This is a genomic window from Micromonospora sp. CPCC 206060, assembly GCF_036906895.1.
Classification (GTDB): Bacteria; Actinomycetota; Actinomycetes; order Mycobacteriales; family Micromonosporaceae; genus Micromonospora.
The window spans coordinates 1-51,072 of sequence record NZ_JBAKHU010000048.1 but is presented as its reverse complement, the minus strand read 5'-3'; the positions used below and the strand labels follow the sequence as shown (position 1 = coordinate 51,072).

Genomic DNA, 51,072 nt, shown 5'->3' with positions numbered 1-51,072 from the left:
GATCGCAAGAGCGAGCAGGCCCAGTGGCATTTTCTTCGGTTCAGCAGACACGAGTTCTCCCGTTGCGGACATGTAGCGCGCTTGCAACTACCGGCGCGCGCAACTCCGATACTTGCCCGCGTCGTCTATCGGCGCAAGCGTGCGACTGGTCACATGGCTGGCGTCTGCAACTATCGGCGTGCGCCGCTAGGATCGTGGCGGACACCTTGGCCGGATCCCGGACGGTCGGCAGTAAGCGGCGACAGCAAGGAGCGCAGAACGTGGGCATCGGCGACGACGCGGTCGAGATCCGCGCCCAGGGCTGGCGGACCCTCGCGGCCCTGCACGGCCTCATCGACACCGCGCTGGAGAAGGCGCTGCAGGCCGAGCACCATCTGTCGGTCGTGGAGTACACGGTGCTCGACGCCCTGTCCCGCCAGGCCGGCTGGCACATGCGCATGCAGCAGCTCGCCCGCGCCGCTGCTCTGTCCAGCAGTGCCACCACCCGGCTGGTCAACCGGCTCGAAGACCGCGGCCTGCTCACCCGCATCCTGTGTCAGGACGACCGCCGCGGCATCTACACCGAACTCACCGAGCGGGGCTGGGCACTGCTCAACCAGGCCCGCCCCGTGCACGACAAAGTCCTCGCCAGCGCATTGCTCCAGGCCGAGGACGTCCCGGAACTGGCGCCACTGGTGAACGCGCTGCACCAGCTACCGGCGCAGACGCCGCCAGCCGCAGCCTGACGGGGACACGCTGAGCTGATCGGGGCCGACGGGGTCTCCCGCCACTGCGTGCCAGCGGGCGGGGTGGGCCGGGTCCTGACCCCGCCTTGACCGACTGTTCAGTCAGGGAGTCCGGGGCGTCCGGGTCAGGTCGATCGGGTAATCCGCGGTGTGCACCGGCTCTTGCGACCTGGAAGTCGGAAAAGCCCGGTAGCGGCCGGTGCCCGGGGCGGTCGACCAGAAGCCCGACCGCCCCGTCCGACTCCGTACCGGGGACCCGCGCACCGGGTCCGCCCACCGCGACCCGGCTGCGGACGAGGTGCCGACCGCCGCTACGTGGCGATGTCCTCGAGTACGGACTGCCTGGTCTCGGGCAGGAACAGCAGCACCACCGTCGCTGCGAGGACGAACAGGCCCGCACTCGCGGTGAAGACCAGGCTGGTCCCGCCGACGGCGAGCAGGACCGGTACGACGACCGGCCCGAGCAGGGCGCCGAAGCGGCCCGCCGCCGTCGCGGTGCCCACGCCGATGCCTCGCACCCGGGTCGGGAACAGTTCCGGGGTGAAGGCGTAGATGGAGGACCACATGCCGAAGAACACGAACTGGAGGATCGAGCCGAAGAAGATCAGTTCGAGTTGTCCGGCGGCCTGGCCGTAGCAGAAGGCGGCTACCGCCGAGGCGAGTGTGTAGCCGGACAGGCACGCACGGCGGCCGACGACCTCGATGAGGTAGGCGGCGGAGAGGAAGCCGGGAATGCCCCACAGCGCCATCAGGACGATGAAGCCGATACTTCGGGCGATGTCGAAACCGGCGTCGGAGAGCAGTTTGCCCATCCAGGTGGTCAGACCGTAGTAGCCGAACAGGATGGCGAACCAGGTGATCCACAGGACGATGGTGCGGCGTCGGTAGGCGGCGGAGAACAGCACCCGCAGTCCGGCCCGCTCGTCGGTGACGCCGGTCCCGGTCACCGGTGCCGGTGCCGGTAGCGCCTGCCCGGTCACGGTGGCGACCCTGTTTTCGATGGCCGACATGACCTGGTCGGCGGGTCCGCGCAGGCCACGGGAGGCCAGCCAGCGTGGTGACTCCGGGACACTGCGGCGGATCACCAGCGCCCACAGGGCCAGGCACGCCTGTAGCGCGAAGAAGGCGCGCCAACCGGTGGCGGGGACGATCAGGTAGGCCAGCACGCCAGCGACGATGAACCCGAGCGGCCAGGCTCCCTCCAGCAGGGCGGCGTAGCGGCCCCGCCGGGCGGCGGGCATGAACTCGGCGAGCAGGGCCGCCGCGACGGGGAACTCGGCCCCCATCCCCACCCCGAGGGCGAAGCGGAGGGTGAGCAGGCTGGGCAGGTTCCCGGCGAAGACCAGACCGAGGCTGGCCAGGCCCCAGACGACGATGCTGTACTGGAACACCCGGCGGCGGCCGAACCGGTCGGCCAGGGCTCCGGCGGAGACCGCGCCGACGAACATGCCCGCGAAGCTGGCGCTGCCCAGCAGCCCCGCCTGGGCGGTGGTCAGGCCGAACTCCTTGCTGATCGGTCCCAACAGGAACGTGATGGCGGCGAGGTCGATCGAGTCGAAGAGCCAGGCGGTGGCCACGACGAGGAAGAGACCGCGCTGGAACCGGCTCCAGGGAAGTCGTTCGAGACGGGCGGCGATGGCGGCGGGGGATGTGCCGGTCGGGCTGTCGGGTGTGGGATGGACAGCGACGCCGAGATCGGCGGGTGATTCGTTCGGCATGGAATTGTCCTTTGCGGAGAAGTCGTCAGGCTCGGGGGATACTCCGGACGGTCACCGGTGGGTGACCGGGGCACGCCGGAGGGGCAGCGCCGGTCCGGGTACTGCCGGACGCTGCGGGGGATGGGGGGCCCGTCGGGCAGCCGGTCGCGACCGGCGCCGACGTGGGGTCCACCCGGCTCGGGTGGGAGGCAGGGCGAACCCCGACGGAGCCAGGGCTCAGAGGGCGGCGATACGCGCCAGGATCTCGTGGAGGTTGGCCGGGCTGGTCGCGAAGTTGAGGCGGACGAACGACCCGGTGTCGACCGGGGTGGCCTGAGCGAACTCCGCGCCCTCGCTGAGCTTGACCGCCACCGTGCGTTCGAGGTGGGCGGCCGGTTCGGGGTCGCGGATCGGGGTCGCGGAGAGGTCCAGCCAGCTCAGGTAGGTGGCCTGGGGAGCGTGGTGACGGAGGTCCCAGGGCAGCCCCGCAGCCCACTGCTGGACCAGCAGACGGTTGTGGTCGAGAGTCCGCAGGAGATCGTCCAGCCAACCGTCGGACTCCCGCCAGGCCGCGACCGTGGCGACCCTGCTGAGGATGCTCGGCGTGCCGAAGTAGTCCAGCGGCGCCCGGGCCAGCCGGTCCTGGACGTGGTCCGGTCCGACGTGCGCGACGGCGCAGCGCAGACCGGCGATGTTGAACGCCTTGGTGGCCGAGGTGGCGGTGATGGTGCGCGCGGCCGTCGACGCGCCCAACGAGGCGAACGGTACGTGCCGGTGCGGGGCGAAGACCAGGTCGGCGTGGATCTCGTCGGCCAGAACGACCAGGTCGAGCGCGTCGGCAGCCATGGCGAGTGCGGTGAGTTCGTCCCGGGTGAAGACCCGGCCGGTCGGGTTGTGCGGGTTGACCAGCACCAGCATCCGGCAGCCCGCGCGGTGCAGCCGGTCGACGAGGTCGTCGGTGGAGAAGCCCCAGCCCGACTCGCTCCAGAGCATCGGCAGGGGGACGATCCGCCGCCCGGAGCGGGCGATGCTCGCCAGGAACGGTGGATAGCAGGGTACGTGTACGGCGATGCCGTCGCCCGGCGCGGTGGCGTGCTCCACCATCACCTGGAGCACCTGGATGAGGTCGGTGAAGACCCGGGTCCGTCCGGGTTCGGGCTGCCACCCGTGCCGCGCCGCCATCCGGTCCTGGAACGCCTCGACCACCGGATCCGCGCCGGGCCAGAACGGGTACCCGAAGTCCTCGCGTCCGGTCACCCGCAGGATGCTCTCCCGTACCGCGGGTGGGACACCGAAGTCCATGTCGGCGACCCAGGCGCCGATGACATCAGGTGCGAGCGAGCCCCACTTGACGCCGTACCCGGAGCGCAGCCGCCGCTGGTCGATGGCGGCGAACCGGGTGTCGACCGGGGGCGGCGATCCGGTCGGGACGGCTCCGGGGGTCATGTCCGCCTCCGGTCCGGCTGGTCGGCGGGTACGGGCTGGGTGGGGAGCCGGGTGACGATGGCGTCGCGCAGGATCTCCATCTGGCCGTGGTGCTGGGCGAGTTCCTCGTAGACGTGCAGCAGCGCGGCGCCCTGGGTCAGCTCGCGGTCTGGGCCGAGGAAGTCGGACGGCGGGGTGCCGTGCAGCCGTGCCCCGAACGTGGCCCGACCGACGTCGGCGGCGAGTTGTGCGCGTACCACGGCCGCCCGGTCGACCAGCGGGCGTACCGGGCCGTGGCTGTGGAACTCGGCGTCGCGGTCCCGGCTGACCGTACGTCCGGCCACCAGCGCGCCGGCCCAGTACGAGATCACGCCGAGACAGTGGTCGAGCAGCGTGTACGGCGAGTTCGCCCCCGGGACGGGTGGCCGTTGGTTGGCCAGTTCGTCGCCCAGCCCGGCGACGATGTCGACCATGCCGTCCAGGGCCCGGTAGGCGAAGTAGAGGTAGTCGTCGTCAGTGATCACTCCGGCTCCTTGCCGATGGGATATCGTGTCACCTGCTAAGCAGGTGACGGCAACCTTGCACCCCCGTTCCGTCACCTGTCAAGATGGTGACGTGAGCTTCGTGTTCGTCAGCGGTAACCTCGCCCTCGACTTCGCCGGCACCCTCAAGTGGCGACGCAGCGCGCCCGAGGAGTTCCTCGACAACCCCGAGGACCTGGCCCGATGGGCGGTCGAGTCGGGCCTGCTCACCGAGCGGCCCCCGGTCGACGCCGACGGGCTGGGCCGACTGCGCGCCCTCCGCGAGGCCGTCTACCGCCTCGTCGTCCACGGCATGCAGGGGCGCGACTGGCCCGCGGACGACCTGGCGACCGTCAACCAGGCCGCCGGTGCGGCACCGGCGCGCAACGCACTGACCCCGGCCGGTGTCGTGCGTACCGGCGACGCCGAGTCCATCGCCTCCGCCGTCGCCCGGGCGGCGATCGACCTGCTCGGTGAGATCGACACGCTCCGGGTCAGGGAGTGCGGGCGCCCGGGGTGCACCCGGATCTTCGTCGACCGCTCGCGGGGCGGCAACCGGCAGTGGTGCGGCATGGAGGAGTGCGGCAACCGGATCAAGGCGGCCCAATACCGCGTCCGCAAGAGCAGGGTGGCGGGCGCCGCGTCGCCCGGCTGACCACCGCGCCGGCCCGGGTCGCGCCGGACGGCGTCTCGCCGGCCTGATCGCCGCCAGATGTCCACGTCGTCCTTCGGGGTCGATGCCGCCGCACCACCCGACGAGCAGAATTGGGACCCCGCATGAACTGGGCCCTCCCTGGGGCCGTTGTGGTATGGGTCCAGGGCGTACAGAATGCGCGGGAACCGCCGCAGGCAGTCGGCAGCGGCGACGGCGGTACGTGACGAGGTTGGCCCTACGGTGGGTGCCCACCTCTGAGGAGGGCGGGCATGGATGCGGCCGGCTGGTGGTCGCTGCTGGCGCTGGTCGGCGGCGGGATCATCGGCGCGGCGTTCGTCGCACGGCAGACGCGGCACGCGTCGGCCGCCCGGATCACCGAGCTGCGCCAGTTGGAACAACTGGTACAGCGACGCGCGGATCAGGTGACGGCGCTCAGCCACGAGTTGCGTACCCCGCTCAGCATGATCAAGGGATCGGTGGAGTTGCTGCTCGAGGGTGGTCCGGGCACGTTGACGCCGATGCAGCAGCGGTTCCTGGATGTCATCGACCACCAGTCGGTCCAGGTGATCGGGTTGTGCGAGAGCCTGCTGATCCAGGCGAAGATCGAGGCGGGGTTGTTCACCCCGAGGCCGGAGAAGGTGGACGTGTCGGTGGTGGTGCGGGACGTCGTCACCGCGATGCGACCGTTGTGCGCGCAACGCCAGCAACGGATCAGCCTGGACGTGCCGCAGGTGATGCCCCGGATCTCCGCGGATCCCATGCTGTTGACCCAGGCGTTGACCAACCTGTTGTCGAATGCGAGCCGGTTCACCACGACGGGGGGAAGCATCGACGTCCGGGTCATGCTGATCGACACCGGCGTCGCCCTGTACGTCACCGACGACGGTGCGGGAATGACCCGGGCCGAACGGCACCGGTTGTTCCATCGGTTCGCGACAGGACGGCCGCTGGCGGACGGGACCGGCCTCGGTCTCGTGATCACCAAGACGATCGTGGAGCTGCACGGTGGCGAGATCATGGTGCATACCGCGTCGACCCGGGGGACCACCTTCCTGCTGACGCTGCCGAGCAGGTCGTGACCGGGATGACCGAGGGCCGGTCGGGCGGGCCGGCCGCCCTGGTGGTCGACGACGAGCCGCAGATGACACTCATCATCGAGTTCGCGCTACAGACCCAGGGTTTCACGGTGTTCACCGCGCACGACGGGGCGACGGCGCTGCACCTGCTCCGGTCACACGCCGTCGACCTGGTCGTGCTGGATGTGCTGATGCCGGCGATGGATGGGCTGACGCTGTGCCAGCGGATCCGGGCGCGTCACGACGTGCCGATCATGCTGCTCACCGCGCTGAACCAGCACGACGACGTGATCGCCGGCCTGGAGCACGGCGCCGACGACTACGTGTCCAAGCCGTTCCATCCGCGTGAGGTGGCGTTGCGGGCCCAGGCGCTGGTACGCCGACGGCGGGAATCCGGACTGGTCATCCGGGTCGGCGAGTTGGTCATCGAGCCGGCCGCGCGGACGGCGACGCTGGGGCGGCACCAGCTCGACCTGCCGTTCACGGAGTTCAAGCTGTTGACGCAGTTGGCGACCCGCCCCGGCATCCCGCACTCGTGGCAGGACCTGCTGCGCGAGGTGTGGGGTACCAGCGACCTGATCGGGGGCCGCGACGTGGTCAAGTCCACCGTGTACCGGTTGCGGTCGCGGTTGTCCGGCCTGCCGGGCGGTTCGGCGTACATCCGCACCCTCCGCGGGGTCGGCTACCTGATGCCCGACCTGCCGGTGGAGTCCCCGGCCGGTGGTGCGGCCGGCACCGCCGGCCGTTAGGTGAGGACGGTGTCACCACGGCTCACGTTGCTGTCACCGGAGGACCGTTCACACGGCCCTAACCTGGCCGAAACATCACTCCGAAGCCTGCTTCGGTCCGGATAAGTGGAGGTCAACGTGGTGGGGACAGGGGTGTCGCGCCGGGGCGCGACCTGGGCGACGGCGCTGATCGCGGCGGTCGCCGTGACGGCTGGCGGGTGCGCGCGTACCGACGGCGGTGCGGACGCCGGCCCGGACGGCGGAGTCGTGCACGTGGTGTGTGGCGCGACCGAGGACTGGTGCGCCGCGACCACGAAGAAGTTCACCGAGTCGACCGGGGTCAAGGCCGACTTCGTACGACTCTCCAGTGGCGAGGCGCTGGCCCGGATCAAGGCCGGTAAGGGCAGCACCGAGTTCGACGTCTGGTACGGCGGCCCGGCCGACGGGTACGCCGCCGCGGGAGACGAGGGCCTGCTCGAACCGTACGTGTCGCCGAACGCCGGCGTCATCCCCGCCGAGTACAAGGATCCGGCCGGCTACTGGACCGGCGTGTACGTCGGTGCACTGGGGTTCTGTAGCAACACCAAGGTGCTGGCCGAGAAGGGGGTCGACGTACCCGACTCGTGGGCAGACCTGCTCGACCCGAAGCTGTCCAAGGACATCGGCATCGCCCACCCGTCCACCTCCGGCACCGCGTACACCGCGCTCTGGACCCAGGTCACCCTGGCCGGTGGCGACCAGGCCAGGGCGCTGGACTACATGCGCAAGCTGCACCCGAACGTGTTGCAGTACACCAAGTCCGGCTCGGCGCCGGGGCAGATGACCGCGCGCGGTGAGGTCGCGGTCGGTCTGATCTTCTCGCACGACTGCGTGGCCACCATCGAGGCGGGCTTCCCCGACCTGAAGGTCAGCTTCCCCGTCGAGGGGACCGGGTACGAGACGGGCGGCATCGCGCTGGTCAAGAACGCCAAGAACGCGACCAGTGCCCGGAAGTTCATCGACTGGGCCCTGACCACCGAAGCACAGGAGATCGGCCCGTCGGTGAAGGCGTACCAGTTCCCGACGAACCCCAAGGCAGCAGTGTCCGACAAGGTGGTCAAACTGGCTGATCTCAAGCTGGTGAAGTACGACGCCGTAGCGGCGGGTAGGGCCAAGCTGGCCCTGAACAAGCGGTTCGACGCCGAGGTCGCCCAGGCACCGAAGTCATGACCGTGCTGCTGTCCGAGCCCGCGCCGGCCGCCGGACCGACGGCGGCCGAACCCCGGCGGCGACGGCCCCGGCGCGACAGGGGCATCCAGGCCCTGATCGCCGCCAGCGTGGTGCTGGTGACGATCGGCGCGGCCGTACCACTCGTCGCGGTGCTGGCCACGGCCTTCGCGCCCGACGCGCTGCCCCGCTACGTGGAGTTCTTCACCTCCTCGGTCGACCTCACCATTCTGCGCAACACGCTGGTACTCGGCTTTCTTGTCGGAGTGTGCGGCACCGCCCTGGGCTTCCTGTTCGCGTTCGTGCAGGCCCGCCTGGACGTACCGGGTAAGAAGATCCTGCACGTCATCGCCCTGATGCCGATCGTCAGCCCACCGTTCGCGGTGGCCACCGCCACCGTCGTGCTGTACGGCCGGCGCGGCGTGGTCAGCAACGGAATCTTCGGCATCGAGTACGACATCTACGGGCTTGACGGCCTGGTGTTCGTGCTGTCGTTGTCGCTGTTCCCGGTGGCGTACCTGGGCCTGCTCGGCATGCTGCGCGGCCTGGATCCGGCGCTGGAGGAGGCCGCGATGAACATGGGCGCGACCCGCTGGCAGATCCTGCGTACGGTGATCCTGCCACTGCTGGCCCCCGGCCTCGTCGCCCCGTTCCTGCTGCTCTTCGTCGAGGCCATCGCCGATCTGGCCAACCCGCTGGTACTCGGCGGTGACTACACCGTGCTCGCCAGCCGCGCCTATCTCGCGGTGACCGGGGAGTACGACACCACCAGTGCCGCCGTCTACTGCGTGATTCTGCTGGTGCCGTCGCTGGCCATGTACTTCGGGCAACGGTGGTGGCTGAACCGCAAGGTGCGCACCACCATCACCGGCCGCCCGTCGGGCAGCATCCACCTGGTCACCGGATGGGCCCGCTGGCCGGTCTACGGCCTTGCCCTGCTGGCCGCTGCGGTGATCGTCAGCCTGTACGGCACGGTGATCGTCGGCGCGGTCACCCGGGTGTTCGGTGTCGACAACACCCTCACCCTGGACTACCTGGAGGAGGTGGTGCTGGGCGTCGGCAGCGAGGCGGTGCTCGACACCCTCACCTTCGCCGCCATCGCCACGCCGATCGCCGGTTTCTTCGGTCTGGTCGTCGCCTGGCTGGTGGTACGGCATCTGCACCGTACCGCGTGGCTGCTCGACCTGGGTGGCACGCTCGGGGTCGCCGTACCCGGCACCGTGCTGGGCATCGGTTTCGTGCTCGCCTACCGACCCGACCGGTACATCGGCGACTTCGAGGTGTTCCCCAGCCTGGTCGGCGGCGGCGCGATCGCCGGTGGAGCGTTCGCCATCGTGCTGGCCTACGTCGTGCGCAGTGTGCCCGCCGGCCAGCGGACCGCGGTCGGCGCGCTGACCCAACTGCACCCCTACATCGAGCAGGCGTCGATGGACCTGGGCGCCAGCCCGCTGCGGACGTTCCGCTGGGTGACGCTGCCGCTGATCCGGCCCGCCCTGCTGACCGGCCTCAGCTACAGCTTCGCCCGGAGCATGACCTCGGTCTCCACCATCGTCCTGCTGGTCACCCCCGAGACGAAGATCATCACGTCACAGGTGCTCAGTGCCGCCAGCACCGGCCGGTACGGGGTCGCCTTCGCCTACTGCACCGTGCTGACCGCGCTCGTGCTGGTCGCCTTCGTGCTCATCCGACTGGTCGTCGGTGCGGGTGTCTCGCTGCAACGCACCGTCACATCTGAAAGGCAGAAACGATGACCGCCGCCGCGCCCGTCGCGACCGATCCCGTCGTCGCCCGACCGGAGGCCGGCACCGGACGCCTGCAACTGGAGGCGCTCACCAAGCGGTTCACGAGCCGCTCGGGTACGGTGACCGCCGTCGACCAGGTCACCCTCGACGTTCGGGCGGGGGAGTTCATCACCCTGCTCGGACCGTCCGGCTGTGGCAAGACGACGACGCTGCGGATGGTGGCGGGCTTCGAGGACGCCTCCAGCGGACACATCCGGCTCGACGACGCCGTCATCGATCACCTGCCGCCGCAGCGGCGGCCGATGGCGATGGTGTTCCAGAGTTACGCGCTGTTCCCGCACATGACGGTGGCGCAGAACATCGCGTACGGGCTCCGGTTGCAGCGGCGCACGCGGGACGAGATCGCCACCAGCATGCGGATGGCGTTGACCAGTATGAACCTGGTCGGGATGGAGGACCGCAGCCCGCACGAGCTCTCCGGTGGCCAGCAGCAGCGGGTCGCGCTGGCCCGGGCCCTGGTCGTGCAGCCGAAGGTTTTGCTGTTCGACGAGCCGCTGTCGAACCTGGACGCGAAGCTGCGCGACGCGATGCGGGCCGAGATCCGGCGGATCCAGAAGATGTTCGGGATCACCAGCATCTACGTCACACACGACCAGGACGAGGCCATGAGCATGTCCGACCGGATCGTGGTGATGAACAGGGCCCGGGTCGAGCAGGTGGCCACGCCCGGTGAGATCTATGCCCGGCCGTCGAGCGTCTTCGTGGCCGACTTCATCGGTCGGGCCAACTTCCTGGAGGCGGTACCGGAGCAGATCAGCGGCACCAGGGCCATCGTGACCGTGTTCGGCCGGCAGTTGACCGTCGCCGCCCACCCCACGGTGGCCGCCGGGGCCGTCGGGACGTACCTGATGGTGCGCCCGGAGACGATGCGGCTCACCCCGGTCGTCGACGGTGGTACCGGCATTGGGGTGGTGCTGCGGTCGACGTTCCACGGGCCGAGCATCGACTACGAGGTGGAGACGACCGCTGGCACCGTCACCGTGACCGAGGCGGGCAGGGATCCACGCGAAGCGCTCAGCGAGGGTACGAACGTCGACGTGACCATCGATCCGGAACGGGCGTACCTGCTCACCCAGGACTGACCGCTGGGGAGGGGTGGCGGTCTGACGCGATGCGTAACGGCGTGCGTCAGACCGCCACTGGCCATTTCCGTCCGGCGGTGCCGCTCAGCGTCTCCGCAGCAGGACACCGACTCTCGCCGCCTGTCGAGCTGCACCGCCTGTGCTGGCACCCGAAGCTCCGCGCCAGCAGACAACGGCGCCGTACGTAGGGTGTTCGTATGGATGGCCGGCTGCTACGCGACACCCTGTCCCCCTGATCGCCGGCAGTGCCGGTCTGCGGTCGCGGTGAGTGGTGGGTCGGTGCCGGTGCCGGCGCCGGCGCAGCGCACCGATGGCCCGTCGCCTCGGGACGGGGCACGACCCGGCCTCGCGGCCTGGTCCGCCCGCATTGCCGGGTCGCGCCCGTTCGAGGTGACCATCGTCGTGCTCATCATGGCCAATGGCATCGTGCTGGGCGTCGAGACGTACCCCGATTTCGGCGCGGCGGGACCGGTCCTGCGATGGACGGAGTGGGTCTTCCGGCTGGTGTTCATCGTCGAGATCGCGATCCGGGTGCTGGCGTACGGCCGCCGGCCACAGGACTTCTTCCGGCATGGTTGGAACGTCTTCGACTTCCTGGTGACGGTGGCGATCTTCGTTCCAGGGCTGCACGGGGACTCCGCCGTACTGCGGTTCGTGCGGGTGGCCCGGGTGCTGCGGTTGGTGCGGTTCTCACCCGGGTTGCAGATCATCGTCGCGGCGTTGTGGCGGAGCCTGCCGGGGGTCGCGGGTTTCCTCGCGTTGGCCGCGGTCACGCTCTACGTCTACGTCTACGTCTACGTCTACGGCATGGCGGGCTGGCTGATCTTCAGCCAGCACTACCCCGAACAGTACGCCTGCTGCCGCCCCGGATTGAGCTGAACCCGCCTGCTACCCGGCAACTGCCGGAGCCAACGCGTCTCGCCTCGGTTCAGCCGCCGTCGCGGACCCCGGCAATGCTGGTGCGTCGGACGTCCCTCGTATTGTGGTGGGGTGGCTGAGCGATCTCTGACGTTGATGGCGGTGCACGCGCACCCGGACGACGAGGCGACCAGTACTGGCGGCGTCCTCGCCCGGTATGCGGCGGAGGGGATCACGACGGTGCTCGTAACATGCACGGACGGGCGGTGCGGCGACGGGCCCGGCGGAGTGAAGCCGGGCGACCCGGGGCATGACCCGGAGGCCGTGGTAGCGATGCGCCGGGCCGAGTTGGCGGCCAGTTGCGAGGCGTTGAAGGTCACGCACCTGGAGACGCTCGGCTATGCCGACTCCGGGATGATGGGTTGGGCGGCCAACGACGTGCCCGGCGCGTTCTGGAACACGCGGGTGGCGGAGGCGGCCGACCGGCTGAGCGAGTTGATCCGGCGCTATCGACCCGACGTCGTCGTCACCTATGACGAAAACGGCTTCTACGGCCATCCGGATCACATCCAGGCGCACCGCATCACGATGGCCGCCGTCGAGCGGACGGACATCCCCGCGAAGGTGTACTGGACTACTGTGCCGCGTAGTGCGTTTCAGGAGTTCGGCCGCGTGATGAAGGAGATTGGCGTCGAGTTTCCCGAGCCGGACGGGCCGTCGGAGGCGGTGCCGCAGCTCGGCCTGCCCGACGACGAGATCACCACCTGGGTGGACACGAGCGGCTACGGCGCGCAGAAGTTCGAATCGTTGGCTGCGCACGCCAGTCAGGCCGAGAACATCTTTTTCCTGCAACTTGGCCAGGATCGGTTCACCGAGCTGATGGGCGTGGAAACCTTCGTCCGGGTCCGCGACACCACCGATGCGCCGACGCCCGAGGAAGACCTGTTCGCCGGACTGCGCTGACAGAGCACGCATGGCGGTCAGGGCCGGGTCCCTGCGCCGTGGTTCAAACGGATCTGTTCGACCAGGCATTCTTATCGCTGCGGATCGATTCAATGGTGAGCACGCCGCTGATGGAACCCTTAACTCGGCGGTCTACTGAGTTGATCTCGGTTGGGCTTCCACCGTGAGTGGCCTGGTATGTTCCGTGCTTTAGCATCGTGGCGCTCGCCGGCGGACTCCTTGACGACGGAGCAATTTCGGACAAATTGGCGCCCCCCTGCCACTGGCGATGGCATCTTCAGGTGTCGATGGGTGGTCTGGGAGTGAAGAGGTGTTTACACGTCGGCGCACCACGACCGGCGTTCCGCAGCTCGTGCCGGGTCCTGGGCTACGAATCATCGGCGTGAGCAGGGCAAGCACGTCTGAGTGGCGCGAGGAGGCGTGTCACTAGGGGCTGGCATTCCCGCAGGTCACCGGCTTGCCGTAGCCGGGCGTGCGGCCGGCCCGGCGGTGGCACGCGACACCAACCGGGCGCGCAGACCATAGCGACCCGCTCTCCACGGCTGTGGCAACGACACGCCGGCCGACCGTTACTTCCCGATATGCACCAGACATCGCAGCAGCTTTGAGGGCCCCACCTGGTGACACTGTCACCCCTTCTGAACTGGTAAGACGCGAACGCCTAGTGACACGCCCGACCGCCTATGCGAGGCCCTGTTCGTGCTGGTCAACGGCTGTTTCCGTGTCGCAGGATCGGCCGACTCCTGCGGAACGCGGGCACGAGCCGGTCCGGCGGATCGTCGGCGGCTCCCAGCAGGCCGGCATCCACGCCGGTGAGGAGTAGCGCGCCGCGGGGATCACCCGTGCCGACGGCATCTTCGCGCCGGACCGGGTGGAGGCGCTGGTCGTTCGCGGCTGACGAATCAGCGGAAGGTCGCCAGCCCTCGCGCAGGAACGCGGCCACCGCGGCCGGTGAGTCCAGCGTCAGGTCGGCTGCGCTGGACACCGCGGCGCCCGTCTCCGGGTTCGCCACCGCCACGTCCGAAGAACGCCGGATCCGCCGCCGCGCGGACACGCAGTGCGTCGAAGGCATCGATGTCGCTCATGTCGTCGCCGAAGTACCAAGCGCAGCCGGCAGCCTTCACGCCATTCCTGATCACCATGCCCTAGCGAAATGTCCGCAAACGGCCACGTGCCATGAGCCCTTTACTCAGCCGGGTTACGCTCAGGGCGGGCGGGCACGTGAGCAACGACAGCCTCGACCGGTGACCAGGTGATCCCGGGAATCCGATGCAGCGGGGCAAAGGGCGGGGCGGCCTGCTGCCATGCCGCCGCCAGACTCGCCGCAATTTCGGCATGCGTCGTGGTGTCCTCGGCCGGGCAGGCATCCAGCGCGATCCGACGGAACGCGGCGACGTCACGAAGTTGAATCGTCATCGTCCAGCGCAGCCGGTATCGGGTCGACGACAGCTTATCTATGTCGATCTCCGCGCTGAGTACCGACGCCGAGCCGGCCTCCAACAATGGCCACATCCTGTCGGTCGGGTCGAGCAACCAACTCAGCGCCGCGGCCGGATCCCGGCCGATCTGGGCACGGGAATCCGGTGCCTCATCGTCGGCGTCGACCGTCAGGCTGTCGTCGAACGCGCGCACGGCTGCGTCGAGCAGGACCGGTATCCGCTGCACTGTCACGTCAGCCGCCACGCTTCGGGCGTAGCGTTCCCGGGCTCGGCCCCGACCAGAGCGGGTGAGAGCCGGCCGTGGCTCGGGCAGCGTGGGCAGGTCGAACAGGGCCAGTTCGTCAGACATTCGGCTCCTCCACACGCAGGTTGCAGCGATCTTCGGGGCAGGGATCCGAGTGCTGCGACTTTATGTGTTTATACGATGCCGTATGACGGTGGGGGCAGGACGTTGACCGCCAAGGTCGGCAGCGGACACGGAGGGACCCGGATGACGAGCTTCACTGGTCGGTGGCGGATCGTATCGATGGAGCTGTGGGATGCCGACGCCATCGACCTGGTGGAGCCGGGTTTCATCGAATTCCACCATGACCGGACCGGGCGGTTCGGGTTCATCGCCGTCGAGGGATGGATGGACTGCCGCGAGGGCACCCGCGACGGGCGGGCCTGTCTCGAGTTCGCCTGGGAAGGTAGCGACGAAGGCGACCAGGTCAGCGGCCGTGGCTGGGCCGCGCTGGCCGATGATGGCACGCTCGACGGGCGCATTTTCTTTTACCTCGGTGACGACTCGGGCTTCCAAGCGGTACGCGCCGAACCCGAACCAGCCGTCAAGCGTTCCGCCCGCAGGCGCCGGTGAGCAACGCAAGCGAACCTGCGGATCGCTTCGAGCCTGAGGTAGAGAACGCATTCGATCCGGGCCGTTTCGTGTCCGACCGGGGCAGCTTCGGATTCGTGGCAGGCCGCCAGCGCATCAGGCCGCAGCCCGTCTGCTGAGCTGGTTGACAACGACCAGTACGGCTTCTGCCATCATCTGGCACGAGACGTTGCCACCGCGCTCGACGACGCTGGCCTCGCGGCGCTCCAGATCCGGGCCCGCTCACGAAAGCGGTCCAATCCAGCGATCAACGAACCTGGCTCATGGCAACGCGGGTTCGGGATGGTCAGCGAGGAACCGCTCGGCGTCGGCGTCGCTGACGAGGTCGTTGTCGACCAGCCATTCGACAGTGCGGCGCCGGGGGGCTCGGGCGTCCCGGAAAACGCCAGGCGTGAACGCGGTCGTCGGGTCAGACCGGGCGGTTATGCCGCGTCGGCGTGTCCTTCGGTGGTGCGGTCGGTGACGATGCGGCGGAGTACGTCGAGGGCGTGTTCGGCCTCGTCGCGGCTGACGGGTGTGATGCGGGCGGTGATGTATTTGGTCAGGGCGTCACGGATGATGTCGGATCGGCGGGTTGCGGCCTGGTCGGCGAGGCGTTCGAGTTGTTCGACGAGTGGGACGGGCAGGCGGATGCTGACCAGCATCATGGGTGTCTCGGGTGCGACGCCGGACGGTGGCGCTGCGGTCATGGACCTGATGACCGGTGCCAGGCTGTCGGTGTTTTGGAACCATGCGACGACCTCGTCTTTGGTCATCCGGTCGAAGTCCGGCTCGGTCACAGGACTCGCCTCCTCCACGCCGACGCCGTTGCTGCGAGCGTTGTCCAGGCCCACGTCGGTCCACACATACTCGCGTTCCGGCACCCCCTAACCGTAACACGTTGTAATACGCCCGAGTTGGCGGACGCGGACTGGGTCATCCGCCGGTAGGCGGGTGAGGTCTTGTCGGTCCGACCGGTGTGCAGTTGGCGCTCCGTCGATCGGTCAAGGTGGTTGCTCCGCGGCCGCTCGGAGGTCGGCGAACTGGCACGGACGTTCCGGGACTGGGTTGGACTTCCGGCCTGCCGTCCACGCCTGCCGTGCGGGCGCCCTGTTGACCCGCACCCGGTCCCACGCCACGACGAGGAAAGCCGGGTCATAAACAAGGTTGTGCAAATCATCAAAACGGCGGCCCGGCTCGGCCACCGCCCATCGGTGCAGCTTCCGCTGCATCTGCCGTACCCGCGGCCACGCCTCATCCAGCGTCGGCAACGGCGCGCCGGTATTCACCAACGACCTCCGGAAGATGCCAGAACTGCGAACACGCTGGACCCCTTCGCCATGCAGCCGGCTTTCCCGACCTCGGACTACTACGGGTCCTCCGCCCCCTTGCAGCGGCATCGGCCGACGACGGGCCTTCCCTCCGGGCAGCCGGACGCCGACCGGGAAGGGGACTACCACAAGGGTTCCCACATTCACTGCGAACCGATCGACGAGCTTGGTGCCCAGCTATGCCCCTGCGACCTCGCCACGGCTACGCCGCAGACCTTCACCGTGGCCTCCCTACCAGCGACATTAACCAGCCCGGGAGTTCCCCGGGGCCACCGAAGTGCCCGGGTGCGCGTCGCTGCCCAGCCCATATCCGCCAGATTTGAGCTGGTGGTTCTCTCTTGAGAGGCGTTCAGACGCTGGGTCCTACGTACACCGTCCCGTCACGCTTGCCGGACCCGCCACGTCTGGCGATACCAAGGCGTCCCGTCGTTGTCGGGGCTGCTGTCCACCCTTTCCGGCGTCTCTCAGGTCAGGCTGCCCCCAGCTTCAACCCGCTGCGACAGCGGGCAGTCAGGTGTCTCGCCTGCCATCACCGCTCCCCCGGGGTAAAAGCTTGTCGGGAAAGACGTACGCCTCGGCCCGCGCGATGGCCGGCACGTGTGTCGCTCGGTGCGAACCTTGCGTAGGGCGCGCGCCTACGCCGGGAACAGCCACTGCATCGAAGCGAGGCTATTGTCCACGTACTTTGCTCGTCCCACCTCGATGCCATAGGCCAGGTCCTCGAAAACACTGCATCGGGCGTAGAAGACGGCGCGGTCGGCGAGGGCCGCGATGTCGTTGGCTTCCGTTCGATAGCTGCTGATGGCGACGCGGAAAGCGGCCGGGCCGAGGTCGCGGTAGAGCAGCCCGAAATCGTAGGCGGGATCGACGATGGCGGCGTCGCTCCAATCGATGATGCCGGTCACCGTCCACGTGAGCGGGTCGATGAGCACGTGTTCGGCACCCAGATCGTTGTGGGAGAACGCGGGCGTGTATCCGTCATGCGGTGTCGGAGTGTTCAGGAACCTCTCGACAGTTCGGCGGTGTTCCGAAGGAACATGCCCGGCGATCGTCAGGTAGGTCTGCGCGGCCTCTTCGCGCCATTCGGCCAGCGGCTGGGTGTCGGTGTCGACCAGATCGGTCCACCGTTGAGCCGGAACGGCATGCAGCGCGGTGAGCATCTCGCTGAGCGTGGCAGCGATCGCGCTGTTGTGGTCGGATCGCCCACGCGCGGCGGTGTCGAGCAACGGCATGCCGGGAAGCTTGAGGTAGGCCAGACAGCCCTGTCCTGGGTCCACAATCGCTGGTTCGGGGACCGGCAGCGGTGAAGCATCAGCGACAGCGGCAAGCAGACGAGCCTCACGGGTGAGCAGCGCCGCCCGGCGAACCGGGTCGGGCTCCTTGCTGAAACGCACGATTAGCTCACCGTTGACCTCGTGAGCGAGGTTGTCCAAGCCCTCACCTAACGGAACCACCGACGTGACCGGGTAGTCGGGCATCTGGGCGGTCACGACATTGTGGACGTCTGCCCTGTGGCGGTGGGGACGGCTGGCCATTCCTCGACCCTATGCTGACCAGCGTCGACGACGAGTACCTCTTCGCGGCCATCCGCGCCGGCGCGGCCGGGCTCCTTCTCAAAGACACCTCTCCAGCGGCGTTGCGTGACGCCGTACGCGTCGTGGCCGGCGGAGACGCGCTGCTCTCCCCAGCCGTCACACGGCGTGTCCTGGCCGCGGCGGCCCGCTCCCGGGTGGTGGGCAGCCAACGGCTGGCGGTTCTCACCGACCGCGAACGTGACGTCCTCGCCCAGGTCGGCGCCGGACGCTCGAACGCGGAAATCGGCGGCATCCTGCATCTCAGCCCCGACACCGCCCGGACGTACGTCAGCCGGCTACTGACCAAACTCCACGTACGCGACCGGTCCCAACTCGTCGTCATCGCATACGAGACCGGACTCCTCGTCCCCGGCGGATCCTGAGACCGTGCCGTGCCCGGCCCGCTCGATGATCTTGACGGTGATGCCCGAGTGCGAGGCGTCCTTGACGGTCTCGGTCCTGGTGTGCGCCCGCTTCGCCATCCAGTGGTTGCGGCGCACGGGCCGCACGCCTACCGGTGAGCTATCCTGGCTCCAGATTGCGAGATAGGAGCACATCGTGGCAGGTGACGACGACATCTCCGGGTGAGAGCCCTGGAGCGGCCGCCGACGGGAGAATGATTCGCCCGGCGCGTGGCCCGTGTCGTCATGCCTTGCCCGCGCCGGGCAGCCTCTGCGCGCCCGGATCTCCTGTCTTTGAGGTCTTTCATGTCCGATGGCTACGTTGTCAGCTCCGCCCTGTCCTTCTCCTGGCCGGATGACACTCCGGTTTTCGCGGATCTGTCCTTTTCCGTGCCCGGCGGCCGCACCGGCCTGGTCGCCGCCAATGGCGCCGGCAAGTCCACCCTGCTGAAGCTCATCGCGGGTGAGCTGCTTCCCACCGGCGGCAGCGTCACCGTCGAGGGTGCCCTGGGCTACCTACCGCAGCACCTGCCCTTCGTCCAGCAGCAGACGGTCGCCCAGGTACTCGAGGTCGACCATGTCATCGCCGCGCTGCACGCCATCGAGGCAGGCGACGCTGCCGAGGAGCATTTCACCACCATCGGCAACGACTGGGACATCGAGGAGCGTTCCCGCGCCGAACTCGACCGCCTCGGACTGGCCGATGTCGCGCTGGACCGGCGGCTCGGCACCCTCAGCGGTGGCCAGGTGGTCACTCTCGGGCTCGCCGCCCAGTTGCTCAAGCGGCCCGACGTGCTGTTGCTGGACGAGCCGACCAACAACCTCGACCGCGAGGCCAGGGAACGGCTTACCGCGGTGCTTCGTTCCTGGAGCGGCTGCCTGATCGTGGTCAGCCACGACCGCGCGTTGCTGGACGAGGTGGACCGGATCGCCGCTCTCGACCATGGCGAGATCCGTTGGTACGGCGGCGCCTACGCCGAGTACGAGCAGGCGATACGGGCCGAGCGGGAGGTGGCTGAGCGGCAGGTGCGCCAGGCTGAGCAGGACGTGAAGCGGCAGAAGCGTGAGCTTCAGCAGGCCCGCGAGCGGGCTGCCCGGCGAGCCTCGACCGCCTCGCGCAACCTGGCCGACGCAGGGCTGGCCCGGATCGTCGCCGGCAACCTCAAGCGCGATGCGCAGGTGTCGGCGGCCAAGTCCAACGAGGTGCACGCCTCGCGGGTCAGCGCCGCCCAGGCCAGGCTGGACGAAGCCAGCCGGGCCGCCCGCCAGGACGACCACATCGCCCTCGAACTGCCGGACACCAGGGTGCCCGGTGGGCGCACCGTCTTTTACGGCGAGCGCCTGCAGGCCGCGTACGACGGCCGGCCAGTCTTCGCCGGCGAGGGTGCGGGCCTGACCATCCGTGGCCCGGAACGGATCGCCCTGATCGGCCCCAACGGGGCGGGCAAGTCCACGTTGCTGCGGCTGATCGGCGGCTACCAGGAGCCCGAGTCTGGCACCGCCGGTCGAGCCGAAGGCCGGGTGGCGTATCTCTCGCAGCGCCTCGACCTGCTCGATTCGGACCGCACGGTCGTCGACAACCTCGCCGTCTTCGCGCCGACGCTGTCCGAGGCGGAACGGATGAACCTGCTGGCCCGTTTCCTGTTCCGCGGTGCCCGTGCGCATTTGCCGGTGAGTGTGCTCTCCGGCGGCGAGTTGCTCCGCGCCACGCTGGCCTGCATCCTGTTCGCCGAGCCGGCGCCGCAGCTGCTGCTGCTCGACGAGCCCACCAACAACCTCGACCTGGTCAGCGTCGGGCAGCTGGAGGCTGCGCTGACCGCGTACCAGGGAGCTTTCGTGGTTGTCAGCCACGACGACCGTTTTCTCACCGAGATCAGGGTGGACCGCTGGCTGCGTCTGGCCGATGGCCGGCTCACCGAGACCGGAGCGCCGCAGCGGTGAAGGCACTCATCGCCCATGACGTGGTCCGGGTGCGCGGTGGCCGTCGCGTGCTCGACGGCCTCTCGCTGACCGCCGCTCCCGGCCGCCGGATCGGCCTGATCGGCGAGAACGGCGCCGGCAAGACCACCCTGCTGCGGGTGCTGGCCGGTGTTGACGAGCCGGACGCCGGCACAATCGAGCGGCCTGCCGCTGTTGGCTACTTCCACCAGGAGTTGCCGTTCGGCCCGAATGCCACGGTCGCCGCCGTCCTCGATGACGCGCTGCGCGAGGCCCGGGAAGCCGTTGCCGAGCTCGACCGCCTGGCTGCGGCGGTCGCCACGGACGACGACGCCGCGCTGCTCACCGCGTACGCGGAGAAGCTGGAGGAAGCCCAGCACCAGGACGTCTGGGACGCCGACCGGAGGGCCTTGGCCGTCCTCGCCGGGCTGGGTCTCGCCGGGCTGGATCACCGGCGGCCGCTGGCTGAACTCTCCGGTGGCCAGCGCGGGCGGCTTGCACTGGCCGCGTTGTTGGTCCGTCGGCCTGCCGCGCTCCTGCTCGACGAGCCCACCAACCACCTCGACGACGCGGCCGCGGCCTTCTGCGAGGAGCATCTGCGCGGCATGCCCGGTGTGGTCGTGGTCGCCAGCCACGACCGTGAGTTTCTCGACTCCGTGTGTACCGACGTGATCGACATGGACCCCGCGATCGACGGCCCGGTCCGCTACGGCGGTGGCTACACCGCCTACCTGAGGGAAAAGCGCGCCGAGGCGGCACGCTGGCGGCGGCGCTGGGAGGAGGAACAGGAACAGCTCGGCGAACTGCGGGCGGCAGCGGCGGTCACCGGACATCACGTTGCGCATGGTCGTGCGCCGCGCGACTCGGAGAAGATGGGGTACGGCCACACGGCCGGCCGCGTGCAGAACCAGATATCCCGCCGGGTACGCGCCGCCACCCGCCGCCTCGACCTGCTGGAGCACACCCAGGTCCCGCCGCCGCCGGAACCGCTGCGCTTTCGTGCGCCCGCCCTCACTGCCAGCGACCGGGACGGCGTCCTGGTGGAACTGCACGACGTGACGGTGCCCAGGCGGCTGCGCCTGGCGGAGTTGACCGTCACGGCGAACGACCGGCTGCTGCTCACCGGGCCGAATGGCGCGGGAAAGTCCACCCTGCTGGCGGTTCTCGCCGGCCGGCTGCCTGCCGAGGGCACTGTTCAGCGCCGGCCCGGGCTGCGGATCGGCCTGCTGACTCAGGACACAACATGGGCGGAACCGGGGCTCACCGCGCGAGAGACCTTCAACCGTACGGTCGGACTGGCGCGCGCCGAGGCGACGCCGCTTGCCTCGCTGGGTCTGCTGGGACCGGCCGACGTGGACCGGCCAGTTGGGGAGTTGTCGGTAGGGCAGAGCCGGCGGCTCGCGCTTGCGGTGCTGGTGGCCGACCCACCGGAGCTACTTGTGCTGGACGAGCCGACCAACCATTTGTCGCCGCTGCTCTGCGACGAGCTGGAGGAGGCACTCGGCACCGGACCGGGCGCCGTCGTCGTCGCCAGCCACGACCGACGGCTGCGCCAGCGGTGGCCAGGCCGCGAGGTCGCGCTGCCGACGCGGAACACGCCGGGGTGACCGGGGCGGTGCACCTCCGCGCCCGCCGTTCGCTACCTGCCGGACATGATCCGGCCGATGTTGGCCGGGTCGAAGTACTCCGGGATCGGGGTGCTGCCCTGCAACACGCCGAAAAACCGAGTGCTCTCCGCCGGGTCCGCCGCGATCGTGGCGAGCAGTTCCGCCATGTCCGCTGGCGGCGGCTCCATCGACGCCAGCTGGCAGGCCAGCTGCAGCGCCGGCCGGAACCGGTCGTCCCGCGTGGCCACGTACGACGCCACGGCCTCGTCCAGCTCCCGCTCGCCGGTCAGTCCGCTGTGGATGGCGTCGGCGAGCAGCTGCGCGCAGACGAACGCGTCGGTAATGCCGGAGGCCATGCACGGATCCTTGTGGTAGCCGGCATCCCCGACCAAGGTCCAGCCTGGCCCGTGCGACTCGCGGAAGAAGTTCGGCACGCTTGCCGTACCACGGATGCGTTCCACCCGCTCGCCGGCGGCGACCCGGGCGGCCAGCTCGGGCACCCGGCCGATCGCCTCCAGGTAGTTGCCCTCGACGTCATCCCGGAACGCGTGGAACTGCGCGATCGGGCAGGCGACGAACACGCACGCCAGGTTGTCGTTGGTCGGGAAGACCACGACCGCACGGTCGCCGAGCTGGTAGATCTCCGCGCCCAGACCGGAGACGGACCGGTAGTAAGCGTAGTAGCAGGCGGTCAGCGACGGCGTCGCGTCATACGTCCCGGCGCCGGTCTCGCGGGCTACGACCGAGCGCAGTCCGTCGGCGCCGATCACGATCCGAGCCTTCACCGGGCCGTCCGGGCCATGCACGCCAGTAACCCGCCCGTCGGCGTCGCGCAGCAAACCGTCAACGGTGAAATTCTCGCGCACCTCGACGCCGGCCTCCCGCGCCGCGTCGACGAGGATCTTGTCCAAGAGGGTACGGCGCACGCAGTAGGCGTGTTGCGCGCCGTCGAACGAGGGCGGCGGGCCTGCGATGACAAACGGCCCGAAGTCCATCGTGAACCGCTCAAGCGGCGGCGCGCCCGTCGCGACCACCCGGTCCAGCAGGCCCCACCGGCGCAGGTAGGCCATCGCCGGCACATGCAGCAGGTGCGTCGACAGCACGTCACTCGGGAACGTCGCGCGGTCCACCAACAGTACCCGGTGACCCTGACGAGCCAGCAGCATCGCGGTCGGGGAGCCGGCGGCCCGAGCACCGACCACCACGGCGGCGTACGTCATCTTTCTACCGTTACCTCTCAGCGCGCTTCAGTAAGCACACGGTTGAGTCCCACCTTGCGGTGGGACGTTCCCGGTCTGACCGGCGGATGCCGTGCCAGGTTGACGTTTCACAGCACCGGCCCGCCGGGGCCGGTCTTACGCGACACCGCCCGGCCGAGCCCGCGCAGGCGGTACTGGGCGGCGCTCAGGTGACGCGGGTTGGGCACCACCTCGCCGGTGGCGCGTACGGCGAGGTGGGTGATGCCGACGTCGACACCGACCACCGAGGCGGGCTGGGCCGGCACCCGCTCGGCACGTTCCACTTCCACGGTGAAGCAGACGTGCCAGCGCCTGCCTTCGCGGCGCACGGTCGCGGACATGATCCGGGCCGTGCCGGCTTCGATGCGCCGAGCGAGTTTGCGGGCCGACTCGTGCAGCTGCAACCGGCCCAGCCGGGGTAGCACCACGTGCATGCGGTCCGCCTCGACCCGGATCGTGCCGGTGGTGAACCGCACGCTGGGTGTGGTGCGACGACGGGATGTGAACCGAGGAAAACCAACCGGCCGCCCGGCCCGTTTTCCTGTCCGCGAGTCGGCCCAGTTCTTCAACCCGCGAGCAAGCGCGTCCAGGCCGGTGTTGAACGCTTCCTTCGAGCACTCGGCCCACCACGGCGCGACCTCGGCCTTGGCGGTATTCCATGCCCTACGTAGCGCGGGAAGCAACCACGACACCGACGGGGTGAGCTGACCGTCAGGCACGCCGTAAATGCGTTCGGCGGCCCGCTGATCCATGATCGCCTTCACCCGGGCCAGCGCCCAGTTGTAGGCCACGCGGGCCGCCCCGGCATGCGCGAGCACCGCCCGTTCCTGCCCAGGGTTGAGGTCGAGTGCGAACCGGTACGCCTGGATCGTCGTCACGCCGGGCCGTCCTGTGTGGCGGCGTCGATCGCCCGGCGGGCGCGGTTCGCCGCCACGCGAGGACCGTGCAGGCGGGCGCACAGCGACGTCAGGAGTTCCGTCACGTCACGGACCAGGTCATCGTCCACCTCGGCCGGGTCCACCACCAGCAGACGCCGCCCTTGCGCGGCGAGCGCCGCTTCGACGTACTCGGCCCCGAACCGGGCGAACCGGTCCCGATGCTCGACCACGATCGTTGATGCGGCCGGGTCGCGCAGCAGCGCGAGGAACTTCTTCCGGTGCCCGTTGAGCGCCGGCCCGACCTCGGTCACCACCCGCGACACCGCGAGCCGCTGGCTGGTCGCCCATGCGGTGACCCGGGCGACCTGCCGGTCCAGGTCAGCTTTCTGGTCTGCCGACGAGACACCGGCGTACACCACCACCTGCCCCGCGTCGGCGACAACGCCGGTGACCGGTTCCCCCACCATGATCAGGCGGCCAAGCCGGTACGTGGGAACAGGCAGCGTGCCGGACTCGTAACGCCGCCGCGCGGTCGCGTACGAGATTCCGGTAGCCGCTGCCCACTCCTTCAAGTTCACGCCGTTACTCTAGACCACCAACGAGCACTAGAACTGACTGACACGCCACCAGTTAGCCACCCTATACGGCAGCCGCCGTTCGGGATCATGGCAGCGGGGAGAGGGCCCACCCCTCGCGGTCTGCGATCCAGCAACTGGCCAATTTCTTTCGGGGGCAGCCGAACTTCTTCTTCGACCCCGTTGCTGGTACTGACGCTGTCGGTGCGGATGGCGACCCGGATCTGGAGACGATTTCCGTGCCTGCGCGCCGGATGCCTGCGGGGGCGCCCCGGGCGAGCCTGCGCGCGATCGTCGAGCAGGTTGCCGCGTTGGAGGCGCAGAGCAAAGCGCAGCGGGGCCGATCGGACGCAGGTCGCTGCGGGATCATCGCAGGAGAAGGAATGCCGGGATCGCGACGAGCATGCCTACGGCGGTGCCAGCGATCACCTGGGCCACGGTGTGATCGCGCAGACGCACCCGCGACCAGCCGACGAGTGCCACCGCGGCCATCGAGGCGAGAAGCGCGGGCCCGAATTCGATTACCAGCACTGCAGCTGAGCCCGCGGCCACCGCTGCGTGGATGCTGAGCTTCCAGACTAGGTTCGCCGCGGTAACCGCTAGGCCAAGAGCGAACATCACGACGACCATTGCGGTGACTGGCCGCGGGGCACCGAGGCCGATCATCAGAGCCAGTCCGACGAGAACGGACAGCAGGCCATGGATCAGTGGTGTTCTCCGCTGCTCGCGTACCCGGATGTGGTGGTCAGTGAGCCGGCCTCGGTGCACTCCCCACCAGATCAAGATGTTGGGGATGACGGAGCAGAACAGAGCGCCGACCAGCGCCCATCCGAGGCCTGTCCCGATGGGCAACACGCTGGTCACTCCGACGACTATGGGCATGACTGCGGCCAGCAGCGCCGGCGCGAACACCTCAGTCACGGCGCGAGCTACCCGAAGGGCTGGTCGACGGGCCTGGCTGTCCATGACGTCGTGCACGCCTCGCATTCTGCCGTTACCGGGTAGTGACTCCTTTAGAGGCGGAGGTAAAGCGGCCACGGCTTTCTTGCCACCTGAGGCGGATCCCCATCACGCCGCCAAATAATCTTGTACCGTGCCAAACTCGTTCGACGGCCCTGACCTGGGATTTTGAAGATCGGGTCAGGCTGCCGGTGGTACTCATTGATCACCCAGCCAATCGTCGGCGCCGCACGGGCGTGGTCATCGGGATGACGACGGTCGGGCCATGGTTGGGTGGCTGCTGCGTCGTACCAGCCGTCGATGCCAGGCCCGCAGTCACGGCCGTCCTTGTGCACCGGACTTGGGCCTGGTCGAGTTGGCGGGCGGTGAGCCGGGGTGGACGGCCGCCGGCACGGCCTGCTGGCTTCGGCGGCAACCCCCTGGCGGCGGCGGTCGGCGAGGCCGTGGTGGACCTGCTCGGCACCGGCGAGTACCAGGCCCGGGCCCGCCGCCTCGGCACCGTCCTGCAGGAGGGGCTCGACGCCATAATCGGCGACGGGTCACCGCCGTGCGCAGCGCGGGCGCGTGGGCCGGCATCGACATCGACCCGGCCCTGGCCAGCGGGCGGGACATCTGCGCCGCGCTGGCCGGGCGGGGCGTGCTGGTCAAGGACACCCACGGTCCCACCATCCGGATGGCACCCCCGCTGGTCGCCACCGACGACGACCTCCGGTGGGCGCTGGACCAACTGCGAGGCGTGCTCGCGACCTGCCGTGCGGCCGCCGGCGAGCCCGACCGGGGCCGGTGAGCGCCGGAGGTCGCCGTCCCGCCGCAATGGCCGACGGTGGCCGGGTGCGAGGCGACGCCGGGCAGGTGTCACTCCGCGACGGCGGCGTACCGGCAGCTCTCCTCGTCGTCCTCCCGGGGGTGGTCGGACACGTCCACCCGTACCCCAAGACCATGCCCGATTCGCCGGTGTCGGTCGCTGAGCGTGACTGGGGATACGTCCGGCTGTTCAGGTATGGTCGGGACATGTACTCAGGCACCGCCATGATGAAGCCCTGGTCCCTCCGCTGACGGCGGCAGGGTTGACTGACTTTCTCTGACGTAGCTCTGCTCCGCCGTCCTGGCGTTCCTGTCGGGCGGTGTGTTTGTGCTGCCCGGCTCCATGACGAGCTGAGAGTACAGAGTGAAAAATTCTGCACGGACTTCATCACAGGACTTGACGGCGGGGCCTGACCTCGCCTGGGGCGGCCGGCTGCCGGCTGGGGACCGAGCACATGTCCGAGCTGACGGCGTTCGGGTCGTGCTGGGTGGGCGGGTGGTTCTGTCCGGTGTCAGCGTGACCGTCTCTGCTGGCTCACGCCTGGCCATCGTCGGCGAGAACGGCCGCGGCAAGACGACGTTGCTGCACGTGCTGGCCGGCATGATCTCGCCCGACCAGGGCACGGTAGAGCGAATCGGCACGATCGGCGTCGCCCGGCAGGTGCTGGAGGCGCGGAGCGGCGAGACGGTGGGCACCCTCGTCCTGGGCGCGATGCGGGAGTCCCAACGCGCGCTGCTGGCGCTCGACCACGCCGCGACCGCGATGGCCGAGGGCAGGAAAGACGCGGATGCGGCTTACGCTGCCGCACTCGACGCGGCTACCCGGCTGGATGCCTGGGACGCGGAGCGCCGTGTCGACGTGGCGTTGGCGGGACTCGACGCATGCACCGATTGGGGACGTCCGCTGTCGACGTTGTCGGTCGGTCAGCGCTACCGGGTCCGCCTGGCATGCCTTCTGGGGGCCCGCTACGACCTGCTTATGCTCGACGAGCCGACCAATCATCTCGACGCCGGCAGCCTGGCGTTCCTCACCGCACGGCTTCGTCAGCATCCGGGCGGGGTGGTGGTCGTGACCCACGACCGTGCCCTGCTCAGAGACGTGGCCGCGGAGTTCCTGGACCTGGACCCCAGTCAGGACGGACGACCGCGCCTGTTCGCTGGGGGCTATGCCGGCTGGCAGGATGGGCGCCGGCGTGAGCGCGAGCGCTGGGTGCGGGAATACGAGGCACAACAAGCCGAACACCAGCGGCTGGCCGAGGCGGTGAACGAGGCACAGGGCCGTCTCAGCACCGGCTGGCGCCCCGAAAAGGGACATGGCAAACACCAGCGCCAGTCCCACGCCCCTGGTCTCGTCCAGGCGCTCCGGCGCCGGCGGGAAGCGCTTGCGGCCCACCGGATCACCGTGCCTGAGCCGCCACTGCCACTGCGCTGGCCCGGCGTCGGCACACGTCCTGGATTGCCTATCCTGCGCTGCCACGACGTCACCGTGACCGGGCGCCTTCAGCAACCCGTCACGCTCACCCTCGATGGTGGGGACCGTTTGCTGGTGACCGGCCCCAACGGGGCGGGCAAGTCGACGCTGCTCGCGGTAATGGCGGAAGACCTCGAACCGTCGACCGGGGAAGTCCGTCGCCTCTCGCGGGCACGGGTCGCGTACCTCGGGCAGGAAATACCGGACTGGCCTCCGACCGTGCTCGCCCACGAGCTGTACGACCAGCACGTCGGCCAGCTCCGGTCCGGGGGACACCTCGGTGACAAGGATCTCCTGTCCCTGACCGCGACCAACCTCCTCGACAAGGAAGCCCTCCATACTCCCGTCGGGCGGATGTCTCAGGGTCAGCAACGCAGGCTGAACCTCGCACTGCGGCTGGCCGAACGACCCGACCTGCTGATCCTCGACGAACCCACCAACCACCTGTCGGCGCCCCTGGTCGACGACCTGACCGCTGCCCTGCTCGAGACCCCGGCAGCGGTCGTCGTCGCCACCCACGACCGTCAGATGCTCGACGACCTCGCGGCATGGCCCACCCTGCCGCTCACCGTCAACGCCAAGGACCTGCCTTGACATCCTCCCCCGCCTCTCCCTTCGCACCACTGCGACACCACAACTACCAACTGCTGTTCGCAGCCATGGTGCTCGATTTGTTCGCCACCGGGGTATGGAGCATCTACCTCGTCCTGCCCGCGTAGGCGCCACCGCGGCACCGGCCCGCCATCCGGGGGCCGGTGCGGCGCAGGACGGTCGTCACCGGCGCCGGCCCGCCATCCGGGGGCACGGGCCGCAGCGGATGCGCGCCTCCGGCGTCGCGCACGTCCTGCAGGGGCACAGCGTCATCCGCGAGATGACCGTGGCGGAGAACGTCCTGCTGGGCGGCTACACGTTGAAGGACAAGGTGTTGATCGCCGAACGGACGGCCTTCGTCAAGGAGGTCTTCCCGGTCGTCGCGCAGCGCTGGAACTCGCTGGCCGGACTGCTCTCCGGCGGGCAGCAGAAGCAGGTGGAGTTCGCCCGGTCGCTCATGGTCAACCCCAAGGTCGTGCTCCTCGACGAGCCGTCCATGGGTCTGGACCCGAGGGCGACGACCACCGTGTTCGAACAGGTCGTGCGGATGCGCGACGCCGGTACGGCGGTGCTGCTCGTGGAGCAGAACGCCCGGCGGGTGTTGAAGACGGCCGACCTCGGGCGCGTGCACATCTCCGGGCCGGCGCCGCAACTGTTGGCCGACCCGCAGCTCGGCGAGCTGTACCTCGGCGGACGGCCCGCCGAGCCGACGGCACCGCCGAAGCGGTGACAGACTCTGATGTGACGCGGCTCACAAAGTTGGAGCGTGAGCACGTGAACGCTTCCGAAACCATTTGCGTGCTCCCGCCAGAGCTGAAACGAGGTGTATCGCTTTGACCAGACTGAGACGACTCGCGTCCGCCACCGCCGCCGTACTGGCGACCGGTGTGCTGGCGGGCGCCGGGGCACCACCGGCCCAGGCGATCTGGGGTGACCCGCGCGACGTCCATCCCCACCTGCGGTCGAGCCTGGTCGCCTTCTACGGCTTCGACCACCCGGTGGAGGGTGACGCGGCGCTCGAGCGGGACCTGGGCCGCTCCGGCACCGAGATCGAACTCGTCAACGGCGGCGCCGACATGCGCGTAACCGAGCACGCCTACCCGGGCAGCGGCAACGCGTTGCAGACCCGGCAGGTGAACCCTGCCCAGGCCGGCAACGACGACTGGAAGGCGGGCACCTGGTCGGCCAGCGGCGTACGCACCCTGCGCCCCTTCGCTGGCACCCAGGGCACCACGGTGATGGGCTGGTTCAAGATGGAGATGGACGTCCCGGCGCTCAACTCCACCACCGCCAACCCGGCCGACCGGTTCGACGCGATCGGGCTGGCCGGTGTGCTGACCGGCGACTCGGACGGCCACGGCGTCCGGGCGCTGCTGGAGCTCATCGACGTCAACGGCGAACTGCGGCTGGTCGCGCTCGGCCGGCGCCTCGACGGTGGCAACTCGCAGACCTTGGCGGCGAGGGAGGACTGGCGGACGCTGCTGCCGAAGGGGGAGTGGGTCCACCTCACGGCCACCTTCGACTTCAACACCGGCGCGCTGGCGCTCTACCGCAACGGCCAGCCGGTGGACGGCTTCTACACCCGCACCGACGACCCGTGGCTCGTGTCCGGCCCTGGCCCGCACGTCACCACCGCCTCGGACCCGCGAGGCATCAAGATCGGCAGTAGTTTCCCGCAGGACACGCTGGAGCGGAACCCGTGCGACTGCCGCATGGACGCCCTGATGTTCCTCGACACCGTCGTCTCGGCGTCCGACGTCGAGAAGCAGTACCGCTACCTGGCCCGCTGACCACCCTCCGCACCGCCTCACCGGGAAGGAGACCTGCGTGCCCAGCATCCGCAAGATCCGCGAATCCGCGCTGACGGCCGGGCTGTCCGCCGCTATCCTCGTCCTGTTCACCCTGGCCGTCGGCCCCGCCCGGGCCGGCGATCCCGTCCACGATCCGGTCGTCGAGATGCCCAGCCAGTCCCGGCTCGGACTGGTGCTGACCGAGTACGCCAGCTTCCCGCAGTCGTCTCCCATCCCGGCACCGACCGACCAGCGGCTCATGCGTACCGCCCGCATCAACACCATCATGGAGCTGCCCGACGGTTCCGGCCGGCGTGCCGTGCCGGACCTCAGCGGCTACCTCTACCTGGTCAGGGCCGGCGTGCCGCACGTCTACCTGGACGTCGCTGACACGTTCGCGCCGCAGTTCTTCTCCGGCCGCGGGCTCGGCCAGGGCTTCGGCTACGTCGCGTTCCACCCCGAGTTCGGCACCAACGGCCGCTTCTACACCATCCACACCGAACAGGCGTCGCTGGCCACCAAGGCGCCGGACTACGCCCAGGCCAACAGCATCTTCCACGGCGTGATCACCGAGTGGACGGCGACCGACCCGGCCGCCGACACGTTCACCGGCAGCCGGCGGGAGATGCTGCGGATCGGCTTCGCCGGCCAGATCCACGGCATCCAGGAGATCAACTTCAACCCCACGGCGCGGCCCGGCCAGCGCGACTACGGGCTGCTGTACCTGGCCGTCGGCGACGGCGGCATCGGCGTACGCAACACCGATCCGCAGAACCTGGGCATGGTGCACGGCAAACTGCTGCGCATCGACCCGCAGGGCACCGACTCGGCCAACGGGCAGTACGGCATCCCGGCGGACAACCCGTTCGTCGGCCGGGCCGGCGCCCTCGGTGAGATCTACGCGGTCGGGTTCCGCGACCCGCACCGGTTCAGCTGGGACCAGGCCACCGGCCGGATGTACCTCGGCCACATCGGTGAGCACGCCATCGAGGCGATCTACGAGGTGCGCGCCGGTGACAACTTCGGCTGGAGCGAGCGGGAGGGCGCGTTCGTCTTCAACAAGGCGGGAGACGCCTGCGACAAGCTCCTGCCGCTGCCGGCGGACGACGCTCAGTACGGCTACACGTACCCGGTCGCGGCGTACGACCACAACCCGCCGCCCGGCTGGAACTGCACCTCCGACGTCGGTGTCGCGGTGGCCGGCGGGTTCGTCTACCGCGGCAACGCGCTGCCCGCGCTGAAGGGCAAGTACGTCTTCGGTGATCTGGTCGACGGGCAGGTCCTCTACACCGAGGCGCACGAGATGCGGCGCGGCGCCGACCTGGCCACGATCCACCGCCTCGCGCTCTTCAACGATGCCGGCGAGCCGGTGCGCATGCAGGACCTCTCCGGCCCTGGCGCCCCGGGCAACCCGGAGCGGGTCGACCTGCGTTTCGGCACCGACGCCGCCGGCGAGCTCTACCTCCTCGCCAAGGCCAACGGGAAGATCTGGAAGGTGACCGGAACCCGGAAGTTCGCGTGCGGCGACGCCGGCGGCACCAAGCTGCACAGGCCCTCGGGCCCGGACAGCTGGACGCCGGTGACCCCGTCGAAGTGGCAGTTCGACCGGGACGAGGTGATCCTCGCCGAGGCGGGCGTGAGCCGGCCCGGTCCGTACCGTCCGTTCGAGTACGCGGTGGTGACCGACGGGCCGGAGTGGTCGTCCGTGAAGATCGAGGCCGACGTCCGGCTCGACACACCGGTCGAGGTGAGCGACCGTGACGTGATCATCGTCTTCGGCTGGCGATCGGACACCGAGTTCTACTACGCCCACCTGTCGACCGACAACACGAACCTGCCGCACAACGGCATCTTCAAGGTGCACAACGCCGACCGGCAGCGCATCGACTACCAGTGGAACGGCCGGTCGCGCGGCGCGAACCCGGCGATCGTCGACGCCGACTGGCACAAGGTGCGCGTCGTGCACCTGCCGGCCACCGGCGAGATCGCGGTCTATGTGGACGGCAAGAAGAACCCGCTGATGACCGCGAAGGACACCACGTTCAGCTCCGGACGGGTCGGCTTCGGCTCGTTCGACAACATCGGCCGGCTGCGTCACCTGACGGTGACCGGAACCCGGGCCTGAACCGGTCCGGCGGGGACGACGGCAGGGCCACCGTCCCCGCCGGTGACGGGCAGTGTGCGGCACCCGGCCGGCCCGGGTGCCGAAGATGACGGCACGTGTCCCGATCGGCATCGTGATGAACGGCGTGACCGGCGGATGGGCTATCGGCAGCACCTGGTCCGGTCGCTGCTGGCCATCCGCGAGCAGGGCGGCGTACCGCTGCGCGACGGGAGCCGGCTCTGGCCGGAACTCGTCCTGGTCGGCCGGAACCGCCCAGGTCACCACCCACATCCCGCGCCGGTGGGCCGAGGACGGTCAGCCCTACGACGCGACTGCCGACGACGCCGCGTACGCGATCTTCGAGCTGGACGGTGGCGTCGTCGCCCAGATCATCCTCCTGGGCCGTCCGGGTGAACCGGGACGAGCTGGTCGAGTTCCAGGTCGACGGCACCGAGGGCAGCGCGGTCGCCGGCCTGCGTCGCTGCCGCGTCCAGCACCGGCCGTTACCCCGAAGCCGGTCTGGAACCCGGACCTGCCGTCCACCGACGACTTCCGCGCGCAGTGGCAGGAGGTGCCGGACAACGAGGTGTTCGACAACGGCTTCAAGGCGCAGTGGGAGATGTTCCTGCGGTGCGTCGCCGAGGACCCCCCGTACACCTGGGATCTGTGGGCCGGCGCGCGGGGTGTGCAGCTGGCCGAGTTGGGCCTGCGGTCGGCGCGGGAGGGCCGGCGCGTCGAGGTGACGGAGCTGCGGGGCATGGGCCTGGACTACCCGGCCACGCGCGAGCTGGTGCGGCGCTCGGCGGCGGCCGCCCGGGCCCAGGGCGGCGCGATCTGCGCGGGCGTCGCCACCGACCAGCTGCCGGCCGGCCCGACCACGCTCGACGTGAGCGGACGCGCGGCCCGCCCGATCTCCGGTCAGGTCAGGTCTGGTCAGGACAGGCCTAGGCGGGCGGCCACGTCCGCCTTCCGCTCGGCGACCACCAGCTCGCGCCCGGCCGGCGCCACCTCGGCGGCGAAGCGGCGCAGGTCGTCGGGGCGGTCACTGCCGAGGATGAACGTGCTGACGCCCTCGGTGAGCGCGAGGCCGGACCCGTGGAATCGAGGAGGGTGCTCCAGCAGTGGGTGGATGGGCTGCTGACATCGGACGTAGCTCGTCAAACGCGCCGCTGTGGTCGGCCGGTGTGCGACCATTAATCACCAATAGATCATTAACCCGAAACGGGCCGCTAATAGATTGTGATCGGTGTTCGCGCCTGGGCGGGTGGATCCGGGTCGCTGGCGACCCGAAAGGGGTCGATCGGTGGCTGAGCAAGGGCAGGGGGATTCCCATCTGGCGCGTGTCGCCCTGACCAGCTTCATCGGTACCACGATCGAGTGGTACGACTTCATCCTCTTCGGGGTGGCCGCCGCCACGGTGTTCGATAAGTTGTTCTTCCCTGCCCTCAGTCCGACCGCCGGTGCGTTGGCCTCCTTCGCGACCTTCGGGGTCGCGTTCGTCGCCAGGCCGTTCGGCGCAGTGCTGTTCGGGCATTTCGGAGACCGGATCGGGCGAAAACCGATATTCATTCTGACGCTGCTGATCATGTGTGTCGGCACGTTGGGTACCGGGCTGCTCCCCACGTATGAGGCCATCGGCCTCTGGGCGCCGGTGTTACTGGTGGTGACCCGGTTGATGCAGGGTGTGGCTGTGGGTGGGGAATGGGGCGGCGCGGTGTTGATGGTGGTCGAACACGCGCCGCCGTCGAAGCGGGGCTTCTACGGCGCCTGGCCGCAGGCTGGTGCTTACCTGGCCCTGGCCCTGTCCAACGGGGCGTTCTATCTTGTCGGTCTGCTTCCGGAGGAGCAATTCCTGAGCTGGGGATGGCGGATCCCGTTTCTCGCCAGCGTCGTGTTGTTCTTCGTCGGGCTCTACGCCAGGCGGCATGTGCTGGAGTCCCCGGCCTCTCGGGACGTCAGGGAGTCGAGACGGCGCTTCGCCGTACCGCTGATCCAGCTTCTCCGTACGCAGAAGAGGAGTCTGATCATCGGGAGCGCGAGCCTGGGCGCGGCGAACATATCGTTCTACGTCGCGACGGTGTTCATCTTGTCGTACGGCCCCGAGACGGTGGGCATCTCCCAGAACGCGGTGCTGTCCGCAATCGTCGTCGCCGCACTCGTGGCCGTGCCACTGAACCTGCTCGGGGCGGCGATCTCGGATCGGGTGGGCCGAAAGCGCCTCATCGTCGGCGGCGCGATCTTCACGGCCGTCGTCGCCTTTCCGTTCTTCTGGCTCTTCGACACCGGGAATCCGTTCCTGGTCGGCGTGGCGCTCGTGCTGATGGTGGCGGTCAGCAGCGCGGTCACCTACGCCCCGTTGTCGAGTTTCATCGCCGAACTGTTCGACGCCCGCTTGCGGTACACCGGCGCCGCGCTCTCGTACCACCTGGCCGGGTCGGTGCTGGCGGGACCGGCACCGTTCATCGCGGCGGCGTTGTACTCGAAGGCGGGTAGTCCCTGGGTGATCGCGGTGTACATCATGGTCGGATGCGTGATCACGGTCGTCGCCCTACTGCCTGTCTGGCAGAAGTCGGAGCGCCTCGCCGATGTGGATCATCGCGGTGGTGGCCGGCGCTAGCCCGATGTTGCGCTCGCGTGGCCCCACCGTCCGGGGATGTTACGCAGCTCGATCCGGCCGATGCCGGTGGGCACTGCCGGGTCGACCAGCAGCCGGTCCCCGTCCGGCTCCAGGCCGAGGATGACGCGCAGTAGCAGGAGTGTAGTTCCGGTCGACCAGGCCTGTGGGCTGCAGGCGGTCGGGTACTCGACGGGATACCGGGTCAGTTCCCGGTCGTAGCCGGCGAATACCTCAGGCAGCCGGCCGTGGAAGAACTCCGCGGCGTCGATCATGCCCGAGGCGATGCGTCCCGCCTCGGCCCGGAAGCCGTAGCGCCACAGCCCCCAGGCGACGAACGAGTTGTCGAACGGCCAGACGGTGCCCACGTGGTAGCCGATGGGGTTGTAGCGCTCCTCATCCACGGCCAGCGTCCGTACCCCCCAGCCGGAGAACAGCCGGCGCCCGAGCAGATGCCGCGCGACCGCCTCCGCCCTGGACGGATCGACGATTCCGCTCCAGAGGAGGTGCCCCATGTTCGACGACAGCGAGTCGACCGGCCTGCCGTCGGGATCCAGGGCCAGGGCGTAGAACTCCCTGTTCTCGACCCAGAAGTCGCGGTTGAACCGCGCCCGAAGATCGGCGGCCTCCCGCTCCAGCCGGTCCGCGTATTCCGGGTCGCCCCAGAAGTCACGGGCCAACCGGGCGCCCCGGACCTTCGCGTCGTACGCGTACCCCTGGAGTTCGCAGGTCGCGCGGGGAAAATCCGGCAGGCGCCCGTCGTGGTAGGAGATCGAGTCCCAGGAGTCCTTCCAGCACTGGTTCTCCAGGCCGGTCCGCTCGTTCCGGGTCTGGTACCGGATGTAGCCGTCGCCGAGCAGGTCGCCGTACTCGTCGATCCAGTCGAGTGCGGCACGGGCCTCCGGCTCCAACAGCCCGACCAGGTGGCTGTCGCCGCTCCAGCGCTCGTACTCGTCCAGCAGGATCACGAACAGCGGCGTGGCGTCGGCGGTGCCGAAGTACGAGGTGTGTGGCTGCTCCTCGAACGCCGCCGACTCCCCGTACCGCCACTCGTGCATGATCTTGCCTGGTTCCTCGTCCCGGAAGTCATCCAGCTTGTTGCCCTGCATACTCGCCATCAGCGTCAGCGTGGTGGCGGCGAGTTCCGGCGTGAACGGCAGCGTCTGCAGGCTGGTGAGGATGCTGTCGCGGCCGAAGATGGTCATGAACCACGGCAGGCCGGCTGCGGGTACGTTGCTCGCACCGAGGATGAGCGGCGAGAGCTTGAGCGCGGCGAGGTCGACCAGGCTGCGCCGGTACGACTGTTGCAGCGACTCGTGCTGGCAGGTGAGGTCGGGCGCCCGCGCCAGCCAACTCTCCAACTCCCGGCGCATCTGCCGTTTTGTGGTCGCGGACTGGCCGTGCATGCTGGGGCGGATCTCGCGTCCGCACGTTCCCAGCGTCGCCACGTGCAGCCGGGTCACCCACTTGTCGTGCGGTTGGATGCGGACATCGAAGGTCACCCCGCGTTCGTCGAAATTGGCGGGCGCGGTCGACGAAACCACCGTCTCCCGTCGGAAGGCCTCCCGTTCGTAGCCCAGCCGCAGGCGCCCGTGCTCGAGCCGGACGTACACGCTGCCCTTCTTGTTCCTCAAGTCCTTGATCTCGAACAGGTCGGCGAAGTCGCTCTCGATCTCCAACCGGATGATGAGGTCCACCGGCTCACGGCTGTGGTTGAGTACCGTCAGTTGCTCGTCGAAGCTACCGCCGATCGAGCGCTGGCGGATGACCGACACCTTGGCGTCGACGTAGTGGGTCGGTTTGCCCGGGACCAGGAAGAAACGTGTCTCGAAATACTGCAGATCGTCGACTGACAGCGCCTGGAGGCGCTCGCCGTTGACGCTCAACTCCCACTTCGACAGGAATCGGGTGTCGAACGAGAACAGACCGGTCGGAAACTCCGGAGACGCGGCGATGTCGCCGCACCTGTCGCTGACCACGAACGTGTTGCCGTTCAGGATCCTGACCGTCTCCTCGCTCATCGCCGCAGCTCTCCGCGCCGCGCGACCGGTCGGGGATCCCGGGCTCCAGGTGGCCCGGGAAGGACCCGCTGGAAGAGGTCGAGCATGTACAGCCGGCCCACGAGCTTTATCTCGTTACGCAGCCAGGCCGCGTAGACGTTCGCCTCGCCGCGCACGATGCGCGCGAACAACGCCTCGTCGAGCCGGACGGTGCAGTCAGCGCGGCGACTTTTCCGGGACACGCTGACGTCTCCCCTCTCGATCGTCATGAGCCAGCTGGTGGTGTGCTGATCTCGTTCGAGGTCGAAGCGGATCGTGCCCGCGACCTGCTTGAGTCGGTCGTACCTGTGGTGTACGACCCCGGCGAAAAACTCCGCGATGGGATCCGCCATCGGCTCTCCCCTCTCACCCACCCCGACTAGGATCGCCTGGCGCCGGCGGAAGCCGGCCGGCATCCGAGACGTCGAATCCAGGACCGAGTGGCAGCATCGCCCCGACCAGGGTGGGTGCGCATCACCCGGGTCGGGTGACATCGGCCGGGGGCAGGGCCGACGACATTCCTTCGCCTCGGTCGCCGCGCTGACACAGACCGGGGAGCCCACCCGGCCGATCGGTGGAGCAGACCCCGCAGCCAGAGACTGCCAGGTGAGCACCGTCCCGCAGGTCCACGGAAATGGGTCCGGATCCGCCGAACAAGGCGAGAATGGGTGGGTGAGCACCACCGAGGAGCGCGGGGGCAGGGGTGGGGAAGCGTCCGGCGGCAGGTCCTGGGACGCGAACACCACCTGCGGCACGAGGTGGCGTCGCCCGGTTCCGCCGCACGCCTCCCGCTTCACCGCACCCGCGCGGACAATCCACCACCATCGGGATACCTCATACCGTCGATCTACCCCGAGCCACACACGTCACACCAGAGTCACCTCCACATCGGACGAGCCCGGCCCTTCAAGATATCTAGCCGCCCTGCCGCTTTGGCCGCCGATGTCCGGTCCACTGTGCCCCGCGTACCCGCTTCTCTGGCGGGGCCGGCCGAGCGGTACGGGCCATGGAAGGGCGGACTCCGGCGGTTCCGCCGCTGGGCCGCTGACGGCACCTGGTCCCGGCTCGATGGATGGTGCCGGCGTGGAACCGGATTTGGGACGTGGTCGGCATCGGAAAGTTCCCGAGTGTTTTCAGCGCTTCCCAGATGTCGCGCCACGCCGGTCCGAGGGCTTGGCGAATCATGTCCGTCGCGAGGCGGTTGGCGTCGTGCGGTCGTTGGGCCACATTCACCAACTCGCGACCACTGGATCACGCGTATTCCGACACCAGCGCGGCGCCAGCGGTGGTAGCCGCCTCGGCAGCGGCCAGGAGCGCGTGGATCCCGCGACCGCAGTCGTCGCCGTCCGCGGCCGGATCGATGTTCAGAACCGCGGCGAGGTAGCGCACCTCAGCGATCAGGCGGGGCGCTGAGAGCACAACGGCACCGGGAGCACTGTTGTCTCTGACTACCGGGGCAAAATCGGCCGGCGAGTAGATCACTGGTTCACCGGCATGGTGCAGGAAATGGTCGAAAGCTCCGAGTCGTTCGGTGCCGGTGATCGCCGGCGCGGCGCCGCCACGACCGCCGTTGGCGACGTACTCGGGGCCGCGGTCCCAGGTGGCAGCGACCACTGGGTCGGAGAACAACCAGTCCCCGGCCCCAGGCGGGGCTTCTCCCGACACCTCCCCGGAGACCGCCAGCTGAGCGGCCGACCACCGCAGACCGGAAATGATCTGCCCGTCCACCCGGCCGAGGTGCAACGGGGCATCATCCGGCTCCGCCCATGCCGCGAACGGGAAGCTCGCCGCCACTACCTGCGCGCCGGCCACGAGACTCTCGTAATACTCCGCTGCCTCGTCCGAGAATAGGAACGCCTCGCCGGACTGCTTCAGCATAGGTGCGCAGTCGCGTAGCCGTGATGGCCCGACCACCAGCCGCAGATCCATGGATCGAGGCTACGCCCACCACCGTTGCTGCGGCGGTAGGTCAGAGGGCACCTCCGTCAGGGCGGTGCCGTTCGCTACGCCGCGAGCACTTCCGCAAACGCAGATCCTTGACACGTTCGATCTACCCGACACCACAGCGGTCCCACCAGGATCATCTCCACATAGGACGAACCTGGCCGTTCAAGATCTGTAGCTGTTGGCCGCCGCCGCTCGCTGCAAAGCCGTCTGGATCTTTGCGACGTATTGCTCGTCCGACCGGGTCATCGGGACGACCACGGCCAGGACGCCGAGAAGGAGGTCGCCCCGGAGGACAGGCGCCGCGACCGCCCACGATTCCTCGGTCGACTCGCGGCCGCTGTAGGCCATGCCACGCTCTCGGATGACGGCGCATTCGGCCCGCAGATCGGCCAAGGTGCGTACGGCCCCGGACTCTGTCTTGAACTCGTCGGTGCCCGGCGGCAGACCGAGGTAGCTGTGCTCGGAGTTGCTGAAGGCGATAAGGGCCTTACCTGCGGCGCCCAGGTACACCGGCCCGCGTTCACCGGGGTGGCAGACCCTCCGCACGAGCCTGCCGGACTCCGCCGACTCGATGCAGACGCGGTCGTTCCCGGAACGGACGAAGAACGCCACGGTTTCGTCGAGCTCGTCTCGCAGGCTGGAGACGGCTACTCCTGCGAGCTTGCGGATACCCGACCACTGGTCGCTGGAGTACAGGAGCGCGGTCAGCTCGGGTCCGGGGACGAACTGACCGTCCTTGTCCTGTTCCAGGAAGTCAGCCATCTTCAGGGTTGCCAGGAGCCGCGATGCGGTACTCAGGCTGACACCGGCTTCGCCGGCGAGCTCGGTGAGTGTCCGGCTCCCGCGAGCGGCCGCGGAGAGCAGGTTGAGCGCACGGATCACCGACCTGACGCCACGCTGCTCGGTGGGCTCGTCGTCCAGCTCGGTCACCTGGTCCTCCTTCATCGTTCGGCCGTCGAGCCGAAGGCGTTCACATCGCGTGCCCGCCAGATCATGCCTACCGTCTCGCCGGTGCGGTAGGGGTGCTCGCCGTCATCGTGCTGCATTTGTACCCGCACCGGTCCGAACGTTTCGGAGTGGACGGTGTACATCGTGTGCGAGCCGAGGTACAGACGGTGTGTGATCTTCCCGGTGCAGTGGCTGAATTCCGGAGGTGGGGCAGCCGCGATGTCCGTCAGCGCGATCCGTTCCGGACGCACCGCGACCACAGATGCGTCGGCGGGTACGTCCCTGCCGTCGTCGATCGTCAGCAGCCCGCCGTTCTCGACGCTCAGCCGCCCCGGAGCCTCGGGACGAACCGTGAGCATGTTGTTGGTGCCGAGGAAATCCGCGACAAAGGCCGACCGGGGGTGCTCGTAGAGCTCCCGTGGCGTCCCCATCTGCTCGATCCGGCCGTGGTTCATCAAGGCGACGCGATCAGACATCGACATCGCCTCCTCCTGGTCGTGGGTGACGTAGACCATCGTCACCTTCAGCGCCTGCTGGAGCTGCCGGAGTTCGACCTGTAGACGCTGTCGCAACTTTCGGTCGAGGGCGCCCAGCGGCTCGTCCATGAGCAGAAACGCAGGGTCGAATACGACTGCCCGCGCCACCGCGATCCGCTGTTTCTGGCCGCCAGAGAGCTGGTCGGGCAGCCGGTCGGCCGCGGCGGCCATGTCGACGAGCTCGAGCACCCGGTCTACCCGGGCGGCGATGACCTCGCGCGGCTCCTTGCGCATCTCCAGCGGGAACGCGAGGTTGTCGCGGACCGACATGTGGGGGAAGAGCGCGTAGTCCTGGAAGACGACACCGATGTTGCGCTTGTCGCTGGGCACGTTCGCGATGTCGATGCCGTCGACGCGGATGGTCCCCGAGGTCGGGTCGGTGAAACCAGCAAGCATCATCAGGGTCGTGGTCTTTCCCGATCCTGACGGGCCGAGCACGGTGAAGAACTCACCAGGCTCGATCGTGAGGGTGAGGTCGTCGACGGCGAGGTGGTCGCCGTACTCCTTGCGGACGTTGTCGAAGTGGATCGCGCCATGGTTGGCGGTCATGGTTTGCTCCTCGAGATCCGGGTGAGGCGGCGGAACAGCGCATAGCCGAGCCAGATGACAGCGGCGCATGCCATGACGAAGACGGAGATCACCGCCACGGTCGGGTTGGTCTCCAGCGAGAGCGCCTCGAAGATCCGCTTGGGGAGTGTCTTGACGTGAACGCCGGAGAGGAAGATCGCGACCGCCGACTCGTCGAACGAGGTCAGGAACGCGAAGAGGCCGGCGGTCACGATGGACGGGGCGATCAGCGGCAGCACGATCCGGCGCAGCTGGACAGACCGGCTCGCACCCAGGCTGGAAGCGGCTCGTTCGTAGACCGGGTTGAGCGAGCGGAGCCCGGCGCTGACCACGCTGAACACGAACGGCAGAGCCAGCGTCACGTGGGCCAGGACGATCCCCAGTTCGGTGTCGACGAGCCCGATCCGCTCGAACTCCACGTAGAAGGCGGCAGCGGCGACCACCGTCGGGAACAGCAGCGGCAGCATCATCAGAGTCGAGGTCAGCGTTCCCCACCTGCGGACCGTTCCCCTGACGACGCCCATCGCGGCAAGCGTCCCGAGTACTCCGGCGATGACGGTCACGAAGAGCGCGATCCGGACGCTGACCGTGAGCGGATCGAGCCAACTCGCGGTGAAGAACTCCGAGTACCACTGGGTCGAGTAGCCGACCGGCGGGAAGACCAGCGCCTTGGTGGAGGCGAACGAGATCGGGATGACGATGAACTGCGGCGCCAGCACGAGGGCGCCGAGGGCGGCGGCCAGGACCGTCGGCAGGCTGCGCCTGCGGGTGACGCCGAGGCGGTCGAGTCCGCCGGCCACGCGTCCCGCGAGCCTGAGGGCGCGTCCGCCTCTACGCCTGGCGCGGGCGGAGCGGATGGCCGCAGTGCCGGATCGCCCGGCGAGTTCGGTCGTCGACATCCCGGTCAGCCGCTGGAAGGCGAGGACGATGACCAGGACCAGGACGCCGAGCACGAGAGCAGCGGCCGAGGCGAGGCCGTAGTCGCCGCTCTGCTTGATCGCACTGTGGATCAGCGAGCCGAGCATGCTGCCCTTGGAGCCGCCGAGGAGCGCGGGGATCACGAACGCGCCGATGCCGTAGACGAAGCACAGGACCGATCCCGCTTGGATGCCGGGCTTGGTCAGTGGCAGATAGACCCGGACGAACGCCTGGGCCGGCCCGGCGCCCAGGCTGGTCGCGGCGCGCATCCGCGAGTCGCCGAGCGAGCGCATCGTGGCGGCCAGTGGCAGGATCATCAGCGGCAGCAGGTAGTGGGAGAGGCTGACGACGACCGCGATCGGCGTGAAGACCATCGCGATCGGCTCCAGCCCGAACTGCTCGAGCAGCTTGTTGACCGGGCCCTGGCGCCCGAGGATCACCAGCCAGGAGAACGACCGCAGCAGGATCGAGGTCAGGTACGGCGCCATGATCGCCACGGTCAGGAAGGTGCGCAGCCACTTGCCGCCGTGCACCATCTGGTATGCGATCGGGTAACCGAAGACCAGCGCCAGGATGGTCGAGGCCGCGGAGATCAGGATCGTCCGTACGATGCTGTCGCGGTAGCCGGAGTGCCCGAGGAGCCGGGTGAAGTTCTCCAAGCCGAAGGTCGGTTCCGTCACGCTGCGCAGGCAGAGCATCGCGACCGGAAGCACGAAGACCAGGGTCACGACCAGGGCTGCGGGAACCCCGCTCAGGTCCCAGCCGTTCCGGCGGCCGCGCCGGCCCCCCGTGGTGCGGGAGGCCGGCCCGGCAAGGCCCGCGTCTGGCAGCGTCGGCGTGGTGGTCACGCGTTCTGCCAGTCCTGCCAGCGCTTGAGCACATCCGCGCCGTTCTTGGCCCACCAGTCCACGTCGATGCGGAAGGTCTCGTCGCTGGCGGTCTCCTCGGTACCGGGAAGGTCGGCGCGGGTCTTGGCGTCGAGGCCGTCGAGCACCGACTTCAGCGACGGCGTGTAACCGAGCTTGTCCATGATCGCCTTCTGGACCTCGGGCTTCAGCGAGTACTTGATCGCCTCGAAGGCGTCCGGCTGGTCCGGCGCCCCCTTGGGGATGACGAGCTGCTGAACGGAGAGGACGGCGCCCTCCCAGGTGTAGTCCAGCGGCACTGCGCCGCTCTTGGCGATGCTCTTGATCCGCGCGAGGTTCCCGTAGCCCAGTGCGATCTCGCCCTGCGAGATGGCGTTCTGCAGATCACCGTTGGACGAGAAGAAGACGGTGTCGTCGCGGATGGTGTCGAGTTTGGCGAAGGCGCGGCCCAGGTCGAGCGGGTAGAGCTGGTCGACCGGGACGCCGTCGGCGATCAGGGCACCCTCGAGGATGCCCCAGGGCAGCGCCACCATGCCGCGCTTGCCGGGGATGCGCTTTGTGTCGAACAGGTCGGCCCAGGAGTCGAGGCCACCGGGTACCTCGTCCTTGTTCCAGAACAGGTTGCGGGAGAACGTGTACCACGGCACCGAGTATTCGGTGACCGCGCTCGGGTCGGCGAAGCCGTCGAGGCCCTTGGTGTCGATCGGCTGCAGGATGTTGGCGGCCATGAACTGGGCGAGCGAGGAGTCCTCGGCGTCGATCAGGTCGATGGTCATCGAGCCGGACTCGGACATCTTCACCAGCTTGGCGACGTCGGAACCGCTGCTGTCGTAGAGGACCTTGACGTCGGTGTCCTTCGAGTACGGGTCGAAGAGCGCCGCCTTGACGGACTCCTCGTAGGTGCCGCCGAAGCCGGCGTACGTGATCGACCCCTTCTCGTCTCCGCCGCCCGAGCAGGCCGTGAGGCTGCTCAGGGCCACGACGACCGCAGCCAATGCGGCGCCGACGCGACGCCGGCCCCTGGTCACGTCGAGATTTGTTCGCATAAGGGTTCCTTCTCAGTCGGCCGGTTGGGTGAGTGAGCCACCTCGTTGCACTTCCGCAGAATGAAAGTCTGACTTCCATTGCAGATGCTGTGGCCCGAGCGGCAGCCTGTCAAGGGGTGTGGCCAGGCTTTCCTGCGATCACGCCGGCAAGTGAACCCGAACGTTCGTATTCGTCTAGTACGGCGAGGTGCGGCGCCACGTCGATGCCTTGGTCCGCGCGCCAGGACGCGTCGTAGTACGTCGAGGCGTAGCGTTCGCCGCCGTCGCAGATCAGGCTCACCACGCTACCTGGCTCGCCGTTGCGCTCTAGCTGGGCGATGAGCTGGAGGGTCGCCCACGTGCTCGTCCCGGTCGAGGGTCCGACCTGGCGGCCCAGGCGGCGTGAGGCCCACAGCATCGCCGCGACCGACGCCGCGTCCGGCACGCGGACCATCTCGTCGATCACCCCGGGCAGGAAGGACGGCTCGACCCGTGGGCGGCCGATTCCCTCGATCCGGGAGCCTCTGGCTGACTGCAGTCCACGATCGCCGAGGCGCCAGGCATCGAGGAAGACCGAATTCTCGGGATCCGGCACCAGTAGCCGGGTGGGGTGCCGCCGGTAGCGGAGGTAGCGCCCGATGGTCGCCGCCGTTCCGCCGGTCCCGGCGCTGGCGACGATCCAGGCCGGCACCGGGTGTGCCTCGCCGGACATCTGCTCGAAGATCGACTCGGCGATGTTGTTGTTGCCGCGCCAGTCGGTGGCCCGCTCGGCGTAGGTGAACTGGTCGAGGTAGTGGCCGCCCAGCTCGGCGGCGAGGCGCCGCGCCTCGTCGTACACCTGGTCCGGATGATCCACCATCTGGCAGCGCCCGCCGTGCCACTCGATGAGCTTGACCTTGGCCGGGCTGGTCGTGGTCGGGACGACGGCGATGAACGGCAGGTCCAGCAGGCGGGCGAAGTAGGCTTCGGAGACCGCGGTCGAGCCGCTGGAGGCCTCGACCACCGTCGTGGTCGGGCCGATCCAGCCGTTGCACAGCGCGTACAGGAAGAGCGAGCGGGCAAGGCGGTGCTTGAGGCTCCCGGTCGGGTGCGAGGACTCGTCCTTCAGGTAGAGGTCGATGCCGTGCCGACCGGGCAGGTCGAACGCCAGCAGGTGGGTGTCGGAACTGCGGTTGGCATCGGCCTCGACGCGGCGGATCGCCTCGTCGACCCAGGTCCGGTCGGCACGGGTCTGCTCGCGCATCGTCATTCGAGGTCTCCTTCTGGGTCTTCTTCCGACCGCTCTCGCGGATGCCGCAGCGGCGCTTGACCGGGTTCGGATTCGGGGGCATCCTATGGTACGGAAGTCAGACTTCCACTGTGCGGAACCTTGAAGGAGTCCAGTGATCAACCAACCCGTGGACCCGGCCGATGCCCGAGCGATCGAGGACGTTCTCAACCGGGTCGCCTACCTCCTTGATGCCCGTGAGTACGACCGGCTCGGAGAGGTCTTCGCGCCCGAGATCTCCTTCGACAACCCGGGCCGTCTCACCGCCAACGGGCTCGATGACGTGATCGCGGCGTTCAAGGCGATCGCGGCGCCCGCGGTCAGCCACCACATCACGAATGTGGTGGTGGATGGCGTCGACGACGACACCGCTGAGTGCGACAGCAAGGCGCTCGCCCTGAGGGCGGGAGGGGAGGTCACCGCGGCGATCTATCGCGACACCGTGACCCGCACCGGCGCGGGATGGCGCATCTCGGCTCGACGTATCAGTCCGCTCGGCTGACTCTGGCACGGCGACGGAACGAGAGGAAGCGGATGGAGCAGGCGTACGACGTGATCGTCGTCGGGACCGGACACAGCGGCCTGGTGGCCACCGGGTATCTAGCTCGGGCAGGGTTGAAGGTGCTTGCCCTGGAGCGGCGCGATGTCGTCGGTGGCACCTGCGTCACCGAGGAGATCTTCCCGGGCTACCGTGGGAGCAGCGTGGCCAACGCGAGCCACAGCCTCGATCCGCGTATCGTTCAGGAACTCGAGCTGGAAAAGCACGGGCTCCGCTTCGCGCACCCGCCGCTCGGATCCCTGACCCTCTTCGAGGACGGCCGGGCTCTGCCGGCCTGGCCGAACCGGGCCAAGCGCCGGGCGGTCATGGAGCAGTTCGCGCACGGGGCAGCGGACCTCGATGGCTTCGCCTCGGTCATCGAGTTGTACGCCTCGGTGGCCCGGCAGATGAGGGTTTCCTTCTACGACCCGCCGCCGTCGTTCGCCGAGGTGGCCGCCCGCTTCACCACCCCGCGCCAGCGCCGCGACTTCGAGTCGATCATGTTCGGTCCGGTCGCGGACATTCTCGAGGAGCGGCTCTCGTCGCCGCAACTGCAGGCGTTCTTCGCCGGCACCGCGGTCGCGACCAACTTCGTCGGCCCGCGCACGCCAGGCAGCGGTTACCTGTTGCTTCAGCGGCCGCTGTGGGAGGAGTCGCTCCGCAGCGTCGGCAGCCACGACGACAACGAGCTGATGATGCGCAACGCCGCGCCGCTGGGCGGCATCGGCGCCGTGACCGGCGCGATGGCGGAGTCCGCCCGCGCCCAGGGAGCCACGATCCTCACCGGCGCGCAGGTCGAGCGCATTCTCTGCAAGGATCAGCGGGTCGTCGGTGTCGTCCTCAGCGACGGGCGTGAGTTCCGCGCCCCCCGGGTCGTCTCCAACGCGAACCCGAAGCTGACCCTGACCAAGCTGGTCGGACCCGAGGACATCGGGGAGGACCTGTACGACCTCGCCAAGGCCGTCAGCATGAAAGGCACCTCCGCCAAGGTCCACCTCGCGCTCGACGGCACCCCACGGTTCGCCGCCGCGCGGGACGAGGAGGAGAACCGTCTCTTCCTCGGCACCAACTTCCGGATCGCGGCCAGCATCGACGTGCTCCAGAACGCCTACAACGAGGCGGTGCTCGGGCGTTGGAGCAAGCGACCCACCGTCACCGCGATGATCGACTCGGCGCACGACCCCTCGCTGACCCCACCGGGCTGCCATTTCGTGAGCATCAGCGTCCGAGGAGTTCCCTATCACCTGGCCGAGGGCACCTGGGACGAGCAGCGCGACGACCTGGGCAAGGCCGTGGTCAGCACGTTGGAGGAGCACATCCCGAACCTGTCCGGGATCCTGGCCGACGTACACGTCTACTCGCCGCTGGACCTTGAGCGCGAATTCGCCCTCGTCGAGGGCAACGGTGCCCACGGCGACATCGTGCCCGGGCACATCTTCGACTCGCGCCCCATCCCTGGCTGCGCCGACTACCGGACCCCGGTCGAGGGGCTCTACCTGACCGGCGTCGGCAACTGGCCAGGCAACTTCATGAGCGGCGTCACCGGCTACAACGCGAGCAACCGCGTGCTGACCGACATCCGCCGTACCACCGACTGAGTCGACCCCACGAACCAGAGGAGCACGATGATCATCGGACGAGGCATTCCTGCGGACCGGGTGTCGGCCATGCGGTCGGCGACCACGACCGGACAGGTCTGGTCGGACATCGTCCTGGCCGACGGCGGGACCCGCGCCCTCAACATGTTCTTCGCGCCCGGGTCGCGCACGCACTGGCACCGGCACCCGGGCGGCCAGATGCTCTACACCGTCTCCGGCGAGGGCTGGATCCAGGAGCGCGGCGGTGAGGTGGTGGTGATGCGTCCGGGCGACGTCGTCTGGACCGAGCCCGGGATCGAGCACTGGCACGGCGCCACCGCGTCCGCCCAGCTGGTGCAGTTGGTGCTCCACTTCGGCGACGTCGAGTGGACCGGAGAGGTCGACGAGGCCGAGTACGCCGCCTGCTGCGCCGAGGGCACGCAATGAGCAGCCGGCCAGCCGACCTGGTCGCACGGCTCGTGGGCAACAGTCCGGGCTCGTGGATCGACGGCACCTGGGTGACCTCCCCGGACACGTTCGAGGTCCGCGACCCGGCCACCGGGGCCACGATCTGCGCGGTCGGCGACGCCGACGCCGACCAGGCCGCTGCGGCGGTCGCTGCGGCGGCAGTCGCCCTCGACGGGTGGTCGTCGGCGACCGGCTGGCAGCGCTTCGAGATCCTCAGCCGAGCGACCGACCTGCTCGGGGAGCGGGTCGAGGCTATCGGTGAGCTCATCAGCGCGGAGACCGGCAAGCCGCTGGCCGAGGCGGTCGGCGAGGCCCGCAACACGGTCCGCTTCTTCGAGTGGTTCAGCCACGAGACGCTGCGTCTCCCCGGCGAGGCATGGTCCGACGTCGCGCCCGGACGCGACGCTCTCGTGCTGCGCGAGCCGATCGGGGTGGTCCTGGCGATCACGCCGTGGAACTTCCCGGCGTTCATGGTGGCGTGCAAGGTCGGCGCCGCGCTCGCGGCCGGCTGCACGGTCGTGCTGAAACCCGCCCCGCAGACGCCGCTCACCGCGCTGGCCATCGCACGCTGCTTCGCGGAGGCGGGTCTCCCGTCCGGTGTCCTGAACGTCGTCGTCGCCGGCGATCCGCAGCGGGTCAGCGACGCCCTGCTGGACGCCCCCGAGGTGGCGTGCATCAGCCTCACCGGTTCGCGCAAGGTGGGCGAACTCGTCATGCGCAAGGCCGCGTCGTCGATCAAGCGGGTCCTTCTCGAGCTGGGCGGCAACGCAGCCGCAGTGGTGCTACCCGACGCGGACGTCGTCCGGACCGCACGTGACCTGGTTCGGGCCCGGTTCCTCAACTCCGGGCAGGCGTGCATGGCCGCCAACCGGGTGTACGTCGTCGAGTCGAAGGCCGGCGACCTGGTCGCCGAACTCACCGCGGCGGTCGACCAGATCGTCCTCGGTGACCCGCGCGACCCGGCGACCACGATGGGCCCGCTCATCGACCACGCGGCCGTGGGACGCATCGAGGCGCAGTTGGCCGAGGCCGTGGCAGGCGGTGCGACCGTCGTCGCGGGCGGTGCCAGGACTGCCGAGAACGAGGCGAGTGCGTTCCTGGCGCCGACGCTGCTGACCGCCGAGGGAAAGAGCCAGCCCGCCGTACTCGGCGAGGAGTTCTTCGGCCCGGTGCTCAGCGTCATCCGCTGCGCCGACGTCGACGAAGCTGTCCGGTTGGCCAATGCGACCGAGTACGGCCTTGCGGCGTACGTGTTCGGCGGTGACCAAACCGCCGCGACCGCGGTCGCCCGGAAGCTCAAGGCAGGCTCGGTCGGCGTCAACACTCCGCTGGTCAGCGAGCCAGCCCTGCCGTTCGGTGGCATGCGCGGCAGTGGTCTCGGACGGGAACGGGGGCGGCTCGGCGTCGAGGAGTACCTGGAGACCAAGACCGTGCAGATGCCGGCCGTCCGCTGAAGCACTTCCTGACCCGCCACCGTCGGCCCCACCCGCGACGGCGGCTTCACCACCATGCCCAGAAAGAGGTAGAGCAGTGCCAACAGAGACAGTGTGCTTCGTCGGTGGCCGGGTCCGCGCGATGGACCGGGCCGGAACCGTCGCGGAGGCGTTTCGCGCCAAGGACGGCCGGATCGCGGCGATCGGGACGACGGAGGAGATTCTCGCGGGGGCCGGAGAGGCGCGGGTCGTCGACCTGGCCGGTGCGGTGGTGATCCCCGGACTGGTTGACTGCCACTCCCACCTGGAGCTGCTCGCCTATTCCTGGGAGCTCGCCGTCGACTGCCGCTCGTCCCGGGTATCGAGCATCGAGGAGATGGTCTCGGTGCTCGCGGAGCGCGCTGGCTCCACGACCGCCGGCGAATGGATCCTCGGTCAGGGGGAGCACTACCAGAATCTCAAGCTCGCCGAGGGGCGCTATCCCGATCGGCACGACCTGGACCGGGTCAGCACCACCCACCCGGTGATGTACCGGGCGAGCTACCACCTCAACGTCTTCAACTCGCTGGGCCTGGAGCTGCTGGGTGTCGACGACGACACCCCGAACGCGCCCGGCGGCCGGATCGAGCGCGACCCGACCACCGGCGTCGCCACCGGCCGCACCTACGACATGTTCGAGCCTCTCGGCGGCCCGCAGCCGTCGGTCCCGGATCTCGCGGCGGCGATCAAACGAGTGCAGGACCGGTACCTCGCCGTCGGCGTCACCGCCGTCGGCGACATCCCTCTGCACCACGCCGGGCTGGAAGCGATCGCCTCAGTCGCTGCCGACGGTGACCTGGTCCTGCGCGCCGCGCTGTACCCGAAGCTGGAGGCTGTGGTGTCGGCAGAGGACGTGCGCACCGGCCGTACCAAGGACCGTATCGACGCCCTCGACCCGGACCATCTCGCGATGGTCGGTTTCAAGGTCTTCCTCGACGGCGGGCTCACCGCAGGCGCGGCCGCCCTCCACGAGGACTACCCCGGCCAGCCCGGCTACCGCGGCGAGCTCGCGTTCACCGACGACGAGGTCGTCGCCCTGGTCGCCACCGCCGATGCTGCGGGACTGCAGATCGCCATGCACGCGATCGGCGACCGTGCCCTGGACCAGGCTCTCGACGGCGCGTTGGCACTGCCAGCCGAGCGGCACGGCGTCGCCCGGCACCGCATCGAGCACGCGGGGAACATGTTCATGACCAACGAACGGATCAAACGGCTGGCAGCCTCCGGAGTCGTCCCCGTTCCGCAGCCGGCCTTCATCCTGACCACCGTGGCCGGATACGTCGCGCACCTGGGCAGCGACCGGATCGGGACCGTGATGCCGTTCCGTACGCTGATCGACCACGGCTTGCCGATTCCGGGCAACTCCGACGCGATCGGCATCACCGAGGACCAGCACAACCCGTTTCCGGCGATGCAGGCCGCGGTCACCCGGCGTACCAACGACGGCGACGTGCTGGAGGCCCGGGAGGCGGTCACGATCGAGGAGTCGCTGCGGATGTACACCGAGTGGGCGGCGTTCTCGATCGGCTGGGAGGACCGGGTCGGCTCGCTCGAGGTGGGCAAGTTCGCCGACTTCGTCATCCTGACGGCGGACCCGTTGGAAACCGAGCCGACGGATCTGGCCGCCCTGACCGTCGTGCAGACCTGGGTCGGCGGAACGCTGGTCTTCGAGAGGGGCTGAGCGTGGAGGCGGCCCTCGCGGCGCAGGGTCGGCGGCTGCTGGTCGTTGACCCCGCCGAGGTCGACGATGACCTGGTCCGCGACGTCACCGAGATCCTGACGTCGCTGTGTGTCCGCCTGTACGGCCGCCGGGTGGCGGCGAACCGCGCCCGCCGCGCGGTCGATGTCGTCACCGGCCCGGACGGGTCGGTGTGAAGACGATCCAGGCGTACCGGTTCGCCCTTGATCTCACCCCGGGCGCAGGAACGCGCGGTGCTCGCCCGCGCGTTGAGGAACTGGGCTGACTCCCGGTCGGGCAAGCGAGCCGGTCGACCAGTC

The 51,072-nt window shown here is 69.1% G+C and carries 44 protein-coding genes and 4 pseudogenes; 29 read left to right on the top strand and 19 right to left on the bottom strand.

Translation table 11 applies throughout. The features are described 5' to 3' along the window. The first annotated feature begins 260 nt into the window (after positions 1-260). Positions 261-725: a MarR family winged helix-turn-helix transcriptional regulator gene (locus tag V6U90_RS24455; protein WP_334441093.1), complete on the top strand. Its 465-nt coding sequence runs from the start codon at positions 261-263 to the stop codon at positions 723-725. A 311-nt stretch (positions 726-1,036) separates the two neighbouring features. On the opposite strand, the gene V6U90_RS24450 is transcribed toward V6U90_RS24455, so the two are convergent. The 3 genes from V6U90_RS24450 to V6U90_RS24440 form a co-directional block, all read right to left on the bottom strand. After that, positions 1,037-2,443: an MFS transporter gene (locus tag V6U90_RS24450; RefSeq protein WP_334441090.1), complete on the bottom strand. Its 1,407-nt coding sequence runs from the start codon at positions 2,441-2,443 to the stop codon at positions 1,037-1,039. Between the two features lie 216 nt (positions 2,444-2,659). Continuing rightward, positions 2,660-3,868 carry a MalY/PatB family protein gene (locus tag V6U90_RS24445; protein ID WP_334441088.1) on the bottom strand — a complete coding sequence of 403 codons (1,209 nt, stop codon included), beginning with the start codon at positions 3,866-3,868 and terminating at the stop codon, positions 2,660-2,662. Then, positions 3,865-4,371: a mycothiol transferase gene (locus V6U90_RS24440; protein WP_334441086.1), complete on the bottom strand. Its 507-nt coding sequence runs from the start codon at positions 4,369-4,371 to the stop codon at positions 3,865-3,867. The genes V6U90_RS24445 and V6U90_RS24440 overlap by 4 nt, the downstream gene beginning before the upstream one ends. Before the next feature lie 91 nt (positions 4,372-4,462). On the opposite strand from V6U90_RS24440, the gene V6U90_RS24435 reads away from it, so the two are divergent. The 8 genes from V6U90_RS24435 (at position 4,463) to V6U90_RS24400 (ending at position 12,738) form a co-directional block, all read left to right on the top strand. After that, entirely contained in the window at positions 4,463-5,023 is a 561-nt protein-coding gene (locus tag V6U90_RS24435) for a CGNR zinc finger domain-containing protein (RefSeq protein ID WP_334441083.1), read from the top strand. A gap of 269 nt (positions 5,024-5,292) precedes the next feature. After that, positions 5,293-6,102, top strand: coding sequence for a sensor histidine kinase (locus V6U90_RS24430; RefSeq protein ID WP_334441081.1), 810 nt, complete (start codon positions 5,293-5,295; stop codon positions 6,100-6,102). Positions 6,103-6,107: 5 nt separating this feature from the next. After that, entirely contained in the window at positions 6,108-6,848 is a 741-nt protein-coding gene (locus V6U90_RS24425; protein WP_334441096.1) for a response regulator transcription factor, read from the top strand. A 117-nt stretch (positions 6,849-6,965) separates the two neighbouring features. After that, a complete protein-coding gene (locus tag V6U90_RS24420) occupies positions 6,966-8,036 on the top strand; it encodes an ABC transporter substrate-binding protein (RefSeq protein ID WP_334441079.1) in 1,071 nt (356 codons plus the stop codon). Continuing rightward, on the top strand, positions 8,033-9,784 hold the full coding sequence (locus V6U90_RS24415; protein WP_334441077.1) for an ABC transporter permease: 1,752 nt from the start codon (positions 8,033-8,035) through the stop codon (positions 9,782-9,784). The genes V6U90_RS24420 and V6U90_RS24415 overlap by 4 nt, the downstream gene beginning before the upstream one ends. Next, positions 9,781-10,917 carry an ABC transporter ATP-binding protein gene (locus V6U90_RS24410; RefSeq protein ID WP_334441075.1) on the top strand — a complete coding sequence of 379 codons (1,137 nt, stop codon included), beginning with the start codon at positions 9,781-9,783 and terminating at the stop codon, positions 10,915-10,917. Before V6U90_RS24415 ends, V6U90_RS24410 begins: the two co-directional genes overlap by 4 nt. Before the next feature lie 279 nt (positions 10,918-11,196). Beyond that, positions 11,197-11,796 (top strand): ion transporter, encoded by a 600-nt coding sequence (locus V6U90_RS24405; protein WP_334441073.1) that lies wholly within the window; start codon positions 11,197-11,199, stop codon positions 11,794-11,796. Positions 11,797-11,907: 111 nt separating this feature from the next. Further along, complete coding sequence (locus tag V6U90_RS24400) at positions 11,908-12,738, top strand: PIG-L family deacetylase (protein ID WP_334441070.1); 831 nt, start codon at positions 11,908-11,910, stop codon at positions 12,736-12,738. Positions 12,739-13,666: 928 nt separating this feature from the next. Here V6U90_RS24400 and V6U90_RS24395 read toward each other — a convergent pair. Both V6U90_RS24395 and V6U90_RS24390 read right to left on the bottom strand, forming a co-directional pair. Beyond that, positions 13,667-13,883, bottom strand: a pseudogene (locus V6U90_RS24395) (trehalose-phosphatase); the annotation flags it as partial. A gap of 40 nt (positions 13,884-13,923) precedes the next feature. Next, the gene (locus tag V6U90_RS24390; protein WP_334441067.1) at positions 13,924-14,526 is read right to left on the bottom strand and encodes a hypothetical protein; all 603 of its coding nucleotides are present in this window, start codon (positions 14,524-14,526) and stop codon (positions 13,924-13,926) included. Positions 14,527-14,667: 141 nt separating this feature from the next. Here V6U90_RS24390 and V6U90_RS24385 point away from each other — a divergent pair, with 141 nt between their 5' ends. Further along, entirely contained in the window at positions 14,668-15,033 is a 366-nt protein-coding gene (locus V6U90_RS24385) for a hypothetical protein (RefSeq protein WP_334441064.1), read from the top strand. Positions 15,034-15,473: 440 nt separating this feature from the next. Here V6U90_RS24385 and V6U90_RS24380 read toward each other — a convergent pair whose 3' ends face one another. Both V6U90_RS24380 and V6U90_RS24375 read right to left on the bottom strand, forming a co-directional pair. Further along, a complete protein-coding gene (locus tag V6U90_RS24380) occupies positions 15,474-15,914 on the bottom strand; it encodes a ribbon-helix-helix domain-containing protein (protein WP_334441062.1) in 441 nt (146 codons plus the stop codon). A 1,082-nt stretch (positions 15,915-16,996) separates the two neighbouring features. Further along, positions 16,997-17,851, bottom strand: a complete 855-nt coding sequence (locus V6U90_RS24375) for a phosphotransferase family protein (RefSeq protein ID WP_334441059.1) — start codon at positions 17,849-17,851, stop codon at positions 16,997-16,999. 56 nt (positions 17,852-17,907) lie between these two features. On the opposite strand from V6U90_RS24375, the gene V6U90_RS24370 reads away from it, so the two are divergent. The 3 genes from V6U90_RS24370 (at position 17,908) to V6U90_RS24360 (ending at position 21,881) form a co-directional block, all read left to right on the top strand. Next, a complete protein-coding gene (locus V6U90_RS24370; protein ID WP_334441056.1) occupies positions 17,908-18,318 on the top strand; it encodes a response regulator transcription factor in 411 nt (136 codons plus the stop codon). A 324-nt stretch (positions 18,319-18,642) separates the two neighbouring features. Continuing rightward, complete coding sequence (gene abc-f / locus V6U90_RS24365; protein ID WP_334441053.1) at positions 18,643-20,277, top strand: ribosomal protection-like ABC-F family protein; 1,635 nt, start codon at positions 18,643-18,645, stop codon at positions 20,275-20,277. Beyond that, positions 20,274-21,881, top strand: a complete 1,608-nt coding sequence (locus tag V6U90_RS24360) for an ABC-F family ATP-binding cassette domain-containing protein (protein WP_334441050.1) — start codon at positions 20,274-20,276, stop codon at positions 21,879-21,881. Before abc-f ends, V6U90_RS24360 begins: the two co-directional genes overlap by 4 nt. A 32-nt stretch (positions 21,882-21,913) precedes the next feature. On the opposite strand, the gene V6U90_RS24355 is transcribed toward V6U90_RS24360, so the two are convergent. The 4 genes from V6U90_RS24355 to V6U90_RS24340 form a co-directional block, all read right to left on the bottom strand. Beyond that, a complete protein-coding gene (locus tag V6U90_RS24355) occupies positions 21,914-23,101 on the bottom strand; it encodes an NAD(P)/FAD-dependent oxidoreductase (RefSeq protein ID WP_334441047.1) in 1,188 nt (395 codons plus the stop codon). Between the two features lie 107 nt (positions 23,102-23,208). Continuing rightward, positions 23,209-23,997, bottom strand: a complete 789-nt coding sequence (tnpB, locus tag V6U90_RS24350; RefSeq protein WP_334441044.1) for an IS607 family element RNA-guided endonuclease TnpB — start codon at positions 23,995-23,997, stop codon at positions 23,209-23,211. Beyond that, positions 23,994-24,575 (bottom strand): IS607 family transposase, encoded by a 582-nt coding sequence (locus tag V6U90_RS24345; RefSeq protein ID WP_334441041.1) that lies wholly within the window; start codon positions 24,573-24,575, stop codon positions 23,994-23,996. The genes tnpB and V6U90_RS24345 overlap by 4 nt, the downstream gene beginning before the upstream one ends. Before the next feature lie 363 nt (positions 24,576-24,938). Continuing rightward, a complete protein-coding gene (locus V6U90_RS24340; protein ID WP_334441039.1) occupies positions 24,939-25,550 on the bottom strand; it encodes a phosphoesterase PA-phosphatase in 612 nt (203 codons plus the stop codon). A gap of 247 nt (positions 25,551-25,797) precedes the next feature. Here V6U90_RS24340 and V6U90_RS33990 point away from each other — a divergent pair, with 247 nt between their 5' ends. The 10 genes and pseudogenes from V6U90_RS33990 to V6U90_RS24295 all read left to right on the top strand — a co-directional run bounded on the left by V6U90_RS33990 (position 25,798) and on the right by V6U90_RS24295 (position 34,909). Then, positions 25,798-26,319, top strand: coding sequence for an aminotransferase class III-fold pyridoxal phosphate-dependent enzyme (locus V6U90_RS33990; protein ID WP_442933666.1), 522 nt, complete (start codon positions 25,798-25,800; stop codon positions 26,317-26,319). Between the two features lie 44 nt (positions 26,320-26,363). Then, positions 26,364-26,588, top strand: a complete 225-nt coding sequence (locus V6U90_RS24330) for a hypothetical protein (RefSeq protein ID WP_334441033.1) — start codon at positions 26,364-26,366, stop codon at positions 26,586-26,588. 244 nt (positions 26,589-26,832) lie between these two features. Next, on the top strand, positions 26,833-28,401 hold the full coding sequence (locus V6U90_RS24325; RefSeq protein WP_334441029.1) for an ABC-F family ATP-binding cassette domain-containing protein: 1,569 nt from the start codon (positions 26,833-26,835) through the stop codon (positions 28,399-28,401). Continuing rightward, complete coding sequence (locus tag V6U90_RS24320; protein WP_334441024.1) at positions 28,398-28,526, top strand: hypothetical protein; 129 nt, start codon at positions 28,398-28,400, stop codon at positions 28,524-28,526. The genes V6U90_RS24325 and V6U90_RS24320 overlap by 4 nt, the downstream gene beginning before the upstream one ends. Before the next feature lie 98 nt (positions 28,527-28,624). Beyond that, entirely contained in the window at positions 28,625-29,128 is a 504-nt protein-coding gene (locus V6U90_RS24315; protein WP_334441021.1) for an ATP-binding cassette domain-containing protein, read from the top strand. 103 nt (positions 29,129-29,231) lie between these two features. Then, complete coding sequence (locus tag V6U90_RS24310) at positions 29,232-30,188, top strand: hypothetical protein (RefSeq protein ID WP_334441018.1); 957 nt, start codon at positions 29,232-29,234, stop codon at positions 30,186-30,188. 37 nt (positions 30,189-30,225) lie between these two features. Continuing rightward, positions 30,226-32,313, top strand: coding sequence for a PQQ-dependent sugar dehydrogenase (locus V6U90_RS24305; RefSeq protein ID WP_334441016.1), 2,088 nt, complete (start codon positions 30,226-30,228; stop codon positions 32,311-32,313). A 250-nt stretch (positions 32,314-32,563) separates the two neighbouring features. Continuing rightward, positions 32,564-33,043: pseudogene (locus V6U90_RS33985) on the top strand (Gfo/Idh/MocA family oxidoreductase); the annotation flags it as partial. Beyond that, positions 33,035-33,178: pseudogene (locus V6U90_RS24300) on the top strand (DUF993 family protein); the annotation flags it as partial. The pseudogenes V6U90_RS33985 and V6U90_RS24300, both read left to right, overlap by 9 nt. Positions 33,179-33,595: 417 nt before the next feature. Then, positions 33,596-34,909 (top strand): MFS transporter, encoded by a 1,314-nt coding sequence (locus tag V6U90_RS24295; protein ID WP_334441014.1) that lies wholly within the window; start codon positions 33,596-33,598, stop codon positions 34,907-34,909. Here the strand turns inward: V6U90_RS24295 and V6U90_RS24290 are convergent. The 8 genes from V6U90_RS24290 to V6U90_RS24255 form a co-directional block, all read right to left on the bottom strand. Next, complete coding sequence (locus V6U90_RS24290) at positions 34,906-36,927, bottom strand: amylo-alpha-1,6-glucosidase (RefSeq protein WP_334441010.1); 2,022 nt, start codon at positions 36,925-36,927, stop codon at positions 34,906-34,908. The two genes, V6U90_RS24295 and V6U90_RS24290, sit on opposite strands and share 4 nt — an antisense overlap. After that, entirely contained in the window at positions 36,924-37,298 is a 375-nt protein-coding gene (locus V6U90_RS24285) for an SCP2 sterol-binding domain-containing protein (RefSeq protein ID WP_334441007.1), read from the bottom strand. The genes V6U90_RS24290 and V6U90_RS24285 overlap by 4 nt, the downstream gene beginning before the upstream one ends. A gap of 898 nt (positions 37,299-38,196) precedes the next feature. Further along, positions 38,197-38,874, bottom strand: coding sequence for a hypothetical protein (locus V6U90_RS24280; protein WP_334441004.1), 678 nt, complete (start codon positions 38,872-38,874; stop codon positions 38,197-38,199). Positions 38,875-39,054: 180 nt separating this feature from the next. Further along, a complete protein-coding gene (locus V6U90_RS24275; RefSeq protein ID WP_334441002.1) occupies positions 39,055-39,822 on the bottom strand; it encodes an IclR family transcriptional regulator in 768 nt (255 codons plus the stop codon). 11 nt (positions 39,823-39,833) lie between these two features. Then, on the bottom strand, positions 39,834-40,925 hold the full coding sequence (locus V6U90_RS24270) for an ABC transporter ATP-binding protein (protein WP_334441000.1): 1,092 nt from the start codon (positions 40,923-40,925) through the stop codon (positions 39,834-39,836). Next, on the bottom strand, positions 40,922-42,709 hold the full coding sequence (locus tag V6U90_RS24265; protein ID WP_334440998.1) for an ABC transporter permease subunit: 1,788 nt from the start codon (positions 42,707-42,709) through the stop codon (positions 40,922-40,924). The genes V6U90_RS24270 and V6U90_RS24265 overlap by 4 nt, the downstream gene beginning before the upstream one ends. Further along, complete coding sequence (locus V6U90_RS24260; protein ID WP_334440995.1) at positions 42,706-43,773, bottom strand: ABC transporter substrate-binding protein; 1,068 nt, start codon at positions 43,771-43,773, stop codon at positions 42,706-42,708. Before V6U90_RS24260 ends, V6U90_RS24265 begins: the two co-directional genes overlap by 4 nt. A 109-nt stretch (positions 43,774-43,882) precedes the next feature. After that, the gene (locus V6U90_RS24255; protein WP_334440993.1) at positions 43,883-45,001 is read right to left on the bottom strand and encodes a PLP-dependent cysteine synthase family protein; all 1,119 of its coding nucleotides are present in this window, start codon (positions 44,999-45,001) and stop codon (positions 43,883-43,885) included. Between the two features lie 133 nt (positions 45,002-45,134). On the opposite strand from V6U90_RS24255, the gene V6U90_RS24250 reads away from it, so the two are divergent. The 6 genes and pseudogenes from V6U90_RS24250 to V6U90_RS24225 form a co-directional block, all read left to right on the top strand. Then, on the top strand, positions 45,135-45,521 hold the full coding sequence (locus tag V6U90_RS24250; protein ID WP_334440990.1) for a nuclear transport factor 2 family protein: 387 nt from the start codon (positions 45,135-45,137) through the stop codon (positions 45,519-45,521). A 32-nt stretch (positions 45,522-45,553) separates the two neighbouring features. Then, positions 45,554-47,155: a phytoene desaturase family protein gene (locus V6U90_RS24245; RefSeq protein ID WP_334440987.1), complete on the top strand. Its 1,602-nt coding sequence runs from the start codon at positions 45,554-45,556 to the stop codon at positions 47,153-47,155. A gap of 27 nt (positions 47,156-47,182) precedes the next feature. Beyond that, entirely contained in the window at positions 47,183-47,581 is a 399-nt protein-coding gene (locus tag V6U90_RS24240; protein ID WP_334440984.1) for a cupin domain-containing protein, read from the top strand. Further along, a complete protein-coding gene (locus V6U90_RS24235; protein WP_334440981.1) occupies positions 47,578-49,056 on the top strand; it encodes an aldehyde dehydrogenase family protein in 1,479 nt (492 codons plus the stop codon). Before V6U90_RS24240 ends, V6U90_RS24235 begins: the two co-directional genes overlap by 4 nt. A 76-nt stretch (positions 49,057-49,132) precedes the next feature. After that, positions 49,133-50,755, top strand: a complete 1,623-nt coding sequence (locus V6U90_RS24230) for an amidohydrolase (RefSeq protein WP_334440978.1) — start codon at positions 49,133-49,135, stop codon at positions 50,753-50,755. Positions 50,756-50,757: 2 nt separating this feature from the next. Then, positions 50,758-50,949 (top strand): annotated as a pseudogene (locus V6U90_RS24225) (hypothetical protein); the annotation flags it as partial. Positions 50,950-51,072 lie beyond the last annotated feature (123 nt).

Bases quoted from the DNA above. Each gene is read 5' to 3' on its own strand.
- V6U90_RS24450 (WP_334441090.1), bottom strand. From the start codon at position 2,443: ATGCCGAACGAATCACCCGCCGATCTCGGCGTCGCTGTCCATCCCACA.
- V6U90_RS24445 (WP_334441088.1), bottom strand. From the start codon at position 3,868: ATGACCCCCGGAGCCGTCCCGACCGGATCGCCGCCCCCGGTCGACACC.
- V6U90_RS24430 (WP_334441081.1), top strand. From the start codon at position 5,293: ATGGATGCGGCCGGCTGGTGGTCGCTGCTGGCGCTGGTCGGCGGCGGG.
- V6U90_RS24425 (WP_334441096.1), top strand. From the start codon at position 6,108: ATGACCGAGGGCCGGTCGGGCGGGCCGGCCGCCCTGGTGGTCGACGAC.
- V6U90_RS24415 (WP_334441077.1), top strand. From the start codon at position 8,033: ATGACCGTGCTGCTGTCCGAGCCCGCGCCGGCCGCCGGACCGACGGCG.
- V6U90_RS24410 (WP_334441075.1), top strand. From the start codon at position 9,781: ATGACCGCCGCCGCGCCCGTCGCGACCGATCCCGTCGTCGCCCGACCG.
- V6U90_RS24390 (WP_334441067.1), bottom strand. From the start codon at position 14,526: ATGTCTGACGAACTGGCCCTGTTCGACCTGCCCACGCTGCCCGAGCCA.
- V6U90_RS24385 (WP_334441064.1), top strand. From the start codon at position 14,668: ATGACGAGCTTCACTGGTCGGTGGCGGATCGTATCGATGGAGCTGTGG.
- V6U90_RS24370 (WP_334441056.1), top strand. From the start codon at position 17,908: ATGCTGACCAGCGTCGACGACGAGTACCTCTTCGCGGCCATCCGCGCC.
- abc-f (WP_334441053.1), top strand. From the start codon at position 18,643: ATGTCCGATGGCTACGTTGTCAGCTCCGCCCTGTCCTTCTCCTGGCCG.
- V6U90_RS24355 (WP_334441047.1), bottom strand. From the start codon at position 23,101: ATGACGTACGCCGCCGTGGTGGTCGGTGCTCGGGCCGCCGGCTCCCCG.
- V6U90_RS33990 (WP_442933666.1), top strand. From the start codon at position 25,798: ATGGTTGGGTGGCTGCTGCGTCGTACCAGCCGTCGATGCCAGGCCCGC.
- V6U90_RS24315 (WP_334441021.1), top strand. From the start codon at position 28,625: ATGCGCGCCTCCGGCGTCGCGCACGTCCTGCAGGGGCACAGCGTCATC.
- V6U90_RS24290 (WP_334441010.1), bottom strand. From the start codon at position 36,927: ATGAGCGAGGAGACGGTCAGGATCCTGAACGGCAACACGTTCGTGGTC.
- V6U90_RS24285 (WP_334441007.1), bottom strand. From the start codon at position 37,298: ATGGCGGATCCCATCGCGGAGTTTTTCGCCGGGGTCGTACACCACAGG.
- V6U90_RS24280 (WP_334441004.1), bottom strand. From the start codon at position 38,874: ATGGATCTGCGGCTGGTGGTCGGGCCATCACGGCTACGCGACTGCGCA.
- V6U90_RS24270 (WP_334441000.1), bottom strand. From the start codon at position 40,925: ATGACCGCCAACCATGGCGCGATCCACTTCGACAACGTCCGCAAGGAG.
- V6U90_RS24260 (WP_334440995.1), bottom strand. From the start codon at position 43,773: ATGCGAACAAATCTCGACGTGACCAGGGGCCGGCGTCGCGTCGGCGCC.
- V6U90_RS24255 (WP_334440993.1), bottom strand. From the start codon at position 45,001: ATGACGATGCGCGAGCAGACCCGTGCCGACCGGACCTGGGTCGACGAG.
- V6U90_RS24245 (WP_334440987.1), top strand. From the start codon at position 45,554: ATGGAGCAGGCGTACGACGTGATCGTCGTCGGGACCGGACACAGCGGC.
- V6U90_RS24240 (WP_334440984.1), top strand. From the start codon at position 47,183: ATGATCATCGGACGAGGCATTCCTGCGGACCGGGTGTCGGCCATGCGG.
- V6U90_RS24235 (WP_334440981.1), top strand. From the start codon at position 47,578: ATGAGCAGCCGGCCAGCCGACCTGGTCGCACGGCTCGTGGGCAACAGT.